Origin of the sequence: Burkholderia sp. ABCPW 11 (assembly GCF_001523445.1) — a bacterium.
Taxonomy (GTDB): domain Bacteria; phylum Pseudomonadota; class Gammaproteobacteria; order Burkholderiales; family Burkholderiaceae; genus Burkholderia.
In genome coordinates this window covers 1-57362 of record NZ_LOVM01000036.1, presented here as the reverse complement: position 1 = coordinate 57362, position 57362 = coordinate 1, and the positions used below count along the sequence as shown (strand labels likewise).

46 protein-coding genes, 2 tRNA genes and 2 pseudogenes (1 of these 50 running past the window's edge) are annotated in these 57362 nt (G+C 67.2%); 28 read left to right on the top strand and 22 right to left on the bottom strand.

Going from position 1 to position 57362, the window contains the following annotated elements:
* The 5 genes from WS61_RS16170 to WS61_RS16150 form a co-directional block, all read right to left on the bottom strand.
* Positions 1 to 1025: the 5' portion of an FAD-dependent oxidoreductase gene (locus WS61_RS16170; protein ID WP_059501464.1), read on the bottom strand. Its footprint begins 364 nt before the window's first position; only the first 1025 of its 1389 coding nucleotides appear in the window; its start codon is at positions 1023 to 1025; the stop codon falls past the left edge of the window.
* A gap of 103 nt (positions 1026 to 1128) precedes the next feature.
* Complete coding sequence (locus WS61_RS16165; protein ID WP_059501463.1) at positions 1129 to 2259, bottom strand: 2-aminoethylphosphonate--pyruvate transaminase; 1131 nt, start codon at positions 2257 to 2259, stop codon at positions 1129 to 1131.
* Between the two features lie 47 nt (positions 2260 to 2306).
* A complete protein-coding gene (locus WS61_RS16160; RefSeq protein ID WP_059501460.1) occupies positions 2307 to 4034 on the bottom strand; it encodes a putative 2-aminoethylphosphonate ABC transporter permease subunit in 1728 nt (575 codons plus the stop codon).
* Complete coding sequence (locus WS61_RS16155) at positions 4031 to 5122, bottom strand: putative 2-aminoethylphosphonate ABC transporter ATP-binding protein (RefSeq protein ID WP_059501512.1); 1092 nt, start codon at positions 5120 to 5122, stop codon at positions 4031 to 4033. The genes WS61_RS16160 and WS61_RS16155 overlap by 4 nt, the downstream gene beginning before the upstream one ends.
* A gap of 94 nt (positions 5123 to 5216) precedes the next feature.
* Positions 5217 to 6269, bottom strand: a complete 1053-nt coding sequence (locus WS61_RS16150) for a putative 2-aminoethylphosphonate ABC transporter substrate-binding protein (RefSeq protein ID WP_059501458.1) — start codon at positions 6267 to 6269, stop codon at positions 5217 to 5219.
* Between the two features lie 208 nt (positions 6270 to 6477).
* On the opposite strand from WS61_RS16150, the gene phnA reads away from it, so the two are divergent.
* Together phnA and phnY are read left to right on the top strand one after the other, a co-directional pair.
* A complete protein-coding gene (gene phnA / locus WS61_RS16145) occupies positions 6478 to 7716 on the top strand; it encodes a phosphonoacetate hydrolase (protein WP_059501510.1) in 1239 nt (412 codons plus the stop codon).
* 27 nt (positions 7717 to 7743) lie between these two features.
* Positions 7744 to 9198, top strand: a complete 1455-nt coding sequence (gene phnY, locus WS61_RS16140) for a phosphonoacetaldehyde dehydrogenase (protein WP_059501456.1) — start codon at positions 7744 to 7746, stop codon at positions 9196 to 9198.
* Positions 9199 to 9300: 102 nt separating this feature from the next.
* On the opposite strand, the gene WS61_RS16135 is transcribed toward phnY, so the two are convergent.
* Positions 9301 to 10116, bottom strand: a complete 816-nt coding sequence (locus tag WS61_RS16135) for an alpha/beta fold hydrolase (RefSeq protein WP_059501454.1) — start codon at positions 10114 to 10116, stop codon at positions 9301 to 9303.
* 81 nt (positions 10117 to 10197) lie between these two features.
* Between WS61_RS16135 and WS61_RS16130 the strand changes: the two genes are divergently transcribed.
* Entirely contained in the window at positions 10198 to 10812 is a 615-nt protein-coding gene (locus WS61_RS16130; RefSeq protein WP_059501452.1) for a CGNR zinc finger domain-containing protein, read from the top strand.
* A 36-nt stretch (positions 10813 to 10848) separates the two neighbouring features.
* Here the strand turns inward: WS61_RS16130 and WS61_RS16125 are convergent, their stop codons facing one another.
* Together WS61_RS16125 and WS61_RS16120 are read right to left on the bottom strand one after the other, a co-directional pair.
* On the bottom strand, positions 10849 to 11754 hold the full coding sequence (locus tag WS61_RS16125; RefSeq protein ID WP_059501450.1) for a DUF3592 domain-containing protein: 906 nt from the start codon (positions 11752 to 11754) through the stop codon (positions 10849 to 10851).
* A gap of 324 nt (positions 11755 to 12078) precedes the next feature.
* Positions 12079 to 12154, bottom strand: a tRNA-Lys gene (locus tag WS61_RS16120).
* A 190-nt stretch (positions 12155 to 12344) separates the two neighbouring features.
* Between WS61_RS16120 and WS61_RS16115 the strand changes: the two genes are divergently transcribed.
* Positions 12345 to 12749, top strand: a complete 405-nt coding sequence (locus WS61_RS16115; RefSeq protein WP_059501448.1) for a PaaI family thioesterase — start codon at positions 12345 to 12347, stop codon at positions 12747 to 12749.
* 8 nt (positions 12750 to 12757) lie between these two features.
* On the top strand, positions 12758 to 13624 hold the full coding sequence (locus WS61_RS16110; RefSeq protein ID WP_059501446.1) for a patatin-like phospholipase family protein: 867 nt from the start codon (positions 12758 to 12760) through the stop codon (positions 13622 to 13624).
* Between the two features lie 49 nt (positions 13625 to 13673).
* Here the strand turns inward: WS61_RS16110 and WS61_RS16105 are convergent, their stop codons facing one another.
* Positions 13674 to 14687, bottom strand: coding sequence for a D-2-hydroxyacid dehydrogenase family protein (locus WS61_RS16105; RefSeq protein WP_034208703.1), 1014 nt, complete (start codon positions 14685 to 14687; stop codon positions 13674 to 13676).
* A gap of 427 nt (positions 14688 to 15114) precedes the next feature.
* On the opposite strand from WS61_RS16105, the gene WS61_RS16100 reads away from it, so the two are divergent.
* Positions 15115 to 16164, top strand: coding sequence for a LysR family transcriptional regulator (locus WS61_RS16100; RefSeq protein ID WP_034208702.1), 1050 nt, complete (start codon positions 15115 to 15117; stop codon positions 16162 to 16164).
* 108 nt (positions 16165 to 16272) lie between these two features.
* Here WS61_RS16100 and WS61_RS16095 read toward each other — a convergent pair whose 3' ends face one another.
* From WS61_RS16095 to dprA, 3 genes are all read right to left on the bottom strand, one after another.
* The gene (locus tag WS61_RS16095) at positions 16273 to 18870 is read right to left on the bottom strand and encodes a DNA topoisomerase III (RefSeq protein WP_059501444.1); all 2598 of its coding nucleotides are present in this window, start codon (positions 18868 to 18870) and stop codon (positions 16273 to 16275) included.
* A 194-nt stretch (positions 18871 to 19064) separates the two neighbouring features.
* Entirely contained in the window at positions 19065 to 19445 is a 381-nt protein-coding gene (locus tag WS61_RS16090) for a thioredoxin family protein (protein WP_059501442.1), read from the bottom strand.
* A 36-nt stretch (positions 19446 to 19481) separates the two neighbouring features.
* Positions 19482 to 20795 carry a DNA-processing protein DprA gene (gene dprA / locus WS61_RS16085; RefSeq protein ID WP_059501440.1) on the bottom strand — a complete coding sequence of 438 codons (1314 nt, stop codon included), beginning with the start codon at positions 20793 to 20795 and terminating at the stop codon, positions 19482 to 19484.
* Positions 20796 to 20980: 185 nt separating this feature from the next.
* Between dprA and def the strand changes: the two genes are divergently transcribed.
* The 14 genes from def to WS61_RS16015 all read left to right on the top strand — a co-directional run bounded on the left by def (position 20981) and on the right by WS61_RS16015 (position 33824).
* A complete protein-coding gene (def, locus tag WS61_RS16080; protein WP_006477461.1) occupies positions 20981 to 21484 on the top strand; it encodes a peptide deformylase in 504 nt (167 codons plus the stop codon).
* 34 nt (positions 21485 to 21518) lie between these two features.
* Positions 21519 to 22502, top strand: coding sequence for a methionyl-tRNA formyltransferase (gene fmt / locus WS61_RS16075; protein ID WP_059501438.1), 984 nt, complete (start codon positions 21519 to 21521; stop codon positions 22500 to 22502).
* A gap of 119 nt (positions 22503 to 22621) precedes the next feature.
* Positions 22622 to 23263, top strand: a complete 642-nt coding sequence (locus WS61_RS16070; protein ID WP_059501436.1) for a LysE family translocator — start codon at positions 22622 to 22624, stop codon at positions 23261 to 23263.
* Between the two features lie 100 nt (positions 23264 to 23363).
* Positions 23364 to 24221 carry a zinc metalloprotease HtpX gene (htpX, locus tag WS61_RS16065; protein ID WP_006485774.1) on the top strand — a complete coding sequence of 286 codons (858 nt, stop codon included), beginning with the start codon at positions 23364 to 23366 and terminating at the stop codon, positions 24219 to 24221.
* Between the two features lie 250 nt (positions 24222 to 24471).
* Positions 24472 to 25863 carry a 16S rRNA (cytosine(967)-C(5))-methyltransferase RsmB gene (rsmB, locus tag WS61_RS16060; protein WP_059501508.1) on the top strand — a complete coding sequence of 464 codons (1392 nt, stop codon included), beginning with the start codon at positions 24472 to 24474 and terminating at the stop codon, positions 25861 to 25863.
* Positions 25860 to 26450 carry a DUF4390 domain-containing protein gene (locus tag WS61_RS16055; RefSeq protein ID WP_059501434.1) on the top strand — a complete coding sequence of 197 codons (591 nt, stop codon included), beginning with the start codon at positions 25860 to 25862 and terminating at the stop codon, positions 26448 to 26450. Before rsmB ends, WS61_RS16055 begins: the two co-directional genes overlap by 4 nt.
* Positions 26440 to 28854 carry a sensor histidine kinase EsaS gene (gene esaS, locus WS61_RS16050; protein WP_059501431.1) on the top strand — a complete coding sequence of 805 codons (2415 nt, stop codon included), beginning with the start codon at positions 26440 to 26442 and terminating at the stop codon, positions 28852 to 28854. The genes WS61_RS16055 and esaS overlap by 11 nt, the downstream gene beginning before the upstream one ends.
* Entirely contained in the window at positions 28855 to 29556 is a 702-nt protein-coding gene (esaR, locus tag WS61_RS16045) for a response regulator transcription factor EsaR (RefSeq protein ID WP_006495385.1), read from the top strand.
* A gap of 60 nt (positions 29557 to 29616) precedes the next feature.
* Positions 29617 to 29692, top strand: a tRNA-Phe gene (locus WS61_RS16040).
* 351 nt (positions 29693 to 30043) lie between these two features.
* Entirely contained in the window at positions 30044 to 30778 is a 735-nt protein-coding gene (queC, locus tag WS61_RS16035; protein WP_059501429.1) for a 7-cyano-7-deazaguanine synthase QueC, read from the top strand.
* Positions 30779 to 30854: 76 nt separating this feature from the next.
* Positions 30855 to 31487 (top strand): 7-carboxy-7-deazaguanine synthase, encoded by a 633-nt coding sequence (gene queE / locus WS61_RS16030; protein WP_006482565.1) that lies wholly within the window; start codon positions 30855 to 30857, stop codon positions 31485 to 31487.
* An 18-nt stretch (positions 31488 to 31505) separates the two neighbouring features.
* Positions 31506 to 31958 (top strand): 6-carboxytetrahydropterin synthase QueD, encoded by a 453-nt coding sequence (gene queD, locus WS61_RS16025; RefSeq protein WP_027785754.1) that lies wholly within the window; start codon positions 31506 to 31508, stop codon positions 31956 to 31958.
* A gap of 331 nt (positions 31959 to 32289) precedes the next feature.
* On the top strand, positions 32290 to 33075 hold the full coding sequence (locus WS61_RS16020; RefSeq protein ID WP_006495381.1) for an HpcH/HpaI aldolase/citrate lyase family protein: 786 nt from the start codon (positions 32290 to 32292) through the stop codon (positions 33073 to 33075).
* Positions 33072 to 33824: a tetratricopeptide repeat protein gene (locus tag WS61_RS16015; protein WP_059501428.1), complete on the top strand. Its 753-nt coding sequence runs from the start codon at positions 33072 to 33074 to the stop codon at positions 33822 to 33824. The genes WS61_RS16020 and WS61_RS16015 overlap by 4 nt, the downstream gene beginning before the upstream one ends.
* Before the next feature lie 67 nt (positions 33825 to 33891).
* Here the strand turns inward: WS61_RS16015 and rodA are convergent, their stop codons facing one another.
* From rodA to WS61_RS15990, 5 genes are all read right to left on the bottom strand, one after another.
* Positions 33892 to 35040: a rod shape-determining protein RodA gene (gene rodA, locus WS61_RS16010; protein WP_034208688.1), complete on the bottom strand. Its 1149-nt coding sequence runs from the start codon at positions 35038 to 35040 to the stop codon at positions 33892 to 33894.
* A gap of 11 nt (positions 35041 to 35051) precedes the next feature.
* Complete coding sequence (gene mrdA, locus WS61_RS16005; RefSeq protein ID WP_059501426.1) at positions 35052 to 37337, bottom strand: penicillin-binding protein 2; 2286 nt, start codon at positions 37335 to 37337, stop codon at positions 35052 to 35054.
* Positions 37338 to 37438: 101 nt separating this feature from the next.
* Positions 37439 to 37951, bottom strand: coding sequence for a rod shape-determining protein MreD (gene mreD, locus WS61_RS16000; protein WP_059501424.1), 513 nt, complete (start codon positions 37949 to 37951; stop codon positions 37439 to 37441).
* Positions 37948 to 39006, bottom strand: coding sequence for a rod shape-determining protein MreC (gene mreC / locus WS61_RS15995; RefSeq protein ID WP_059501422.1), 1059 nt, complete (start codon positions 39004 to 39006; stop codon positions 37948 to 37950). The genes mreD and mreC overlap by 4 nt, the downstream gene beginning before the upstream one ends.
* A 138-nt stretch (positions 39007 to 39144) precedes the next feature.
* Positions 39145 to 40188, bottom strand: a complete 1044-nt coding sequence (locus WS61_RS15990; protein ID WP_004189550.1) for a rod shape-determining protein — start codon at positions 40186 to 40188, stop codon at positions 39145 to 39147.
* 367 nt (positions 40189 to 40555) lie between these two features.
* Here WS61_RS15990 and gatC point away from each other — a divergent pair, with 367 nt between their 5' ends.
* The 5 genes from gatC to WS61_RS15965 all read left to right on the top strand — a co-directional run bounded on the left by gatC (position 40556) and on the right by WS61_RS15965 (position 45663).
* On the top strand, positions 40556 to 40855 hold the full coding sequence (gatC, locus tag WS61_RS15985) for an Asp-tRNA(Asn)/Glu-tRNA(Gln) amidotransferase subunit GatC (RefSeq protein WP_006485929.1): 300 nt from the start codon (positions 40556 to 40558) through the stop codon (positions 40853 to 40855).
* Between the two features lie 69 nt (positions 40856 to 40924).
* Positions 40925 to 42415, top strand: a complete 1491-nt coding sequence (gene gatA, locus WS61_RS15980) for an Asp-tRNA(Asn)/Glu-tRNA(Gln) amidotransferase subunit GatA (RefSeq protein ID WP_059501420.1) — start codon at positions 40925 to 40927, stop codon at positions 42413 to 42415.
* A 2-nt stretch (positions 42416 to 42417) separates the two neighbouring features.
* Positions 42418 to 43890 (top strand): Asp-tRNA(Asn)/Glu-tRNA(Gln) amidotransferase subunit GatB, encoded by a 1473-nt coding sequence (gene gatB, locus WS61_RS15975; RefSeq protein WP_059501418.1) that lies wholly within the window; start codon positions 42418 to 42420, stop codon positions 43888 to 43890.
* A 118-nt stretch (positions 43891 to 44008) separates the two neighbouring features.
* Positions 44009 to 44848, top strand: coding sequence for a polyphosphate kinase 2 family protein (locus WS61_RS15970; protein ID WP_059501417.1), 840 nt, complete (start codon positions 44009 to 44011; stop codon positions 44846 to 44848).
* A 41-nt stretch (positions 44849 to 44889) separates the two neighbouring features.
* Positions 44890 to 45663 carry an exodeoxyribonuclease III gene (locus WS61_RS15965; protein WP_059501415.1) on the top strand — a complete coding sequence of 258 codons (774 nt, stop codon included), beginning with the start codon at positions 44890 to 44892 and terminating at the stop codon, positions 45661 to 45663.
* 107 nt (positions 45664 to 45770) lie between these two features.
* Here WS61_RS15965 and WS61_RS15960 read toward each other — a convergent pair whose 3' ends face one another.
* Entirely contained in the window at positions 45771 to 46823 is a 1053-nt protein-coding gene (locus tag WS61_RS15960) for an NAD(P)-dependent alcohol dehydrogenase (protein WP_059501413.1), read from the bottom strand.
* A gap of 227 nt (positions 46824 to 47050) precedes the next feature.
* On the opposite strand from WS61_RS15960, the gene WS61_RS15955 reads away from it, so the two are divergent.
* Complete coding sequence (locus WS61_RS15955; protein WP_059501506.1) at positions 47051 to 47995, top strand: AraC family transcriptional regulator; 945 nt, start codon at positions 47051 to 47053, stop codon at positions 47993 to 47995.
* A gap of 23 nt (positions 47996 to 48018) precedes the next feature.
* Here the strand turns inward: WS61_RS15955 and WS61_RS15950 are convergent, their stop codons facing one another.
* The 4 genes from WS61_RS15950 to WS61_RS15935 form a co-directional block, all read right to left on the bottom strand.
* On the bottom strand, positions 48019 to 49062 hold the full coding sequence (locus tag WS61_RS15950) for a M48 family metallopeptidase (RefSeq protein WP_059501411.1): 1044 nt from the start codon (positions 49060 to 49062) through the stop codon (positions 48019 to 48021).
* On the bottom strand, positions 49052 to 50473 hold the full coding sequence (locus WS61_RS15945) for an AmpG family muropeptide MFS transporter (RefSeq protein WP_059501409.1): 1422 nt from the start codon (positions 50471 to 50473) through the stop codon (positions 49052 to 49054). The genes WS61_RS15950 and WS61_RS15945 overlap by 11 nt, the downstream gene beginning before the upstream one ends.
* Positions 50474 to 50589: 116 nt before the next feature.
* A complete protein-coding gene (gene metW / locus WS61_RS15940) occupies positions 50590 to 51198 on the bottom strand; it encodes a methionine biosynthesis protein MetW (protein WP_034208677.1) in 609 nt (202 codons plus the stop codon).
* Positions 51195 to 52340, bottom strand: coding sequence for a homoserine O-acetyltransferase (locus tag WS61_RS15935; RefSeq protein ID WP_059501407.1), 1146 nt, complete (start codon positions 52338 to 52340; stop codon positions 51195 to 51197). The genes metW and WS61_RS15935 overlap by 4 nt, the downstream gene beginning before the upstream one ends.
* A gap of 1039 nt (positions 52341 to 53379) precedes the next feature.
* Between WS61_RS15935 and WS61_RS36075 the strand changes: the two are divergent.
* Positions 53380 to 53463 (top strand): annotated as a pseudogene (locus WS61_RS36075) (ESPR domain-containing protein); the annotation flags it as partial.
* 57 nt (positions 53464 to 53520) lie between these two features.
* A pseudogene (locus WS61_RS15930) lies at positions 53521 to 57362 on the top strand (hypothetical protein); the annotation flags it as partial.

Genomic DNA, 57362 nt, shown 5'->3' with positions numbered 1-57362 from the left:
GCGGTGATCGGCACGTCCGCGAGCGACGGGAAGAACGCGCGCAGGCTGTGCGTGAGCTGCGCCTCGTACGGCGAGCGGCGGTCGAACACCGGCGCGATGCGGCTGCGCCACGAGAACGTGTTGCCGCCCTTGCCGAGCATCAGCCGCCCGTCGGCCGTCGTGCGGTAGTAGTAGACAAAGATCCGCGAATCGAGCACCGACACGCCGTCCACGAGCCCGGTCTGCTCCAGCAACGCCGGACATTTCTCGGTGATCACCATGTCGCTCGACACGACCGCGATCGTGCGTTCGAACTGCGGGAAGCGGCTCGCCATCCACGCATTGATCGCGAACACCAGCTTGCCGGCGGCGACGCTGCCCGACGGCGTGCGTACGACGGCCGGCTGGCCGGGCGTGAAGTCGAGCATCGGCGTGCGCTCGTAGATCCGGATGCCCATGTCGAGCGCAACGCGGCGCAGCCCGCGTACGAGCTTGCCGGGATGCACGGTCGCGGCGACCGGCGAGTAGACGCCGTCGAGATTGCGCGCGGAGCCCGAGCGGCGCGCGACTTCGGCGGGCGGCAGCGGCTCGTAGCTGTGGATGCCGCACGCGGCGAGCGCGTCGAGCACCGGCGCGAGCGTGCCGACCTGCGCGCGCGACGTCGCGGTGTACAACGTGCCGTCGAGCCGCAATTCGGCGTCGATGCCGTGCGCGCGGCAGAAATCGGCGATGTGCTGCACGGCCGCTTCCGACGCCTTCACGAGCCGGATCGCCTCGGCTTCGCCGAACAGACGCCGCAGCGTCAGGAATTTCGCGGACCACGTGAGCAGGCAGCCGCCGTTGCGTCCGCTCGCGCCGGCGCCGCAGAGGTCGGCTTCGAGGATCGCGATGTCGAGCGCGGGGTGCTGCTGCTTCGCCTGGATCGCGGTCCAGAGTCCCGTGAAGCCGCCGCCGACGATGCACACGTCGGCCTGCGTCGCGCCTTGCAGCGCGGGGGCGAGATCGCCGTCGTTGAACAGCGCTTGTTCGATCCAGAAGGGGCGCATCGGAAGGCTCGTCGATAAGGTAAGGGGCCGCGCGACGCACGGCCGGGAAAAACGGGCGGCCGCATGCTCGTGCGCACGCGGCCGGGTGCCTCGCGTCACCTCGTCATGCCGCCGCTTCGGCCGATACGCGGCGCACGCCCATCGCTTTCAGCGAGTCGGCAATGGCCGCGACGGCGCCCGGAATCCCGGCTTCGCCGAAATGGCCGATGCAGCCGACGCGGAACGTCTCCACTTCGGTGAGCTTGCCCGGATACAGAATGTAGCCGCGCTTTTTGACCTCCTGATAAAACCGCTTGAAATCGTAGTTCGGATCGTCCGGCGCATGGAACGTGACGATGATCGGCGCCTGGATCGCCGGATCGAGGAATGGCCGGAAACCGAGCGCGCGCATCCCGTCGATCAGCGCGCGAGTGTTGCGCTGGTAGCGGCCGCCGCGCGCGGCGAGCCCGCCTTCGTCGACGTATTGCGCGACGGCCGCGTCGAGCGCGGCGACCACGTGCGTCGGCGGCGTGAAGCGCCACTGCGTCGTGCGCTGCATGTAGACCCACTGGTCGTACAGGTCCATCGCGAGCGAATGGCTGTTGCCTTCGCTGCGTTCGAGCGCGCTGCGCTTCGCGATCACGAAGCCGAGCCCCGGCACGCCTTCGAGACACTTGCCGGATGCGGCGATCACCGCGTCGAACGGCGTCGTGCGCGCGTCGATGTCGATCGCGCCGAACGAGCTCATCGCATCGACGATCAGCGCCCGCCCGTGCTTCGCGACGGCCTGCGCGACGTCGTGCAACGGGTTCAGCACGCCGGCGCCGGTTTCGCAGTGGACGAGCGCGACGTGCGTGATGGTCGGATCGGCGGCGAGCGCGCGCTCGACGTCGATCGGATCGACACGGCGATCCTCGCGGTAGTCGATCGTCGTGAGCGTGCGGCCGAGCACGCGGCAGATCTTCGCGATGCGCTGGCAGTACGCGCCGTTGTTCGGCACGAGCACGTGGCCGTCGCGCGGCACGAGCGTGCCGATCGCCGCCTCGACCGAGAACGTGCCGCTGCCTTGCAGCGGCACGCATTCGTGCGTGCCCTCGCCGTGCGCGATCTGCAGCAGCCGTTCGCGCAGCCGCGCGGTGATCGCGTTGAAATCGCCGTCCCACGAGCCCCAGTCGCGCAGCATCGCATCTCGCGTGCGGGCGGAGGTCGTCAGGGGGCCGGGGGTGAGCAGGATGGGCTGGGCGGCGAGCGTCATGGTGTCTCCTTGATGAAGTCGGGACGTCACGGGAATGCGGCAGGAACTCAACGGCGATGCGGATGGCGCCACGCCTGCGTACGGCGCAGCAGGCGATGCGAGATGCACGCGAACAGCACGCATGCGAACGACGAGGTCGCGAGCACGAGCGTGGCCATCGCGGCGGCCGGACCCATCTGGCCCGCGTCGTCGAGGTTCAGGATCGCGACCGATGCAGGCTGCGTGTCCGGCGAGTACAGGAACGCGACGGCCGACACCGTGGTCATCCCGTTGACGAACAGGTAGCGCGCGATCAGCAGGATCGCGGGCAGGCACACGGGCACCGTCACGCGCAGGAAGGTCTTGTAGAACGGCACCTTCAGCGACGCGGATACGGCCTCGAACTCGCCGTCGATCTGCCTGAGCGCGGTGACGGCGGTGAGGTGGCTGGACGCGTAGTAGTGGACGACCGTGACGATCGCGAGCAGCCACAGCGATCCGTACAGCCCGTTCAGCGGATTGCCGGGCGCGTTGAACAGGAAGATGTAGCTGATGCCGAGCACGAGCCCCGGCACGCCCATCGGCAAGATCGCGCACAGGCTGATGAAGCCGCGCAGCCAGCGCGCGCCGCGGGTCTTCTCGATCAGGTAGGCACCCCCGAACACGACGATCGTGCCGCCGAGCGCCACCGTCGCGGCCATCCGCAAGCTGTTCTTGTACGCGTCGAAGATGCCGGCCGCGATCAATCCCATCCGGTAGTGCTGCAGCCCGAGACTCATCTGGTACGGCCAGAACTTCACGAACGACGCGAACACCGAGATGCCGACCACCGCGATGAAGAATGCGCACACGAGCGCGCAGTACGCGAGCATCGCGGCGTCGAAGCCGCGCGACGGCTTCGGCTGGTACGGCGTCGAGCGCGCGCCGAGCTGCGACTGCTGGCGACGGCGGACGAAGAAGTCGATGCCGAACGCGACGAGCGCCGGGCACAGCAGCATCAGGCTCACCACCGCGCTGCGGTTGAAGTCCTGCAACCCGATGATCAGCTTGTAGATGTCGGTCGACAGCACGTTGTACGAGCCGCCGATCACGACCGGCACGCCGAAGTCGTTGATGCACATCGTGAACGCGACCATCGTCGCGCTGATCAGCCCGTACTTCGCGCCGGGCAGCGTGATCGTGAAGAACTTGCGCAGGCGGCGCGTGCCCATCGCGTCGGCGGCCTCGTAGAGCCGGCCGTCGGCGAGCGACAGCGCGGTGACGAGGATCATCAGCACGTGCGGGAACGATGCGTACACCATGCTCAGCACGATGCCCGGCAGCCCGTAGATCGAATGGCCGTGCAGCAGCGGCTTGAGCAGCCCCGCGTTGCCGAACCAGTAGATGAACGACACGGCCGACAGCAGCGTCGGCGCGAGCAGCGGCAGCAGCGCGATCGTGCGCGCGGCGTTCTTCAGCGGCATGCACGAGCGCGTGAGCGCATACGCGAACGTGAACGCCATCGGCACGACGATCGCCGTGACGAGCGCGCCGACCGTCAGCGAATGCAGCATCGAGCGCAGCACGCCGCTGTCCTCCAGATACTCGACGAAGTTGTGCGCGCCGACGAAGCGGCCGTCGGCGTCGACGAAGCATTTCTGCACGACGAGCGCGAGCGGCAGCAGCAGGAACAGCGACATCAGCGCGGCCATCGCGAAGAGTGCGAGCTGGGCGATGCGGTCGTGCCAGTGCGTGATCTGTCGCACGTCGGCGGGGGCGGACGCGCCGCGGCGGCGCTCGGTCAGGACGGTGCTCATTGCAGTCGCTCCTTCGCGCACGGGAACACGCGGACATGCTCGCGATCGAGCGCGAGGTCGATGCGCGCGCCGGCCTGCACGCCGGTGCGGTCGACGTCGCGATACGAAAGGTCGGCGACGATCTCCTGGCCGTCGAGCCCTTCGATCCGGAAGCTCACGCGGCAGAACGCGCCGAGGAATTCGAGCTTCTCGACGCGGCCGGCCAGCACGTTGTCGGCCGTCTCGCCCGGCACGCGGATGCGCAGGTCCTCGGGCCGCACGTAGACCGACACCGCCGCGCCCTGCGCGGGGCGGGCCGCACCATGGCGGCAATCGAGGCCGACCGCGCCCGCGCGCAGCGTGCCGTCCTGCGCGACTTCGGCGGGAATCGTGTTGACGCGGCCGATGAAATCCGCGACGAACGGCGATGCCGGCTGCCGGTAGATTTCGAGCGGGGTGCCGATCTGTTCGATTACGCCGTGGTTCATCACGACGATGCGATCGGCCATCGACAGCGCTTCTTCCTGGTCGTGCGTGACCATGATCGTCGTCACGCCGAGCCGCTGCTGCAGCGCGCGAATTTCCTGGCGCAGCCGCACGCGCACGCGCGCGTCGAGCGCGGACAGCGGCTCGTCGAGCAGCAGCAGGCCCGGCGACGTCGCGAGCGCGCGCGCCAGCGCGATGCGCTGCTGCTGGCCGCCGGACAACTGGCCCGGATGCTTGCGATGGCTGTCGGGCAGGCCGACCAGCGCGAGCAGCGTGTGCACGCGCTCGTGGATCGCGTCGCGCTTCATCTTGCGGTTCACGAGCCCGTACGCGACGTTGTCGTACACGGTGAGGTTCGGGAACAGCGCATACGACTGGAACACGATCCCGTAGTCGCGCAGTTGCGGCGGCAGCCGCGAGATGTCGCGACCGTCCTGCATGATGTGGCCGGCGTTCTGCGTCTCGAGCCCCGCGATGATCCGCAGCAGCGTGGTCTTCCCGCAGCCGGACGGCCCGAGGAAGCAGATCATCTCGCCCTTCATCACGTTCAGGTCGATGTCGGTGAGGACCTGCGTGTCGTTGTACCGCTTCTCGATGCGTTCTACGCTCAGATAAGGTGCCATGCGCGCCTCCATGGAGGGGCGGCCCGGGGGCCGGGTTCGACGACGGAAAGGGTGACGCGGGGCGGCGCGCGGCGCGACCCCGCTGCGGGCAGCGTCATTGCTGCGCTTTCGCCCCGTAACGCTTCTGCCACGTATCGAGGATCGACTGGCGGTTCTTCGCCGACCACACGAAGTCGTTCTTCACGAGCAGGTCCGGGTAGTTGTCGGGGATGCCGGCCAGCTTTCGCGCCACGCCCGGATACGCGACGATCGCCCACCAGCGCGCGGTGATCTGGTTCGCTTCCTTGCTCGCCATGAAATCGGCGAGCTTCTTCGCGGCGTCGGGCTGTTTCGTCGTCTTCATGATCGCCGTGCCTTCCATGTCCCAGCCGAGCCCTTCCTTCGGGAACACGAGATCGATCGGCGCGCCCTGCGCCTGCAGTTCGTGGCCGCGGAATTCGAACGAGATGCCGATCGGGAATTCGCCGGTGCCGGCGAGCGTGCACGGCTTCGAACCCGAGTGCACGTACTGCGCGACGTTCTTGTCGAGCGCATCCATGAATTTCCAGCCTTTGTCGTCGCCGAAGGTCTGCAGCCACGCGGTCACGTCGAGGTAGCCGGTGCCCGACGACACCGGGCTCGGCATCACGATCGCGCCTTTGTAGACCGGCTTCGTCAGGTCTTCCCACGACGTCGGCTTCGGGATGTTCTTCGCTTGCGCGGCGACGCGGTTGTAGCAGATCGTCGCGCCCCACACGTCCATGCCGACCCAGTGCGGCGGCGTGTTCGCGTCGCTGTACTTGCGCGTGAGCTGGTCGAAGCCCTTCGGCGCGTACGGCATCAGCATGCCTTGCAGGTCGAGCAGCGTGAGGCTCGACGCGGCAAGACCGAGCACGACGTCCGCGCGCGGGTTGTTCTTTTCCGCGAGCAGCTTCGCGGTGACCGAGCCGGTCGAGTCGCGCACCCAGCGGATCTCGATATCGGGGTTCGCCTTCTCGAACGCGTCCTTGTAGGGCTTCATCGCCTCGTCTTCCAGCGCGGTGTAGACGAGCAGCGACGTCTTCGCGTGCGCGGCCTGGGCGGCGCCGAGCGCGACGGCCACCGCCAGCGCGACACGGGCCGCGCCCCTCCATGCATGGAAACGCTTGTGTACCGGCACTTCGTTCATCTTCAGACCCCTTGACTGTGGCGCCGCGGCACGCGGCGGATGAGTGGAGACCAGCCCTCTTGCTGCACCGTTGTTTTGCTTTCTGTTCTCTGCATGTTGTTGACAATCTACAAATCCTCAATTTTAATGTCAAGCATGGAAAACACCTCCCTTCGGCGCGGCGCGGGCGCCGACGGCTCACCCCTTCGACCTGAAAGGAATGAACGTCATGACTGAAACGCCTGTATCCGTGGAAGTGAACGGCCGCCGCTACAACTGGATGAGCCGGCCTGTGGTGGTCGTCTGCGTCGATGGCTGCGCATACGAATATCTGGAAGAGGCCGCCGAGGCCGGCGTCGCGCCGTTCCTGCGCACGCTGCTGAAGCCGGGCACGGCGCTCAAGGGCGAGTGCGTGGTGCCGAGCTTCACGAACCCGAACAACCTGTCGATTGTCACCGGCGTGCCGCCGGCGATCCACGGGATAAGCGGCAATTACTTCTACGATCGCGACACCGGCGCCGAGGTGTTGATGAACGATCCGAAATACCTGGTCGCGCCCACCGTGCTCGCGACCTTCGCCGAACAGGGCGCGCGCGTCGCGGTCGTCACCGCGAAGGACAAGCTGCGCCGCCTGCTCGGCAAGGGGTTGAAGGGCATCTGCTTCTCGTCGGAGAAGGCTGACGAAGCGAGCATCGAGGAAAACGGCATCGACAACGTGCTCGAACTGGTCGGCAAGCCGGTACCGAGCGTGTACAGCGCGGACCTGTCGGAGTTCGTGTTCGCCGCCGGCGTGCGCCTGCTCGAGACGCGCCCGATCGACCTGATGTACTTGTCGACCACCGACTACGTGCAGCACAAGTGCGCACCCGGCACGCCCGGCGCGAACGCGTTCTACGCGATGATGGACACGTACCTGCAGCGCCTCGACGAACTCGGCGCGATCGTCGCGATCACGGCCGATCACGGGATGAACGCGAAGCACGACGACGCGACCGGCGAGCCGAACGTGATCTACCTGCAGGAGCTGTTCGACGAATGGCTCGGCCACGATGCGGCGCGCGTGATCCTGCCGATCACCGATCCGTACGTCGTGCACCACGGTGCGCTCGGTTCGTTCGCGACCGTCTACGTGCCGGCGACGGCCGATGCCGATGCGTTGCGCGCGCGGCTCGCCGCGGTCGACGGCATCGAGGTCGTGCTGACGGGCGCCGAAGGTTGCGCGCGCTTCGAGCTGCCGCCCGCGCGGATGGGCGACCTGATCGTGATCTCGAAGCAGGACGTCGTGCTCGGCACGCGCCGCATCAAGCACGACCTGTCGGGCCTCGACGTGCCGCTGCGCTCGCACGGCGGGATCTCCGAGCAGATCGTGCCGCTGATCTTCAGCAAGCCGGTCGCGACCGACGTCGCGGGCCGCGCGCGGCTGCGCAACTTCGACATCATCGACATCGCGCTCAACCATCTGCAGTGACGCGGACGCATCCGCCAGGAGACACTCATGAACGCCATTGCAGAATCGTCGGATGTCCGCACGCTTCGTCGTGAAGCACTGCGAATCGATGGTGAAAGGATCTACCGCGACGCGGTGATCGACGTGCGCAACCCGTACGACGGCGCGCTGGTCGGCACCGTGCCGAAGGCGACGCTCGACGACGTGCGCCGCGCGTTCGCGGTCGCACGTGCGTACCGGCCGACGCTCACGCGCCACGATCGCGCGGCGATCCTTCGCCGCGCGGCCGACATCGTGCGTGCGCGCACCGCGGAGATCGCGGCGCTGATCACGGCCGAGGCCGGGTTGTGCATCAAGGATTCGACGTACGAAGCCGGCCGCGTGGCCGACGTGCTGACGTTCGGCGCCGGCGAAGTGCTGAAGGACGACGGGCAGATCTTCTCGTGCGATCTGACGCCGCACGGCAAGAAGCGCCGCGTGTACACGCAGCGCGACCCGCTGCTCGGCGTGATTTCGGCGATCACGCCGTTCAATCACCCGATGAACCAGGTCGCGCACAAGATCGTGCCTTCGGTGGCGACCAACAACCGGATCGTCGTGAAGCCGTCCGAGAAGGTGCCGCTGTCGTGCTACCTGTTCGCGGACATCCTGTACGAAGCCGGCCTGCCGCCGCAGATGCTGCAGGTGATCACCGGCGACCCGAAGGAGATCGCCGACGAGCTGATCACGAACCCGGCGATCGATCTCATCACGTTCACCGGCGGCGTGTCGATCGGCAAGTCGATCGCCGCGCGGATGGGCTACCGGCGCGCGGTGCTCGAGCTCGGCGGCAACGATCCGATCATCGTGATGGAAGACGCCGATCTCGACGAAGCGAGCACGCTCGCGGTGTCGGGCTCGTACAGGAATTCGGGGCAACGCTGCACGGCGATCAAGCGGATGCTCGTGCACGAGTCGGTGGCCGATCGCTTCACGGAGCTGGTCGTCGAGAAAACGCGCGCGTGGTCGTACGGCAATCCATCCGATCCGTCGGTCGACATGGGCACCGTGATCGACGAAGCGGCTGCGAAGTTCTGCGAGCAACAGGTGAACGACGCGATCGCGCGCGGTGCGCGGCTGCTGGTCGGCAACGTGCGCGACGGCGCGCTGTATTCGCCGACCGTCGTCGATCGCGTGACGCCCGACATGCCGCTGGTGAAGCATGAAACCTTCGGCCCGGTGTCGCCGATCATGCGCTTTCGCGACATCGACGAAGCCATCCGGATGTCGAACAGCACCGACTACGCGCTGTCGTCGTCGGTATGCACGAATCGCTTCGATCACATCACGCGCTTCATCACCGAGCTGGAAGTCGGCAGCGTGAACGTGCGCGAGGTGCCGGGCTATCGACTCGAATTGACGCCGTTCGGCGGCGTGAAGGATTCGGGGCTCGGGTACAAGGAGGGCGTGCAGGAGGCGATGAAGAGCTTCACGAATACGAAGACGTATTCGCTGCCTTGGTAAGCGACGTGTCACGCGCCCGCGCCGGCATCGCAGCCGGCACGGGCGTCGTTCGATCGGCTCGTATCGTCGGCCGATTCGCGTTTTCGCCGGGCCGGTGCCGGCTCAGCTCGGCGCAGACCCGTCGAGCACGGCCGCGACGATCGCTTCCGGCGCATCTTCCTGAACCAGATGGCCCGCGTGCGGGACCCGGATCAGCTGGCCGTTCGCGATGCGATCGGCCAGGGCCTGTCCTTGCTCGAGCGGAATCCACGCGTCGTCCTCGCCCCACACGATGCGCACCGGAAAGTCCGGCGGCGCGTAGCGGGCCTCCGCTTCCTCGATGTAGCGCTGGCGCATCTGCGCGATCTGGCGATAGAACGCGGCCTGGCCGGCCGGCGTGAGCCACGGCGCACGGTAGATCGACAGCACGTCGTCGCTCAATGGCTGCGCGACCGCATTGCCGAGATAGGCCGACAGGAGCGCGCGATGCGCGTACGCGGGCAAGCCGGTGAACGCGGCTTCGTGCTGCGCGACGTGACGCACGAACGGCGAGCCTTGCGGCGCGATCGCGACCGGGTTCACGAGCGTGAGATCCGCATACGCGATGCCGTCGAGAAAGTGCGCGCGCAGCACGGTTGCGCCGCCGTAATCGTGCGCGAGCACGCGCGGCCGCGCGAGTTGCCATTCATTCAGCAGCGCGCCGAACAGCGCGTTCTGACGGCCCAGCGACACGTCCGCGTCCGGCATGTCGGACTGGCCGTAGCCGAGCAGGTCGTAGAAATACACGCGATGGCGTCGCGCGAGCCACGGCGCGATCCGGCGCCATACCTGCGACGAAAACGGCGTGCCGTGTACGAGCACGAGCGGCGGGCCTTCGCCGAGCGTGCCCCATGCAATCCGGTGGCCTTCGAAATCGAAGCGGTTCGGGAGTTCGAGCATCGGCTTCTCCGTGATAACCTGTTTTGGTTGTTAACAGGTTACGCCGGATTTTCCGGATGTGAAACCGATAGGTGAAGATAAATGGTTACTCGATCCGACCCGGCGCGACACGGGCATGAATGGCGGGCGGCCGATTTCGTCGGCGGCCATCCGGCGCTCGATTTTCTGAACACGGTGGCCGACACCGGCAAGACGCGCGACGAGGACAAGCTCGTCGACTGGCCGGCCGTGCGCGCATGGGCCGCGAAAGCCGGGTTGCTGGCGCCCGACGATCTGGCGCGGCTGCTGCGTCATCCGCGCCAGGACGGCCCGGACGAGCTGGCGGCGCTGCACCGCTTTCGCGACGACGCGTACGTCGCGATCGCGCATCTGACGGCCGAAGGCGGTGGCAGTGCGGGGGCGCGCGCGGCGGACCGGCTCGCGGTGGCGATCCGCGACGCGATCGGGCGCAGCGCGTTCGACGCGGTCGGCGGCCGCTTCGCGTGGCGGCCCGACGCGCGCGGGGCGTCGCGCTGGATCGATGCGGTCGCGCTCGGTTTCGAGCATCTGATGCGCAGCGACGATTTCGTGCGCGTGCGGCAGTGCGGCCGGTGTACGTGGTTCTTCGTCGATCGCGGCCGCGGTGTCGGGCGGCGGTGGTGCGACATGCGCACGTGCGGGAATCGCGCGAAGGTGGAGGCGTTCAGGGAGCGGTGACGCGTGTGTCGCGACGGTTGCAGCACCGCGTGTGCGTCATCGGGTGGCTTCGTGCGGCCGGTGGTCGGGCCATAACGTTGCGGCGACGAACAGCCCCGCTGCGAGGAACGGCGCGCCGATCGCGAACAGGATGGCCGTGAGGCCCCAGCGATCCCAGAAGCGGTCGACGAGCGCCCGCTCGGGGGTGACGGGATCGTACAGCACGCTGACCGCGTCGCCCTCGCGCAGGCCCGGTTGCGACGACGCCGAGCCCTGGGCGAACGTGATCAGCCGTCCGCTGTCGGTCGTGAACGCGACGATGGCCGAATACAGCGACGTGCGCGACCGCGACGACCGCCCGTTTTTCGCGATCTCGACCACATGGCCGGTCGAGCGCGCATAGTGGTGGACGATCTGCCACTGACGCAGGCCGGCCGCGCCGGCGCCGGCGAGGAAGCCCGTGCCGATCGCGATCGGAATCAGCACGATCGCGACATCCCGGCGGCGCCGTGCCGGCTTGCGTGCGACGCGGGGCCGCGCCGGCTCCGATTGCCGGCGGCGACGCTCGTCGGCAAGCAGCAGGCTGCCGATCGCGAACGACGCGACGGCGAGCAGCGCCGGCACGGCCACCGGAAACCAGCGTTGCGTGAAATCGTCGATCAGCGCCGGGCGCTCGGGGTGGTCGGGGTCGAGCAGGACGTCGACGTTTTCGCCGATGTCGTAGGCGGGGACCGCCGATGCGGTATTGCCGGCGACTTCGCGGCGCTGGCCGTCGTTCGCGAGGTACGCGACGATCGGCCGGTACGCGCGCATCGCATCGCTGTCCTGGACGATGCGCACGACCGTGCCCGGCGCGCGGACCAGGTGGCCGGGTTCCCGGCTTGCCGTGATGGCGAGTGCGCCGGTCAGCACGGACAGGACGACACCGATCGTCAGCGCGACCAGCGCGTTCTTACCCGGCATGACGCGACCCGGTGCGTGCGTCGCGCGGATTCGGGTGTGCCCGGGGGAGCGGCCCGTCGCGACGGACAGGCCGATATTGGCGCGACCACGCCCTCCGAATGGTCGCGTCTCGTTCACATGCTTCCATGTCTGACGTCCCGTGTTCTCTCAGTGCCGGCGGCAGACGACGATACCTGCGCCGGTCGTGTGATTTTGTCGGACGATTCTAGCGGAAACGATGCGCGACGGGCGTGCGGTGGCGTACCGCGAAAGGCGCGCGCCGCGCGTGCGTCGGCCAAAACGAAAAAGGCCGGTCAGCTTTCGCTGACCGGCCTTTGGAATTCCTGGTGGGGCGTGAGTGACTCGAACACTCGACCTACGGATTAAGAGTCCGCTGCTCTACCAACTGAGCTAACGCCCCCAACAGAAGAAAGATTATGCGTGAGTATTTCGGACTTGGCAAGCCCTTTCTGCAAATATCCTGAAAATATTTCGTCGAGACGACGGCGGCCGTATGCGCGGTAACGAGCGGTCGCAGTTTGCGCGCTCCCGGTATGATGACGCCACACGCGTTGCGCGGCGGTCGCGCGACGTTTTCTGGACATTCGAAGATGGACGAAAACGCAGTCCGCGAATTGCTGGATCGCCTGCTGGCCCCGTGGGTCCGCTCGCTGGGTCTGGTCCCCGTGTCGATCGACGACGACAGCGTCACGCTGCGCCTGCCGTTTTCCGGCGAATTCCGCCATTCGGGCGGCGTGATCTGCGGCCAGGTGTTCACGGCGGCCGCCGACACCGCGATGGTGGTCGCGATCTCGGCCGCGCTCGGCGAATTCCGGCCGATGACGACGGTGTCGCTGAACACGAACTTCATGCGTCCCGTGCGCAAGGGCGACGTGCTCGTCACCGCGCGCGTGCTGCGGATGGGCCGCAACCTCGTGTTCGGCGAAGTCGAGCTGTTCGACGAGGACGGCAAGATGGCCGTCCATGCGACGTCGACCTACGCGCTCGTCAGCTGAGCGGCGCGATGTTCGACCAGATCGTCTTTGCGGGCGGCGGCAATCGGTGCTGGTGGCAGGCTGGCTTCTGGGACGTCGCGCAGCCGGCCCTCGGCCTGCGCCCGCGCGTGATCACCGGCATCTCGGCCGGCGCGGCCACCGCGTGCATGCTGTATACGCGCGACGCCGCGTGGGTGATGCGCTATTACGAAGAGGCGCTGCGCCACAACCGGAAGAACGCGTATTGGGGCAACCTGTTCGGGCGCGAGCCGGTGTTTCCGCACTACCGGATCTACCGCCAGGCGTTGCTCGACATCTACGGCGAGCCGTTCGCGAAGCTCGCCGCGGCGCCGGAGATCCGCATCGGCGTGTCGCACGTGCCGCGCTGGCTCGGCGCGCGCAGCGCGGTCGCCGCCGGCCTCGTCGCGTACAACATCGAAAAGTACGTGCGCAAGACGCTGCATCCGACGCTCGGGCGCACGCTCGGTTTCCGGCCCGAATTCGTGCGCGCGCAGGCCTGCACGCAAGTCGACGAACTCGCCGACCTGATCCTGCAATCGTCTTGCACGCCGCCGTTCACGCCGGTGCTGCGGCGCGGCGGCCGGCCGGTGCTCGACGGCGGGATGGTCGACAACGTGCCGGTCGATGCGCTCGACCCGGCGCCGGGCGACGTGCTGGTGCTCGTCACGCGGCTGTATCCGCGTCCGCAGATGTTCACGGTCGCGCATGGCGACCAGCGGCGGCTGTACGTGCAGCCGTCGAGCAAGGTGCCGATTTCGAGCTGGGATTACACGAGCCCGTCGCAGATGCGGCATGCGTACGATCTCGGGCGGCGCGACGGCGAGCACTTCCTCACGCGTGTCGGCGCGATGACGGGCGGCCGCGTGGCCGCCTGACGATCGGGAGCGGAGCAGCGGGGCCGCGCGGCGTGCGCAGCCCGTGCGATCAGCGCTTGCGGATCGGCGTCAGCGCTTCCGGGTTCGCGACGCTCGACATGTCGCCGTCGTCGAACGCGAGAATGTTGCGGAAGGCGGCACTGAAATACAGCTCGTAGCTTTCGCGTTCGACGTAGCCGATGTGCGGCGTGCAGATCACGTTTTCCATCCGCAGCAGGCTGTAGCCCTGCAGGATCGGCTCGCTTTCGAACACGTCGATCGCGACCATCCCCGGACGGTTGTGCGACAGCGCGTTGACGAGCGCGTTGTCCTCGAGCAACTCGGCGCGGCTCGTGTTGACGAGCAGCGACGTTGGCTTCATCCGCATCAGGTCTTCCTGCTTCACGATCCCGCGCGTGTCGTCGTGCAGGCGCAGGTGCAGCGACAGCACGTCGCTCTGCTCGAACAGGGCTTCGCGGCTCTCGGCGGCCGTGTAGCCGTCGGCGCGCGCGGCTTCGAGCGAATGCTCGCGGCCCCAGATCAGCACGTTCATCCCGAACGCCTTGCCGTAACCGGCGACGAGCCGGCCGATCTTGCCGTAGCCCCAGATGCCGAGCGTCTGGCCGCGCAGCACCTGGCCGAGGCCGAAGTTTGGCGGCAGCGCCGACGTCTTCAGGCCCGACTGCTGCCACGCGCCCTGCTTCAGGTTCGCGACGTACTGCGGGATGCGGCGCTGGGCGGCCATCACGAGCGCCCAGGTCAGCTCGGCCGGCGCGACCGGCGAACCGGTGCCTTCGAGCACCGCGATGCCGCGGTCGGTACACGCGTCGAGATCGATGTGGCTCGACACGCGGCCGGTCTGGCTGATCATGCGCAGGTTCGGCAGCTTCGACAGCAGCTGCGAAGTAATCGGGGTCCGTTCACGAATCAGCACGAGCGCCTCGACTTCCGCCAGACGGCTGGCGAGCTGTCCCAGGCCGCGCACCGTATTGTTGAAGACCTTTACGTCGTGGCCGGCGAGCATCTCGAAGCAGTTCAGCTTGCGGACGGCGTCCTGGTAATCGTCGAGGATGGCAATTTTCATGGTGAACGGGGTGTCGCGCGTTGAAAGCGGCACGGGCGGCGGCGCACCTTGCGCACCCGCTCTGCCCGGCCGGGGCCGACATGATGCAACGTCGGCCGCTTTCGTGGTGTCTTTTTAACAGGTTGTTACGCTCCGCCGCAATCGGCGCCGGCCATCCCCGCCGCCACTCGCGCGCCATGCGAACGGGTGCGCTGTTGTGTCGCATCAAACACGTCTTTTCTGATTCGGCCGCTTCCTCGACGAGGTTCACCCAATTGTTGCTCCAAGCAGAATAATTGGATCAACTATCCGCGGAAGCCGAGGATTTTTGACTATTTTTATCGTCAACCGGCCCCTTGTTGAGCAACTCTGCATCTTTTCCGCTGTCGTAGGAGAATTACGCATTTGCTTCATCTTTTTGAAGTTGTAACAGCGGCAGGAGTCGTTTATGGATCATTTGCAGTCGATGCGCGTGTTCGTCAAGGTTGCAGATCTCGGCAGTTTCGCGCGGGCCGCGAGCGCAATGGATATCTCCAACGCGGTCGCGACGCGCCACGTCGCCGATCTGGAAGGCCGGCTCGGCACGCGTTTGCTCAACCGCACCACGCGCAGCCTCTCCCTGACGGAGTCGGGTCAGGTCTATCTGGAGCGTGCCCGCCAGATCCTCGACGAGCTCGAGGACGTCGAGCAGATGGTCGTCGCACGCAATCACGAGCCGGTCGGCACGCTGCGCATCGTTGCGCCGGTCGTATTCGGCCTGCACAACCTCGCTCCCGTGCTGCAGTCGTACACGGAGAATTTCCCCAAGGTGGTGCCGGATCTCACGCTGGTCGACCGGCAGGTCGATCTCGTCGAGGAAGGCTTCGACGTCGGCATCGTCGTCACGCGCCAGATGCGCAGCGCGAGCATCGTCACGCGGCGTCTCACCACCGGTTGCATGACCGTGTGCGCGACGCCGAGCTATCTGGAGAAGCACGGCGTGCCGATTCATCCGGAACAGCTCGCCGAGCACCCGGCCTTGAGCCTGCCGACCGAATACTGGGGCGACGAGCGTGTGTTCACGGGGCCGGACGGCGAAGTGCGCGTGCGCCCGACCAACGTGATCGTCGCGAACAACACCGCGATGCTGCGCCAGTTCGCGTTGCTCGGAATGGGCGTCGCGATCCTGCCGAGCTACCTGATCGGCAGCGACATCGCGCGCGGCGCGCTCGTGCGGCTGCTGCCGGAATTCCGGCTGCCGCAGGTCGAGATCAACATCGCCTACCCGAGCCGGCGCCACCTGCCGGCCAAGGTGCGCACGTTCATCGACCACCTCGTCGAACATTTCAGCCACTCGACCGACGCGATGATGGGCGAGCAGTGGGCCGCGCAGGGCGCGACGCCGCCGCCGATTGGCGTGGAGATGCGGGCCGAGCAGCCCGAGTCGACCGATCCGAACCTGCAGCCGCGTCTTGCACGCTCGCCGCGCACGCGCGTGGCGGTGCCGTCGCCGCTGTAACGGCTCGGCGGGCGGCACGAAAAAAAACGCGGATCGATCGATCCGCGTTTTTTTATGGCTGCGTGCCGGTGCCGGACGCGCCGCGAGCGGCGCCCTGCGGCCGGGGCGTCACGAACCCGTCTTGCGCGCCGCCGTCTTGCGAGCGGCGGTCTTGCGTGCCGGTGCCGGTTTCTCTTCGGCGCCTTCGGTCACGGTTTCGGCATCCTTTGCCGCCGATTTAGCCGTTTTCTTCGCGGCGGCGGCCTTCGGCTCCTTCTTCTCGAACTCGAAGCCGATCTTGCCGTCCGGCTGCTTCACGAGGAACGCCTTGAAGTTGCGGCCGGTACGCGACGACTTGAAGTTCGGCAGCAGATCCGTGCGACCGTCGGCAAGCAGCTTGCCCATCTGCTCGCGCGTGATTTCCTGCTGCAGGATCACCTTGCCCGAGCGGAAGTCGCAGGTCTTCGGGTTCGCCACCGAGTGCTCGCACACGTAGCTCATCCCGTGCTCGAACACGCGGCCCTTGCACTTCGGGCACGCGCCGACCGGTTCCTGCGCGGAGAAGTCGGGCGCTTCGCCTTCCTCGCCGCCCTGGTCCTGGCCGAAATCGAACTCGAGCTTGTAGTTCTTCGTCTCGTCGTCGAACGACAGCTTGAGGATCGCCGAGAACGGGCGGCCCATCTTGCTGCGGAACCCCGACAGCGGCCCGATTTCCTTCTTCTGCAGCAGCTCCTCGACTTCCGGGATCTCGAATTGCCGGCTGCCCGGAATCTTCGAGATCGAGAACTCGCACTTCGTGCACGCAAAGCGGCGGTAGTTTTCCTTCACCTGGCCACCGCAGTTCGGGCACGGTGTCTCGAGGGTCGCATAGTCGCCGGGGATCGTGTCCGAATCGTATTCCTTCGCGCGCTTGACGATCTGCTGCGTCATGCGGGCGATTTCCTGCATGAACGCGTCGCGGCCGAGATTGCCGCGCTCCATCTGCGACAGCTTGTATTCCCATTCGCCGGTGAGCTCGGGCGCCGTGAGTTCCTTCACGCCGAGGCCGCGCAGCAGCGTCATCAGCTGGAATGCCTTCGCGGTCGGGATCAGTTCGCGGCCTTCGCGCAGCAGATACTTCTCGCCGAGCAGGCCTTCGATGATCGCCGCGCGCGTGGCCGGCGTGCCGAGGCCCTTCGCTGCCATCGCCTCGCGCAGCTCGTCGTCCTCGACCAGCTTGCCCGCGCCTTCCATCGCCGACAGCAGCGTCGCTTCCGAGTAGCGTGCGGGCGGCTTCGTCACCAGCGCGACGGCGGCGATCTCGTCCGTCTTCACCTTCTCGTCCTTCTGCACCGGCACGAGGTTCGCGTCCGCGCCTTCGGCGTCGCGGCCGTACACCTGCAGCCAGCCCGGCTCGACGAGCACCTTGCCTTCGGTCTTGAAGTGATGGCCGGCGACTTCGGTGATCCGGGTCGTCACGCGGAATTCGGCTGCCGGGAAGAACACCGCGAGGAAGCGCTTCACGACCATGTCGTACAGCTTCTGCTCCGGCTCGGACAGCGACTTCGGCGCCTGCAGCGTCGGGATGATGGCGAAGTGGTCGCTGATCTTCGAGTTGTCGAAGATCCGCTTGTTCGGCTTCACCCAGCCCTTGTCGAGCACCTGCTTCGCATGCGGCAGGTAGTTGTGGCTCTCCTTGAGCATCTCGAGCGTGGACTGGACCGTCGACAGGTAGTCTTCCGGCAGCGCGCGCGCATCGGTACGCGGGTAGGTCAGCACCTTGTGCTTTTCATACAGCGCCTGCGCGAGGCCGAGCGTGTTCTTCGCGGAGAAGCCGAAGCGGCTGTTCGCCTCGCGCTGCAGGCTCGTCAGGTCGAACAGCAGCGGCGACAGTTGCGTCGACGGCTTCGATTCCTCGGACACCGTGCCGACCTGGTCGCGGCAGGCGGCGACGATCGTTTCGGCGGCCGGCAGGCTCCACAGGCGGGAGTCGCGCTTTTCCGGATCGAATTCGTCGCGCTTGAATTTCGGGTCGAACCACTTGCCTTCGTAGAAGCCGGCCGCGCACGCGAATTCGGCCTTCACCTCCCAGTAGTCGCGCGGGACGAAGCGACGGATTTTCTCTTCACGTTCGACGACGATCGACAACGTTGGCGTCTGAACCCGGCCGACAGTGGTCAGGAAGAAGCCGCCGCCCTTGCTGTTGAACGCGGTCATCGCGCGGGTGCCGTTGATCCCGACGAGCCAGTCGGCTTCCGAGCGGCAGCGGGCGGCGTCGGCGAGCGGTTGCATGTCCGAGTCGCTGCGCAGGTTCGCGAACCCGTCGCGGATCGCCTGCGGCGTCATCGATTGCAGCCACAGACGCTGGACGGGCTGTTTCGCCTTCGCGTGCTGCGCGATCAGGCGGAAAATCAGCTCGCCTTCGCGCCCCGCGTCACATGCGTTGATCAGGCGGTCGACGTCCTTGCGCTTCATCAGTTTCGTGAGCACCTTGAGGCGCGACTCGCTTTTTGCGATCGGGTTCAGGTCGAAATGCGGGGGAATGACGGGCAGATGCGCGAAGCTCCATTTCCCGCGCTTGACCTCGTACTCCTCCGGGGCTGCGATTTCCAGCAGGTGGCCGACAGCGGACGAAAGGACGAAATCGTCGCTCTCGTAATACTCGTCATGCTTGGTAAAACCGCCCAAAGCGCGTGCGATGTCGTTCGCGACAGAAGGCTTTTCCGCAATGATCAGTGCTTTGGACATGACAGGTGTGTGTTGGTAGACCGGGTTCGCCGGTTGTGGGTCCCTTTTACGACCGCTTTATAGCACACGCCGCAGCGACGGCGGCTCGGCGTGTAAAAAGCGGCTCATCATAGAGGGGTGCCGCAACGGCGGCAAGCGCCCGGCGCCGCGGGGCGCGCAAACATGCGCAAAAACTGCCGCTCCGGGCCGCGAATTCAGGCTTCGACGTTCAGGAGGTTGCGCAATTTCGGTGCGTGCGGCGCACCGGGCACCGCGCTCAAGTCGGACAGCATGCGCTCGACGATCGCCGCGTGCGGCAGCACCGTGCCGAAGAAGCGCGCGGTATGGGCGTCCTCGATCAGGATGGTCGGGAAGTTCTCGACGTCGAGATCGTCGAGCCGGTCGGCATGGGTTTCGATGTCGATCCAGGCGAAGCAGACGTCCGGATGCGCGTCGGCGAGCCGGTCGAAGGCGCTCCGGTAGTCGCGGCACGTGCCGCACCACTCGGCGCACAGGCAGGCCACCAGCAACGTGCCGGGATCGGCGAGGCGCTCGGCGATCCGATCCGCATCGGTGTCGAGATTCAGCGCGGGCATGGAATTCCTTGGATATCGTCGGCGGCCGGGCCGCCCCTATGGCGGGGAATGTAGCACGCCCCGCGCGGACGGGGTGGGCGCCGCGTCGAGCCGCGCGAAGCGTCCGCCAGGGACGCTCGCGATGCGGCCGGCCAGTTCCAGCGCGAGCAGCGCGCCATGCAGCACGTCGTCGGGCAGGCCACTGTGCTCGGCGAGCCATTCGTACGTAACGGGGCCGTATCCGAGCGCGGCGAGCACCGCTTGTTCCGACGGATCGCCCGGTGGCGGGGCTTCGGATCGGGGCGGCGCGGCGGCCGAGACGGCGCGATCCGCTTGCGCGACGCCGGCAGGGGCGGGCGCGCGGATTTCGCCAGCGTTCGCGCGCGGGTTGCCGGCGCGCGCCGCGCCGCCCGTTGTGCGCACCGCCGGCTCGCCGAGCCCGTATTCCTCGAGCACGTCGAGCGGCGCCGCGGTGAGCTTTGCGCCGTCGCGGATCAGCGCGTGGCAGCCCTGCGCGAGCGGCGCGTGGATAGAGCCGGGCACCGCGAACACATCGCGCCCCAGTTCGTTCGCGAGCCGCGCGGTGATCAGCGAGCCCGAGCGCGGGGCGGCTTCGACGACGAGCACGCCGATCGCGAGCGCGGCGATCAGCCGGTTGCGCTGTGGAAAATGCGCGGCACGGGCCGGCGTGCCGAGCGGCCATTCCGACACGATCGCGCCGTGCGCGGCGATCTCGTGGGCGAGCGCGCGGTGGCGCGCCGGATAGACGAGATCGGCGCCCGTCGCGATCACCGCGACGGTGCCCGACCGGCCGTCGAGCCCGCCGCGATGGGCGGCGCCGTCGATTCCGAGCGCAAGTCCCGAGACGATCGCGAGACCCGCGTCGGACAACGCGTGGGCGAAATGCGTTGCGTCGGCGAGCCCCTGCGGCGTCGCATGGCGGCTGCCGACCACGGCGAGGCCGCGTGCGTGCAGCAGGTCGAGCCGCCCCTTTACATATAGCAGCGGCGGCGGATCATGCAGATCGCGCAGCCGCGGCGGGTAGGCCGGATCGCTCAGCGTGACGAGCACGTTGCCCGGCCCGTCGAGCCAGGCGAGCGCGGCGTCGGTGCGCGTATCGAGATCGTCGCGCTCGCTCGCGCGCACGGCTTGCGCGGCGGCGGGGCCGCTCACGGCGGCGATGGCCTGGTCGGACGCGCACAGCACCGCCGCCGGCGAACCGAATGCCGCGAGCAGCGCCTGCAAGACGGCGGGCGAGAGGCCGGGCGCATGCGCGAGCTGCAGCCATGCGCGCAGCGCGGAGGGCGTCAGCGCTTGCGGCGACATGAGGGGGCCCTCGAATGCGGCGGCCAGCGCAGCGCGTGGCGCCATGATAAAATTTTCATCATCCGAAATACTCGACAGGGCCGTGCGCGCAGGCGCCCGGCCGATTGCAGGAGGCGCGATCCGCGGCATTGATATGCCACGCATCCGCCTCATCTTCATTGCATCCCGGCGGCGGCGCCAGCCGGCCGGATGGCCGATGCGGCACGCCGCTTCACCGAATACCGAACGCCATGGCTTTGCTCAATATTCTTCATTACCCCGACAAGCGGCTGCACAAGGTCGCCAAACCCGTCGACAAGGTCGACGACCGGATCCGCAAGCTCGTCGCCGACATGGCCGAGACCATGTACGCGGCGCCGGGCATCGGCCTGGCGGCCACGCAGGTCGACGTGCACGAGCGCGTGATCGTGATCGACGTCTCCGAGGAGAAGAACGAGCTGCGCGCGTTCATCAACCCGGAGATCGTGTGGTCGAGCGACGCGAAGCAGATCTATGAAGAGGGGTGCCTGTCGGTGCCGGGCATCTACGACGAAGTCGAACGCCCCGACCACGTGCGCGTGCGCGCGCTCAACGAGCAGGGCGAGACCTTCGAGCTCGACTGCGAAGGCCTGCTCGCCGTGTGCGTCCAGCACGAGATGGATCACCTGATGGGTCGCGTATTCGTCGAATACCTGTCGCCGCTCAAGCAGACGCGTATCAAGACGAAGATGAAGAAACTCGAACGCGCGATGTGATGCGCGTACGCCCAGCCCGACCCCGAACGCTGTCATGACCCATACGTTGCGCGTGATTTTTGCCGGCACGCCGGAATTCGCCGCGGCTGCCCTTGCCGCGATCCACGAGGCCGGTTTCCCGGTGCCGCTCGTGCTCACCCAGCCCGATCGCCCGGCCGGCCGCGGGATGAAACTCCAGGCGAGCGCCGTGAAGCGCTACGCGGTCGAGCACGGGATGACCGTCGCGCAGCCGCCGTCGCTGCGCCGCGCGGGCAAGTATCCGGCGGAGGCGGCCGACGCGATCGGGCTGCTGCGCACGACGCCGCACGACGTGATGGTGGTGGCCGCGTACGGCTTGCTGCTGCCGCAGGAGGTGCTCGACATCCCGCGCGCCGGCTGCATCAACATCCACGCGTCGCTGCTGCCGCGCTGGCGCGGCGCCGCACCGATCCATCGCGCGATCGAAGCCGGCGACGCCGAGACCGGCGTCACGCTGATGCAGATGGATGCCGGCCTCGACACCGGTGCGATGATCGAGGAGGCGCGCATCGCGATCGCGCCCGACGATACGACCGCGACGCTGCACGACCGGCTCGCCGCCGACGGCGCGCGGCTGATCGTCGACGCGCTCGTGCGGCTCGAGCGCGACGGCACGCTGCCGGCGACGCCGCAGCCGGCCGACGGCGTGAGCTACGCGGAAAAGATCGGCAAGCACGAAGCGGCGCTCGACTGGCGCAAGCCCGCCGACGTACTCGCGCGCCAGGTGCGTGCGTTCGATCCGTTCCCGGGCGGCGTCGCGACGCTCGACGGTGCGGCCATCAAGCTGTGGGCGGCCGAGCCCGTGGCGGCGCGCGGCGATGCGGCGCCCGGCACGATCGTCGAGGTCGCGCCGGAAGGCGTGGTGGTCGCATGCGGCAGCGGCGCGCTGCGCGTCACGCAGTTGCAGAAGCCGGGCGGCAAGCGGCTGCCCGCGCGCGAATTCCTCGCCGGTTCGCCGCTCGCCGCGGGCCAGCGTTTCGCGCTGCCCGACGTCGACTGACACGGCCTGAGCGTCTTCGACCGGGTTCGCCGGCCCCGCGCAACTGGCCGGACGGCCGAGTCGCGCGGGGCCGCAGGCACGCGTAGAATTTCCCTGCGCTTTCCGGTTTCGAGGTTTTCATGTTCGGCATCGTCCATTTCGGCTTCTTCGTGCTCGCGGTTTTCCTGCTGAACATCACGCCCGGCCCCGATACGGCCTACATCATCGGCCGCAGCGTCGCGCAGGGTCGCGGCGCGGGGCTGATGTCGGCGTTCGGTATTTCGGCCGGCTGCTGCGTCCACGCGCTCGCATGTGCATTCGGCCTGACCGCGCTGCTGGCGGCGTCGGCAACCGCGTTCACGGTGATCAAGCTGGTCGGCGCCGCATATCTGATCTATCTCGGCGTGCGGATGATCGTCGCGAAGCAGGCCGCCGCGCCGTCGGGCGCCGAAGCCACGCAGGCCGCGGCCGCCAAGCCGCTGCGCCAGCTGTTCATGCAGGGTTTCTGGACCAACGTGCTGAATCCGAAGGTCGTGCTGTTCTTCGTGTCGTTCTTCCCGCAGTTCGTGTCGGCCGACAGTCCGAACAAGGCTTGGGCATTCCTGACCCTCGGCGCGGTGTTCGTCGCGATGAGCACGGTCTGGACGAGCCTCGTCGCGTGGGTGACGGGCAGCGTCACGCAGCGCTTTGCCGGCAAGCCGGGCGTCAAGAAGTGGCTCGACCGCACGGTCGGCAGCGCTTTCGTCGGCCTCGGCCTTCGTCTTGCGAGTTCGCAACGCTGAGATTGAATTTTTCCGGCGAGACCTTATCTAACAAATCGCTTACAATTTTCCGCCGTGCGCTGTGATGCGCGGCGGGTCCCCTGACGGATAAGGAGTGGGTATGTTCAATTGGGTCAAAACGGCGATGCTGATGGCCGCGATCACGGCCCTGTTCATCGTGATCGGCGGGATGATCGGCGGCTCTCGCGGCATGACGATCGCGCTGCTGTTCGCGCTCGGCATGAATTTCTTCTCGTACTGGTTCTCCGACAAGATGGTGCTGCGCATGTACAACGCGCAGGAAGTCGACGAGAACACGGCGCCGCAGTTCTACCGGATGGTGCGCGAGCTGGCCACGCGCGCGAATCTGCCGATGCCGCGCGTCTACCTGATCAACGAGGACGCACCGAACGCGTTCGCGACGGGTCGCAATCCCGAGCACGCGGCGGTTGCCGCGACGACGGGCATCCTGCGCGTGCTGTCGGAGCGCGAGATGCGCGGCGTGATGGCGCACGAGCTCGCGCACGTGAAGCACCGCGACATCCTGATCTCGACGATCACCGCGACGATGGCGGGCGCGATTTCGGCGCTCGCGAACTTCGCGATGTTCTTTGGCGGACGCGACGAGAACGGCCGGCCGGCCAACCCGATCGCGGGTATCGCGGTCGCGCTGCTCGCCCCGATTGCGGGCGCCTTGATCCAGATGGCGATTTCGCGGGCCCGCGAGTTCGAGGCCGACCGAGGCGGCGCGCAGATTTCCGGCGATCCGCAGTCGCTGGCCACCGCACTCGACAAGATCCATCGCTATGCGGCGGGCATCCCGTTCCAGGCAGCCGAAGCGCATCCGGCCACCGCGCAGATGATGATCATGAACCCGCTGCACGGCGGTGGCCTGCAGAACCTGTTCTCGACGCACCCGGCCACCGAGGAGCGCATCGCACGCCTGATGGAGATGGCGCGCACCGGCCGCTTCGATTGATGCCCCCGCGTACCGCGCGCGGCCGTTGCCGTGCGCGGGCCGCTCCGCCACCCCGCATGCTTCGCGCTGCGGGGTGTTTCATTTGCGCGCGCCGTAAAGGGGCCAAAGGGGGCGGCATGACCGCACGCTACAATGCGCGGTTTGGGATCGCAGGGCCATGTGGCGGCCGCGATCCCGCCGTTTGCCGCCGCCGCTTGCCGCATTTGTTTGCCGCACCCGATTGCGGCGCTTGTTTGCCGATTCCGCACCGATGACACGACCCCGTTTTTCCGCTCCGACTTCTTCCGGCCGCCCGGCGCGCCTGTCTGCGCTGCACCTGTCGCCCGATTCGCTCGGCTTCGCGCTCGACGCGGCCGCGCAGGCTGTCGATGCGGTGCGACGCGGCACCGCGTTGCCGGCGGCACTGTCGGCGGTGTTCGCGCAGATGCCGCCCGGTGCGCAGGCGCTCGCGCGCGGTGCGACCCAGGACGTCGCCTACCGGACGATGCGCCGCTTTGGCAGCGCGGACTGGCTGATCGGCAAGTTCGTCGGCAAGGCGCCGCCCGCGCACGTGCACGCGGTGCTCGCCGGCGCGTTCGCGCTGCTGCTCGACCCGGCGGACGAGGCCGCGTACCCGGCATTCACGGTGGTCGACCAGGCCGTCACCGTCATCGGTGCTCGGCGCGAATTCGCGTTCGCGAAAGGGATGGTCAACGCGGTGCTGCGCCGTTTCCTGCGGGAGCGCGACGCACTCGCCGCGGCGATGCAGGACGATCCGGTCGCGCACTGGAACTACCGCGCGTGGTGGGTCGATGCGGTGAAGCGCGCATGGCCGGACGCGTGGCAGGCGATCCTCGCGGCCGGTGAGCGTCAGGGGCCGTTGACGCTGCGCGTGAACGCGCGTCGTGCGAGCGTCGATGCGTATCTCGACACGTTGCGCGCAAGCGGGATCGACGCAACCGCGATCGGCCGGCATGCCGTGCGGCTCGCATCGGCGCTGCCGGTGGATCGCATTCCGGGGTTCGCCGACGGCGTGGTGTCGGTGCAGGACGCCGGCGCGCAACTCGCGGCCGAATGGCTCGGCGCGCGTGACGGCATGCGCGTGCTCGACGCGTGCGCGGCGCCCGGCGGCAAGACCGGCCATATTCTCGAGCTCGCCGATGCGGACGTCGTGGCGCTCGAAAGCGACGCGACGCGCGCGGCGCGCATCGGCGAGAATCTCGTTCGCCTGTCGCTCGCAGCGAGCGTGTGCGTCGGCGACGCGGGCACGCCGGACGCGTGGTACGACGGGCGCCCGTTCGATCGCATCCTGGCTGACGTGCCGTGCTCGGCGTCCGGCATCGTGCGGCGGCATCCCGACATCCGTTGGCTGCGCCGCGAGGCCGACATCCCGGCGCTCGTCGCGGAGCAGCGTCGCATCCTGTCGGCGCTGTGGCCGCTCGTGAAGCCGGGCGGCGAACTGCTTTACGTGACCTGTTCGATCTTTCCTGAGGAAGGCGAATGGCAGGCCCGCTGGTTTGAAGCGGCCTGCGAAGATGCGGTACGATTGGACGCCCCTGGCCAACTGCTGCCGGGCGGCGTGCAGGGGCGGGCGGCCGCCGGCGCACTCGACCAGAACATCGATCACGACGGATTTTTCTACGCGCGGTTTCAGAAACGGTGACGATCAAACACCTTTTTCCATTTCGGCTCGCGGCCGTCTTGCTGGTCGCGTTGACGCTGTGCCTGGTCGTCGTCCGGCCGGCGCATGCCGAATCGATCGCCGTGCAGCGCGCGTCGCTTCAGTCGGACGGAAGCGGCTGGAGCCTGGACGCGCGTTTCGACTTCGAGCTGAATCCGAGCCTCGAGGATGCCGTCAACAAGGGCATCCCGCTTTACTTCACGACCGACTTCGAACTGAGCCGCGCGCGCTGGTACTGGTTCGACGAGCAGCCGGTGGCGGTCACGCAGACGATCCGCCTGTCGTTCCAGCCGCTCACGCGCGAGTACCGCGTGTCGACGGGCGGCCTGCAGCTTGGCTTCCCGTCGCTGAAGGATGCGCTCGCGGTGGTTCGTCACATCACGTCGTGGCACGTGATCGACCGCAACCAGGTGCGCGCGGGCGAAACCTACACGGCGTCGGTGCGGATGCAGCTCGATACGGCGCTGATGCCGAAGCCGTTCCAGGTCGATGCCGTGAACAATCGCGACTGGACGCTCGGGTCGGACTGGAAGCGCTTCAACTTCACGGTGACCGAACGTGCTAAATAAAGTACGCCGCGCGGCCAGCGGGAAGAGCCTCCTCATCCGCGTGATCGTCTCGACCGTCGCGCTGACCGCGCTGCTGTTGCTCGTGCTGCTCGCGGCTGCGAGTGCGAACACCGAATTCTTCGACCGCTACTACTCGTGGCTGTACGCGACGAACATCGTCGTCGCGCTCGTGTTCCTGCTCGTGGTGCTCGGGCTGATCGGGATGATCGTCGTGCGCCTGAGGAAGGGCAAGTTCGGCACGCGGCTGCTCGCGAAGCTCGCGGTGTTCTTCGCGCTCGTCGGCGTGGTGCCGGGCGGGATCATCTACGTCGTGTCGTACCAGTTCGTGTCGCGCAGTATCGAGTCGTGGTTCGACGTGAACGTCGAGACGGCGCTGACGGCCGGGCTGAACCTCGGCCGCGGGATGCTCGATGCGTCGCTGTCCGATCTGCAGACGAAGGCGCGGCTGATGTCCGACCAGCTCGCGAGCGTCGATGCGAACACGAACGGCACGACGCTCACGCTGCTGCGGCTGCGCGACCAGTTCGGCGTGCAGGACGCGACGATCGTCGAGCCGAGCCGCGGCGGCTCGGGTGCGGCGCCCGACCTTCACATCGTCGCGCAGGCGTCGGGCAATTTCGCGGCGCTGATTCCGGACGACCTGCCGACGCCGCTGATGCTGAGCCAGGCGCGCGAACACGGCGCGTATGCGGCGATCGAGGGCGAAGTCGACGGCGACCCGCGCGCGCATGGCGCGAAGGGCGCGCTGCGGCTGCGCGTCGTGCGGCCGATTCCCGATGCGACGACGTCGCTGCTGCAGCCGGCGGAGCGGTTCCTGCAGCTCACGCAGCCGGTGCCGCCGACGCTCGCGCACAACGCGGACGCCGTGCAGCGCGCGTACCGCGAGTACCAGGAAAAGTCGCTCGGCCGCACGGGCCTGCGCAAGATGTACATCGGCACGCTGACGCTCGCGCTGTTCCTCGCGACCTTCATCGCGATGATGCTCGCGCTCGCGCTCGGCCAGCAGCTCGCGCGGCCGCTGTTCCTGCTCGCGCAGGGCACGAAGGAGATCACGGAAGGCGACTACACGCCGAAGCGCGAGATCAAGACGCGCGACGAGCTCGGCTTCCTCACGCAGTCGTTCAACGCGATGACGCGCCAGTTGTCCGAGGCGCGGCTCGCGGTCGAGAAGAACCGCATCGCGCTCGAGCATTCGAAGACATATCTCGAAAGCATCCTCGCGAACCTGACGGCCGGCGTGTTCGTGCTCGACCGCCAGTTCCGGCTGACGACGGCCAATCGCGGCGCCGAGCGGATCTTCCGGCAGCCGTTCAACTCGCTGATCGGTACGACGCTCGACCGGATCGGCGTGGCCGCCGGGTTCGGCGCGATGGTGCGCAAGGCGTTCGCCGATCGCGAGGCGGCGTCCGACGGCGGCAGCGGCGATCGCGGCCACTGGCAGCAGCAGTTCGCGATCGAGGTGCCGGGCGAAACCGAGCCGCTGACGCTGCTCGTGCGCGGCACGCGTCTCGTGTCGACGGTCGAGGGGCAGGCCGATGATCCGCAGACGTCCGGTTACGTCGTCGTGTTCGACGACATCTCCGACGTGATTTCCGCGCAGCGTTCGGTCGCGTGGGGCGAGGTCGCGCGGCGGCTCGCGCACGAGATCAAGAATCCGCTGACGCCGATCCAACTGTCGGCCGAGCGGCTGCAGATGAAGCTGTCCGACAAGCTCGCACCGCACGACGCGGACGTGCTCAAGCGCGGCGCGACGATGATCGTGAACCAGGTGGCCGCGATGAAGCGGATGGTCGACGATTTCCGCGAATACGCGCGCACGCCGCCGGCGGTGCTCGCGAACCTGCAGTTGAACGAACTGGCGAGCGAGGTGCTCGGGCTCTACGGCGTCGGCGAAGGCAAGAGCGCGATCGTCGCCGAGCTCGCGCCGTCACTGCCGGTGATTCGCGGCGACGCGACGCAATTGCGCCAGGTGATTCACAACCTGCTGCAGAATGCGCAGGATTCGGTCGCGGAGTCCGCGCATCCGCGTGTGTTGATCGAAACCAAGACAGTAGAATATGGCGACCCCGACGCCGAGGGCAAAACGCGCGTCGCGGTACGTCTGACCGTGTCCGACAACGGGCCCGGTTTTCCGGCACGCATCCTGACGCGCGCGTTCGAGCCTTACGTGACGACGAAGGCGAAGGGCACGGGGCTCGGGCTGGCCACGGTCAAGAAAATCGTTGACGAGCACGGCGCGCGGATCGATCTGCGCAATCGCATGCACGGCGAGACCGTCGAGGGTGCGCAGGTGTCGATCCTCTTCCTGCAGATGGCGAGCGATACGCCAGGCGCCGAATCCGGTGCACAGGACGGGGCGACTCCCGCCAAGACAAAAGCAAGTGAGCAGACAAAGGCAGCGTAAATGGCAACCATCCTGGTGGTAGATGATGAAATGGGCATCCGGGAATTGCTCTCGGAAATCCTCAGCGATGAAGGACATGTCGTCGAGGCGGCGGAGAACGCGCAGGCCGCGCGGGAATACCGGCTGAATCAGGCGCCCGATCTCGTGCTGCTCGATATCTGGATGCCCGATACCGACGGCGTCACGCTGCTCAAGGAATGGGCGGCGCAGGGGCTGCTGACGATGCCCGTGATCATGATGTCCGGGCACGCGACGATCGATACCGCCGTCGAGGCGACCAAGATCGGTGCGCTCGATTTCCTCGAGAAACCGATCGCGCTGCAGAAGTTGCTGAAGTCCGTCGAGCACGGTCTCGCACGCGGCGCGGCGCCGGTGTCCGCGAACGCGGCGGCGAAGGCGGGCGGCGGGCAGGCCGCGGGGCCGGCGGCGGTCGCGTCGGCGGCGGCGCTGCCGACGCTCGGCGACGACATGGCGTCGGCGCTCGGCCTCGCAGGCCAGACGGCCGCGATCCCGTTCGACATCCCGTTGCGCGAAGCGCGCGATGCGTTCGAGCGCGCGTACTTCGAATATCACCTCGCGCGCGAGAACGGCAGCATGACGCGCGTCGCGGAGAAGACGGGCCTCGAGCGCACGCACCTGTATCGCAAGCTCAAGCAGCTCGGCGTCGAGCTCGGCAAGAAGCCGTCCGAAGGCGCGCTGTAAAATATTTTGCGAAAGCACTTGCTCAGGGGCGAATAGCTCGATATACTTTCATTCTTCGTTGGCCCGGTAGCTCAGTTGGTAGAGCAGCGGATTGAAAATCCGCGTGTCGATGGTTCGATTCCGTCCCAGGCCACCAGCATTTAAAACCCCAAGAATCGGAAGGTTCTTGGGGTTTTTCGTTTGTGGTGGGTATTGCGTGCCGTGGGCGGCGAGCCCGGCAGCATTCGCCGGGGCATGATAAAATCCGTGCCCGCTCAATGACTTAGCGCATCGCTTCATGTGCATGGCAGGCCGCCTGCGGTGCGCCTGCCGTGGCGCGCGGCAACGATGCCGCGCGATGAGCGGTATAAGCGCGCCGCCGCATTCGCGGCTGACCGCGCTGCCTATACTGGTCGAGCCGGCGCAGGCCGGCCGCGTCGGGCCGCCCGGCGGCAGCCGGCCTCGGGGCGCAGTGCGACGCGAGCCTACACATTCACGGAGTATCACGGTGATTCGGACAGACGCTAAAGACGGCGCGCTCGTGTTGTTTTCCGGCGGCCAGGACTCGGCCACGTGCGTGGCATGGGCCCTCGAACGCTACCAGACGGTCGAGACGCTCGGCTTCGATTACGGTCAGCGCCATCGCGTCGAACTCGAGTGTCGCGAAGGCGTGCGCGAAGCGCTGAAGCGCAAGTTTCCCGCGTGGTCGGACCGGCTCGGCGACGATCACATGATCGACCTGTCGGTGCTCGGCGCGATCAGCGATACCGCGATGACGCGCACGATCGAGATCGAGACGGCGGCAAACGGCCTGCCGAACACGTTCGTGCCGGGCCGCAACCTGATGTTCATGACGATCGCCGCCGCGATCGCCTATCGCCGCGGGCTGCGCGTGCTGGTCGGCGGGATGTGCGAGACCGACTTTTCGGGCTATCCGGACTGCCGCGACGACACGATGAAGGCGCTGCAGGTCGCGCTGAATCTCGGGATGGATACGCGCATGGTGCTCGAGACGCCGCTGATGTGGCTCGACAAGGCGCAGACCTGGCAGCTCGCCGAACAGCTCGGCGGCGAGGCGCTCGTCGAACTGATCCGCGTCGAGACGCACACGTGCTACGTGGGCGAGCGCGCGGAACTGCACGACTGGGGCTTCGGCTGCGGCGAATGCCCGGCCTGCAAGCTGCGCAAGCGTGGCTACGAGGCTTACCTGAAGGGCGAGCGGGTGACCGAAGCGCCGCTGTGACGCGGCTGCGCGGGCAAGCGCTTGATGGACAACGGATTCTGATCGACAACGAGCGGCGCAAGCCGGACGAAGCACGATGACTTACGCGGTCAAGGAAATTTTCTACACGTTGCAGGGCGAGGGCGCGAATGCGGGCCGGCCGGCCGTGTTCTGCCGGTTCGCCGGCTGCAACCTGTGGTCGGGCCGCGAAGAGGATCGTGCGGAGGCCGTGTGCCGCTTCTGCGATACGGACTTCGTCGGCACCGACGGCGAGAACGGCGGCAAGTTCAAGGACGCCGCGGCGCTCGTCGCGACGATCGCCGGCCTGTGGCCGGAGGGCGAAGCGCACCGCTTCGTTGTCTGCACGGGCGGCGAGCCGATGCTGCAGCTCGACCAGCCGCTCGTCGACGCGCTGCATGCGGCGGGCTTCGAGATCGCGATCGAGACCAACGGTTCGCTGCCGGTGCTCGAATCGATCGACTGGATCTGCGTGAGCCCGAAGGCCGACGCGCCGCTCGTCGTCACGAAGGGCAACGAACTGAAGGTCGTCGTTCCGCAGGACAACCAGCGGCTGGCCGACTACGCGAAGCTCGATTTCGAGTATTTTCTCGTGCAGCCGATGGACGGCCCGTCGCGCGACCTCAACACGAAGCTCGCGATCGACTGGTGCAAGCGTCATCCGCAGTGGCGGCTGTCGATGCAGACCCATAAATATCTGAACATTCCCTGAGCCACGGCTTTTGACATCGTGCTGATTACCCGAAAACTCGAATTCGACGCGGGCCACCGCATTCCCGATCACCGCAGCCAGTGCAGGAACCTGCACGGCCATCGCTACGTGCTCGAAATCACGCTGCGCGGCGATCTCGTCGATACCGAGGGGGCGCCCGACCGCGGCATGGTGATGGATTTCGCCGACGTGAAGGCGCTCGCGGTCGAGCATCTCGTCAGCAAGTGGGACCACGCGTTCCTGGTCTATGCGCGCGACGAGGTCGTGCGCTCGTTCCTCGAGCAGATGGCCGACCACAAGACCGTCGTGCTCGACCGGATCCCGACCGTCGAGAACCTCGCGGCGATCGCGTTCGACCTCCTCGCGAACGTGTACGACGCGCACTACGGCGTGAACCTGCGCCTCGAGCGCGTGCGCCTGTACGAGACGCCGAACTGCTGGGCCGACGTCGAGCGCCAGCCCGGCCGCTGACCCTGCCCTCCCGCGAGGCAGCCCCGCCGTCCGGCGCGGGCCGCCTCGTCGCTGCCGCCGCCGGCTCGCCTTCCTCCGCGCTGTGCCGGTACGGCTTCCCCGTCAGTTCCCGCATCGAGCACCCCGCCGCGCTATGATCGTCGTGCGGCACCGGAAAACGCTCGCGTGAGCGATTTCGCGGCCCGCGCTGTCAGATCGGCCGGCCCGATCCGACTCACGTTCTCCGGCGCGCGATCCGCCGCCGCCATGCTTCGGTTGCCCGGCGGCGCGCGTTTCGCTTCGCCTGTTGCTTGTCCCGTTCGATTGCCGTTCCGTTCCGGAGGCCGTATCGATGAGCACGCTCACCAATTCCCTCAAACAACGCCTGCGCGACGGTGACGAGCCGCTGTACGGCCTGTGGCTGTCGCTCGGCAGCGACTCGGCCGCGGAAGCGCTCGCGCATGCCGGTTACGACTGGCTCTGCATCGACATGGAGCATGCGCCGAACGACAGTCGCGACGTGGCGTCGCAACTGCGCGCGATCGCCGCGGCGCACCTGCCGAGCGAACCGGTCGTGCGCGTGCCGGCGCGGGAGCCGTGGCTCGTGAAGCGCGCGCTCGACGCCGGCGCGCGCACGCTGATGTTCCCGTGTATCGAGACGCCCGACGACGCCGCGCACGCGGTGCGGCTCACGCGCTTTCCGTCGCCCGAATCGCCCGACGGGCTGCGCGGGGTCGCAGGCATGGTGCGCGCGGCGGCGTTCGGCATGCGCCGCGACTACCTGCAGACGGCGAATGCGCAGGTCGCGGTGATCGTGCAGGTCGAATCGGCACGCGGCGTCGACGAAGTCGAGCGGATCGCGGCGACGCCCGGTGTCGATTGCCTGTTCGTCGGCCCGGCCGATCTCGCGGCGAGCCTCGGGCATCTCGGCGATATCCGCCACCCGGACGTCGAAACCGCGATGGCGCGCGTGCTCGCGGCCGGCAAGCAGGCCGGCGTCGCGGTCGGCATCTTCGCCGGCGACACGGCGGCCGCGCGCCAGTATCGCGAGGCCGGTTACCGGATGATCACGGTGTCGGCCGACGTGAGCTGGCTGCTGCGCGCGACGCGGCAGGCGTTGCAGGAGGTGCGGTCATGAACGGCGCAGACGGTGCGTGCCGCCGGCGCGCGCGGCTCGGGGCGATGGTCGGCCTGTGGGCCGTGTGTGCGGCGGCCGTCGCACAGGGCGCACCGCAAGCGAAGCCCGATCCGTCGCACGAAACGCAATCGGCGGTCGCCGACTACAACGCCGGCGACTATCGCGCGGCGCTGGTGCAATTCCACGATGCGGCCGAGCGCGGCGATCGCCTCGCGCAGTTCAACTACGCGATGATGCTGCTGACGGGGGAAGGCGTGACGGCGAACGTCGACGAAGGGCTGCGCTGGCTGAAGCGCGCGGCGGACGCGAACATGTCGCATGCGCAGTACGTATACGGCCGGATGTTCGACGACGGCGAGTTCGTCGCGCGCAACCCGGCCGAAGCGCATCGCTGGTTCCTGCGGGCCGCGAAGCAGGGGCACGTGCAGGCCGAGCTGTCGCTTGCGAACCAGTTCCTCGACGGGCGCGGCACGCCGCGCGACAACCGGCAGGCGTTCGCGTGGTACAAGCAGGCCGCCGACGCGGGCGAGCCCATCGCGCAGTACGTGACCGCGTCGTTCTACGAGCGCGGCGGCGACGGCGTCGCGCAGAACCTGAACATCGCACGCGCGTATTACGCGGCGGCAGCCGCGCAGGGCGACGAGACGGCCGAGCTGAAATTCAAGGAGTTGAGCGCGCGGCTGAAGGTGCCGACGCCGGCGTCGGGCGCCGGCGCGGAACAAGGCAAGCCGCACGCGCCGACGCAGTAAGTACCCGCGCCCAATGAAAAACGGCGCCGGAGCGCCGTTTTCGTGTGCCGCGGTGCGGGCCGCGCGCTCAGCTCTTCATCAGCCGCCGCTGCCGCCCGACGCTCATGATCATCCCGATCGCGATGCCGAGCGTCGTGAGCGCGGTGCCGCCGTAACTCATGAACGGCAGCGGCACGCCGACGACCGGCAGCACGCCGCTCACCATCCCGATGTTGACGAACGCGTAGACGAAGAACGCGAGCGTGAGCGAGCCCGCGAGCAGCCGGCCGAACAGCGTCGCGCCTTGCGCGGCGATGTAGAGCCCGCGCGCGATCAGCGCCATGTACAGCGTCAGCAGCACGAGGCCGCCGGCGAGCCCCCATTCCTCCGAGAACACCGCGAAGATGAAGTCGGTGTGTTTCTCCGGAATGAATTCGAGGTGCGCCTGCGTGCCTTTCAGGTAGCCCTTGCCGAGCACGCCGCCCGAGCCGATCGCGATCACGGCCTGGATCGTGTGGAAGCCCTTGCCGAGCGGGTCGGACGTCGGATCGAGCAGCGTGCACACACGGTGCTTCTGGTAATCGTGCATCAGCGGCCACTGCACTTCGGGCTGGCAGATGCGCTCTTCGAACACGGCGATCGAGCCGACCGCGATTACGCCCGCGACGAGCACCGGCACGATCAGCTTGAACGACAGGCCGGCGAGGTAGATCACGAAGAAGCCGGCCGCGAACACGAGCAGGCCCGTGCCGAGGTCGGGCTGCTTCGCGATCAGGCCGACCGGCACCAGCAGGATCCCGAACGCGGCGACGAAGTCGTACCAGCGCAGCCCGCCTTCGCGACGCTGGTAGTACCACGCGAGCATCAGCGGCGTCGCGATCTTGAGGATTTCCGACGGCTGGATCACGACGCCGACGTTCAGCCAGCGCTTCGCGCCCTTCTTGGTCATCCCGAACAGCGCGACGGCGATCAGCAACGTGACCCCGAACGTGTAGAGCGGGACCGCGAAGCGCATCAGCGTGGTTGGCGGGATGTTGGCGATCACCCACATCAGCACGAACGTCAGCAGGATGTTGCGCAACTGGTCCTCGACGCGGCCCGGCACGTCGATCGACGCGCTGTACAGCGTGACGATGCCGACGCACAGCAGCAGGAACACGATGAGCGCGAGCGGGCGGTCGAACCCCGCGAACATCTGCTTGATCTTGTCGAGCCAGGCGCGCTTGTCGAATTGCATGCCTTTCTCCGTCAATGAGCGGTGCCGGCGTCCGCCGCTTTCGCGGGGGCCGTCGCACGGTGGTTGTCGTCCCGCGGCGCGGCGACGAGCGGTTGCGCGTCGCTCGCGGGCCGGCGCGGCCGGTGCGGGCGCCGGATCGGCGGCAGGCTTGCGGCCATTGGCGCCGCGGCGCTCGCGTCGGCCGGCGGCGTGGCAGTGGCGCCGGCGCCGGCCGTACCGGAGGCCGCCGATGCGGCCGATGCCGCCTCGGCCGCGCTGGCCGCCGACGGCACGACCGGCTGCGGCAGCGCGGTGAAGCCGGCCGCGATGGTGGCGGGCTTCGAGGTGTCGCCGACCACGGGCGCGCTCACCGGCTCGGTGGCCGACGCCGCGGCGGCCACGGCCGCGGCTTCGTTTTTCGGGTTCTGGCGTTCGACGAGATAGTAGTCGAGCACGCGACGCGCGATCGGGCCGGCGGCCTGGGCGCCCCAGCCGCCGTTTTCGACGACCAGCGCGACGGCGATCTGCGGGTGGTCGACCGGCGCGTACGCGATGAACAGCGCGTGGTCGCGCAGGTGTTCGGCGAGCAGGTGGCCCTTGTAGTTCGAGCCCTGCAGCGAGAACACCTGCGCGGTGCCGGTCTTGCCGGCAGCGAGGTACGGCGCGCCGCGGAACACCTTGTACGCGGTGCCGGACGGGTTTTCGATCACGTTCTCCATCCCGCGCTTCACGACGTCGATGTCGGCCGCCTTCAGCGGGATCACGTCGCTTTCCTTCGGCACGGTCAGGTGGCGCGCGCGCGAGATCGGATCCTCGACTTCCTTCACGAGGTGAGGCTTCATCACGACGCCGTTGTTCGCGAGCGTCGCGGTCGCGTGCGCGAGCTGCAGGATCGTGAACGAGTTGTAGCCCTGGCCGATCCCGAGGCTGATCGTCTCGCCGTCGAACCACTTCTGCTGCGCTGCCTTCTTGAATGCCTTCTTCTTCCAGTCGGTCGACGGCAGGATCCCGCGCGCCTCGCCCTGGATGTCGATACCGGTGATCTGGCCGAAGCCGAACGGCTTCATGAAGTTCGCGATCGCGTTCACGCCGAGGTCGCGCGCGAGCATGTAGAAGTAGGTGTCGTTCGACACCATGATCGCCTTGTTCATGTCGACCCAGCCCTGGCCCGAGCGCACGTCGTTGCGGAACGTGTGGCCGCCGAAGGTGAAGTAGCCGGGATCCTGGAAGCCCCAGCCCGGCGTGCGCTTGCCGAGCGTCAGGCCGGCGAGCGCCATGAACGGCTTGTACGTCGAGCCGGGCGGGTAGGTGCCGTGCAGCGGGCGGTTCAGCAGCGGCTTGTCGGGCGAGTTGTTCAGCTCGTCCCAGGTCTGCTGGTCGATGCCGTCGACAAACGAATTCGGGTCGAAGCTCGGCGACGACACGAATGCGAGCACGTCGCCCGTCTTCGGCTCGATCGCGACGAGTGCGCCGCGCTTGCCCGCGAACGCCTGCTCGGCAACCTGCTGCAGCCCGATGTCGAGCGACAGCACGAGGTTGTTGCCGGGCGTCGCCTGCGTGCGCGACAGCGTGCGCACCGGCCGGCCGCCGGCCGTCACCTCGACTTCCTCGAAGCCGGTCAGCCCGTGCAGCTCGGTTTCGTAGCTCTGCTCGACGCCGATCTTGCCGATGTAATCGGTGCCCTTGTAGTTGTTCGCGTCGCGGCGCGGATCGTAGTGTTCCTGGTCGCTGTCGTTGTCGTCGCTCATCGCGTCGATGCGATCCTGGTCGCGCTTCGAGATCCGGCCGATGTAGCCGATCACGTGCGCGGCCGTCATGCCGAGCGGGTACTGGCGGAACAGCCGCGCGCGCACGTCGACGCCGGGGAACCGGAAACGCTGCGCGGTGAAGCGCGCGACTTCCGCGTCGGTGAGGCGCGTACGGATCGGCAGGCTCTCGAAGTTCTTCGAGTCTTCCTGCAGCTTCTTGAAGCGGCGGCGGTCGCGTGCGTCGATCGGGACGATCTCGGACAGCTTGTCGATCGTGTTGTCGAGCGTGTCGTCGAGCTTCGACGGCGTGATCTCGAGCGTGTACGCCGAGTAGTTCTTCGCGAGGATCACGCCGTTGCGATCGGTGATGATCCCGCGGTTCGGCACGATCGGCGCGACCGAGATGCGGTTTTCCTCGGCCTGCAGCGCGTATTTGCCGTGCTGCATCAGCTGCAGGTAGAAGAAGCGGCTCGCGAGCAGCCCGAAGCAGACGAACACGAACACGCCCGCCGCCGCGACGCGCAGGCGGAACCTCGAGAGCTGCTGTTGGGTGTCGTTGAATTCGGTCATTTAAGGGCAATCTGGCCCGCGCGCAGGCGCAGGCGAGGTGCCGCCCCGGAGCGCGGCGCGCGGCGGGCGTGGGGGCGGCGGGTATTCAAGGTCGGTCCGGCTCAGATCGGGCGCGTATCGTCCGGGTCGACCGGGCGGCGTTGCGGCATCAGCAGCAGATGGCTCGCGATCGGCCACAGCGCGGCTTCGACGAAACCGTCGACCAGATAGCGCCAACCGGGGAACGCGGCGCCCATCATCAGGCGGATCACGAACGGGACGAGCTGCGCGCCGACCAGCAGCGGCGTGACGTACAGCACCTGCACGCCGATCGGCATCCACAGCACGCGGCGGTGGATCGTGATCGCGCCGTACGACAGCAGCGTATAGGCGAGCGCGTGCTCGCCGAGCAGCCCCGCGTCATGCACGTCCATCAGGATGCCGAGCGCGAACGCGACGCCCATCCCGACCTTGCGCGGCTGGTGGACGTTCCAGAACAGCAGCACGAGCGCGACGAAGTCGGGCACGCCGGGCAGGCGGCCCCACGGCATCAGGTTCAGCAGGAACGCGGCGGCGAGGCTGAAGACGATGAAGTACGGATTGACCGGCTGCAGGATGTATTGCGGGCGGTTCATCGCTGGGCTCCCGATTGCCCGGCGGCGGGCTTGGCCGGCGCGGCGGGGGCGGCCGGCGCCGGTTTCGCAACGGCCGGCTGGGCCGCGGCGGCCGGTTTCGCGTTCGCGTCGGCCTTCTCGGCCTTGTCGGCTTTTTCGGCCTTCGCGGCGGCTTTCGCGCCCTTCTTGCCCTTCGCGTTCTTGTCGGCGGCGGGATCGGGCTCGGCCGGGCGCGGCGGGATGTCGTTCCGGTAATGCAGCACGAGCATCTGGCGCGCGCCGCGCACGGCCGCGACCGGTGCGCACGTCACGCGGGCGAACGCGGTATCGGCGAGCTTGTCGACGCGCACGACCTTCGCGACCGGCAGGCCGGGCGGATAGACGCCGTCGAGGCCGCTCGTGACGAGCTCGTCGCCGGCGACGAGATCCGCGCTCGTCGGCACGAAGCGCAGGTCGAGCGAATCGCCCTTCGGCGTGCCGTAGATCACGCTGCGCAGGCCGGTGCGCAGCACCTGCACGGGAATCGCGAGATCGCGGTCGGTGACCAGCGTGACCTCGGATTGCAGCGGGAACACGCGCGTGACCTGGCCGACCACGCCGTCCTCGCTGACGACGGGCGAGCCGTCCTGGATGCCTTGCTGCGAGCCTTGCCCGACCACGATCTTCTGCGTGAACGGATCGCTCGTGTCGTACTGGATCTCGACCGGCGTCGATTGCGTCGCGATGTGCTGGCGCAGCTCGAGCACCGCGCGCAGGTGCGCGTTTTCCTGCGCGAGCACGGCGGCCTGGTTGGCCTGCGTGGACAGCTGCAGGTTGCGCTTGCGCAGGTCGTCGTTCTCGTGGCGCAGCGACGCGCCGGTGACGGCCATGTCGGCCGCGCCCATGAACAGGTCGCGCGGGACGAGCGCCGCGCGTTGCAGCGGATAGAGCACGGTGCCGAGCACGCCGCGGACGATTTCGAGCGTGCTGAAGCGCGCGTCCGACACGAGGAGCGCGATGGCGAGGGCGACGAAGAAGATGAGCCGCGCGAGCGCGGGCGGACCTTGCTTGAAGAGGGGCGGCGGACTGTATTCCATGGTCGGCGCCGGGCGCGTGTGATCGGTTAAATAATGCTCAGACGCGCAAACGGCGCGGCGGTTCGTTCTGAACGAGCGATCCGGCCACGCCGCGGGTGCGTCATATCAAACGGGACTGCCTAGGCGATCACTGGGCGATCACTCGTACGAGAAGATGCTGCCCAGCTTGTCCATGCGCTCGAGCGCCATGCCGGAGCCGCGCACGACGCAGGTCAGCGGATCTTCCGCGACGAGCACCGGCAGGCCGGTTTCTTCCGCGAGCAGGCGATCGAGGTCGCGCAGCAGCGCGCCGCCGCCCGTCAGCATCATCCCGCGTTCGGCGATGTCGGCGCCGAGTTCCGGCGGCGTCTGTTCGAGCGCGATCTTCACCGACGACACGATCTGGTTCAGCGGATCGGTCAGCGCTTCGAGAATTTCGTTGCTGGAGATCGTGAAGCTGCGCGGGATGCCTTCCGACAGGTTGCGGCCCTTCACTTCCATTTCCTTGACTTCGGAGCCCGGGAACGCGGAGCCGATTTCCTTCTTGATCGCCTCGGCGGTTTGCTCGCCGATCAGCATCCCGTAGTTGCGGCGGATGTAGTTGACGATCGCCTCGTCGAACTTGTCGCCGCCGACGCGCACCGAACCCTTGTAGACGATGCCGCCGAGCGAGATCACGCCGACTTCGGTCGTGCCGCCGCCGATGTCGACGACCATCGAGCCGGTGGCTTCCGACACCGGCAGGCCCGCGCCGATCGCGGCCGCCATCGGCTCCTCGATCAGGTAGACCTGCGATGCGCCGGCGCCATGCGCGGCTTCCTTGATCGCGCGGCGCTCGACCTGGGTCGAGCCGCACGGCACGCAGATGATGATGCGCGGCGACGGCGAGAACATGCGCGACTCGTGGGCCGTCTTGATGAACTGCTTGATCATCTGCTCGGTGACGGTGAAGTCGGCGATCACGCCGTCCTTCATCGGGCGGATCGCCTCGATGTTGCCCGGCACCTTGCCGAGCATCTGCTTGGCTTCCTTGCCGACCGCCTGGATCGTCTTCTTGCCGTTGGGGCCGCCTTCCTGGCGGATCGACACGACGGACGGCTCATCGAGCACGATGCCCTTGCCGCGCATGTAGATCAGGGTGTTTGCGGTGCCGAGGTCGATCGCGAGATCGTTGGAGAAGTAGCTGCGCAAAAAACCGAACATTCAGAATCCTGTTTCGCTCTGGGCCGGCCCTGCATAGCGAGCGCTGAGGGCGGCAGCGGAAAAAATAACAGCCTCGGGAAGCGTGGCGGAAGCGGCCGCCGCGGCGCACGAAGCTGCGAGTGATGTCTACCGGGGATCGCACGAAGCACGCACGGCTTGCCGAAGAGGGGCGAAACGGTGCGGGAAAAGGCTGCCGGGTTTGGGTCGAACGCGTAATGATACCTTATAATTTCTCGGTATTTGAATCGAAACGGGCGGTATTTTTGCCGCTTCGGCCCCGATTTTTGAGGGTGGGATCGCACCCTCCAACCCCCCGCCGCAGTGCTGCTTTCGACGCACTGCGCAGTCTTGTTTTTCCGGTGATCGCATGGCCCTGACCCTGACCGATGTGAAACGCATCGCGCACCTGGCGCGACTCGAAATGGCCGACGCCGACGCCGAGCACATGCTCGGCCAGCTCAACGAATTCTTCGGCCTCGTCGAGCAGATGCAGGCGGTCGACACCGCCGGCATCGCGCCGCTCGCCCACCCGATCGAACAGATCCAGGAAGTCGCGCAGCGCCTGCGCGACGACGCCGTGACGGAAGTCGTCGATCGCGACGACAACCAGCGTCCGGCGCCGGCCGTCCAGGACGGCCTCTATCTCGTGCCGAAGGTGATCGAGTAAGCATTCGATGACAAGCGCGCCGGCCGTCCGGCGCCGCGCGCCACCCAGAATTCCCAGGAAAACCACTCAATGCACGCAAAAAGCCTGACCGAACTGCGCGCCGCGCTCGCCGCCAAGGAATGCTCGGCCGTCGAGCTCGCGCAGCACTACCTGAAACGGATCGACGCCGCGCGCGACCTGAACGCGTTCGTCCATGTCGACGCCGACCTCACCCTCGCGCAGGCGAAAGCCGCCGACGCCGAACTCGCGCGCGGCGCGGGCGGCGCGCTGACCGGCCTGCCGATCGCGCACAAGGACGTCTTCGTCACGCGCGGCTGGCGCTCGACCGCCGGCTCGAAGATGCTCGCGAATTACGAGAGCCCGTTCGACGCGACCGTGGTCGCCCGCCTGCAGGCGGCCGGCATGGTCACGCTCGGCAAGACCAACATGGATGAGTTCGCGATGGGCTCGTCGAACGAGAATTCCGCGTTCGGCGCGGTGAAGAACCCGTGGGACACGAACGCGGTGCCGGGCGGCAGTTCGGGCGGCAGCTCGGCCGCCGTTGCCGCGCGCCTCGCGCCGGCCGCGACCGGCACCGACACCGGCGGCTCGATCCGCCAGCCCGCGTCGTTCGCGGGCGTGACGGGCATCAAGCCGACCTACGGCCGCGTGTCGCGCTATGGGATGATCGCGTTCGCGTCGTCGCTCGACCAGGGCGGCCCGATGGCGCAGAGCGCGTCCGACTGCGCGCTGCTGCTGAACGCGATGGCCGGCTTCGACGAGCGCGACTCGACGAGCCTCGAGCGCGACGATGAGGACTTCACGCGCCACCTCGGCCAGCCGTGGGCGGCCGGCAACGACGCGGGCAAGCCGCTCGCCGGCCTGCGCATCGGCCTGCCGAACGAGTATTTCGGCGCCGGCCTCGCCGACGACGTGCGCGCGGCGATCGACGCGGCGCTCAAGCAATACGAAGCGCTCGGCGCGACGCTCGTGCCGGTGTCGCTGCCGAAGACGGAACTGTCGATCCCCGTGTACTACGTGATCGCGCCGGCCGAGGCGTCGTCGAACCTGTCGCGTTTCGACGGCGTGCGCTTCGGCCACCGCGCCGCGCAATACGGCGATCTGCTCGACATGTACAAGAAGTCGCGCGCCGAAGGCTTCGGGCCTGAAGTGAAGCGCCGGATCCTGGTCGGCACCTACGTGCTGTCGCACGGCTACTACGACGCGTACTACCTGCAGGCGCAGAAGATCCGCCGCATCATCGCGAACGATTTCCAGGAAGCGTTCAAGTCCTGCGACGTGATCATGGGCCCGGCGTCGCCGACGGTCGCATGGGATCTCGGCGCGAAGGGCGACGATCCGGTGGCGATGTATCTCGCCGATATCTACACGCTGTCGGTGAGCCTCGCCGGCCTGCCCGGCATGAGCGTGCCGTGCGGCTTCGGAGCGGGCGCGAACGCGAAGCGCCCGGTCGGTCTGCAGATTATCGGCAACTATTTCAACGAAGCCCGGATGCTGCAGGTCGCCGACGCGTTCCAGCGCGCGACCGACTGGCACAAGCAAGTTCCGGCGGGGGTGTAAGCATGACTCAATGGGAAGTCGTTATCGGTCTCGAGACGCACGCGCAGTTGTCGACCGTCTCGAAGATTTTCTCGGGCGCGTCGACGCAGTTCGGCGCCGAGCCGAACACGCAGGCGTGCCCGGTCGACCTGGCGCTGCCGGGCGTGCTGCCGGTGCTGAACCGCGGCGCGGTCGAGCGGGCGATCCGCTTCGGCCTCGCGATCGGCTCGACCATCGCGCCGCGCAGCATCTTCGCGCGCAAGAATTATTTCTACCCCGATCTGCCGAAGGGCTATCAGATCAGCCAGTACGAGATTCCGGTCGTGCAGGGCGGCTCGATCACGATCCAGGTGCCCGCCAACGAAAAGGCCGGCAAGCCCGCGTACGAGAAGACGGTCAACCTGACCCGTGCGCACCTCGAGGAAGACGCAGGCAAGTCGCTGCATGAAGACTTCGCCGGGATGACCGGGATCGACCTGAACCGCGCAGGCACGCCGCTGCTCGAGATCGTCACCGAGCCGGAAATGCGCAGCGCGGCCGAGGCCGTCGCGTACGCGAAGGCGCTGCACGGGCTCGTCGTGTGGCTCGGCATTTGCGACGGCAACATGCAGGAAGGCTCGTTCCGCTGCGACGCGAACGTGTCGGTGCGCCCGGTCGGCCAGGAGAAGTTCGGCACGCGCGCGGAAATCAAGAACCTGAACTCGTTCCGGTTCCTCGAGGAAGCGATCAACTACGAAGTGCGCCGCCAGATCGAGCTGATCGAGGACGGCGGCGAGGTCGTGCAGGAAACGCGCCTGTACGATCCGGACAAGCGCGAGACGCGTTCGATGCGCAGCAAGGAAGACGCGCACGATTACCGCTACTTCCCCGATCCCGACCTGATGCCGCTCGTGATCGGCCGGGACTGGGTCGAGCGCGTGCAGTCCGGCATGCCGGAGCTGCCGGCTGCGATGCAGCAGCGCTTCGTCGACGAGTACGGCGTGTCCGCGTACGACGCGGGCGTGCTGACGTCGAGCAAGGCGATGGCCGCGTACTTCGAAGCGGTGGTCGCGAAGGCCGGCGCGGCGAACGCGAAGATCGCCGCGAACTGGCTGATGGGCGACGTGTCGTCGCAACTGAACCGCGACGGCATCGAGATCGACGCGATTCCGGTGTCGGCCGCACAGCTCGCGCTGTTGCTGCAGCGCATTGCCGACGGCACGATCTCGAACAAGATCGCGAAGGAAATCTTCGCGACGATCTGGGACGAGAAGGCGACCGACGAAGGCGCGGCCGATCGCATCATCGACGCGAAGGGGCTCAAGCAGATCTCCGACACCGGCGCGCTGGAAGCGATCATCGACGAAGTGCTCGCGGCGAACGCGAAGTCGGTCGAGGAATTCCGCGCGGGCAAGGAAAAGGCGTTCAACGCGCTGATCGGCCAGGCGATGAAGGCGACGAAGGGCAAGGCCAATCCGCAGCAGGTCAACGAACTGCTGAAGAAGAAGCTCGGCTGAGCATGCGCGCGCGCCTGAACCGCGCTTGACGACGGGCCGCTCCGGACCAGTTCGGAGCGGCCCGTTGCGTTTGGTGGATGCGTTATCGTATGCATCGCACCGTCCAACGGAGGAACGAATGGCGAAACAACCGTCGCTCGACGATTTTCGCGTGCCCTACAGCACGCGCGAGAAGGAAGCCGCCGCATTCAAGCTCGACGCGTTCGACCCGGCCGCGAAGCCGTTTTCGTCCGGCTCGAAGGAGGCCGATCGCGAACGGCTGTCGGTCGTGTCGACCGAGCTCGACGTCCAGCAGGAGCGCCTGCACACGCAGCAGAAGAAGCGCGTGCTGCTCGTGCTGCAGGGGATGGACACGAGCGGCAAGGACGGCACCGTGCGCGCGGTGTTTCGCGAGGTCGATCCGCTCGGCCTGCGCATCGTGCCGTTCAAGGCGCCGACGCCGATCGAGGCCGCGCACGACTTCCTGTGGCGCGTGCATGCGCAGGTGCCGGCGGCGGGCGAACTCGCGATCTTCAACCGCAGCCACTACGAAGATGTCCTGGTGCCGCGCGTGCTCGGCACGATCGGCGACAAGGAGTGCGAGCGCCGCTACCGGCAGATCCGCGATTTCGAGACGATGCTGTTCGAGAACGGCACGACCATCGTCAAGTGCTTCCTGCACATCTCGAAGGACGAGCAGCGCGCGCGGTTGCAGGCGCGCATCGACGACCCGACCAAGCACTGGAAATTCGACATCTCCGATCTCGACGCGCGCAAGCACTGGGACGCTTACCAGTCCGCGTACCGCGACGCGCTCGCCGCGACGTCGGCCGAGCACGCGCCGTGGTACGTGATCCCCGCGAATTCGAAGACGCACCGCAACGTGATGATCGCCGAGCTGCTGCTGCGCACGATGACCGACATGAAGCTGGAATTCCCGCCGCCGAAGCCCGAGCTCGAAGGCGTGAAGATCCGTTAAGCTGCCACCCTGTAAAAACATCGAACTGAACGGAACCCGACATGATGCGAGTGATTACCGCCAACCTGAACGGCATCCGCTCCGCCGCGAAGAAGGGCTTCTTCGACTGGCTCGGCGAGCAGAACGCCGATTGCGTGTGCGTGCAGGAAATCAAGGTATCGGCCGACGACCTGCCGGCCGAATTCGTCGAGCCGCACGGCTTCAAGAGCTATTTCCACCACGCCGAGAAGAAGGGTTACAGCGGCGCGGGCGTGTACAGCCGCCGCGAGCCCGATGACGTGATCATCGGTTTCGGCAGCAGCGAATTCGATGCCGAAGGGCGCTACGTCGAGGCGCGCTACGGCAAGCTGTCGATCGTGTCGGTGTACGTGCCGTCCGGATCGAGCGGCGAAGAGCGCCAGCAGGCGAAGTACCGGTTCATGGCCGAATTCATGCCGCATCTCGCCGCGCTGAAGAAGAAGCGCGAGGTGATCCTGTGCGGCGACGTGAACATCGTCCACAAGGAAATCGACATCAAGAACTGGAAGAGCAACCAGAAGAACTCGGGCTGCTTGCCGGAAGAGCGCGAATGGCTCACGAAGCTGTTCGACGATGTCGGCTACGTCGACGTGTTCCGCACGCTCGACCCGCGTCCCGAGCAGTACACGTGGTGGAGCAACCGCGGCCAGGCGTACGCGAAGAACGTCGGGTGGCGGATCGATTACCAGATCGCGACCCCGGGTGTGGCCGGTACCGCGAAAAGCACGTCGATCTTCAAGGACATCAAGTTCAGCGATCATGCGCCGCTGACGATCGACTACGACTACCAGACGTGATGGCCGGGCTACGCGGTGCGCGTAGCCGCCGGGCGAGTCATCCTGGTCGCCGGATGAAAGACGGGCCGCCTGTTCCGACAGGCGGCCCGTTTCGCATGGGGCGACGCTTACTGCTTCAACGACGCCATGTCGATCACGAACCGGTACTTCACGTCGCTCTTCAGCATCCGCTCGTAGGCCGCGTTGATCTGCTGCATCGGAATCGTTTCGATGTCGGACGTGATCCCGTGCTCCGCGCAGAAGTCGAGCATTTCCTGCGTTTCCGCGATGCCGCCGATCAGCGAGCCCGCGAGGCGGCGCCGCTTGAAGATCAGGTTGAACACCTGCGGCGACGGATGATCGTGCTCCGGCGCGCCGACCAGCGTCATCGTGCCGTCGCGCTTCAGCAGGTGCAGGAACGGATTCAGATCGTGCTGCGCGGCGACCGTGTTCAGGATGAAGTCGAAGCTGTTCAGGTGCGCGTTCATCTGCGCTTCGTCCTTCGAGATCACCACTTCGTGCGCGCCGAGCCGCTTGCCGTCCTCGATCTTCGACGGCGACGTCGTGAACAGCACGACGTGCGCGCCCATCGCGCGCGCGAGCTTCACGCCCATGTGGCCGAGGCCGCCGAGACCGACGATCCCGACTTTCTTGCCGGGGCCGACGTTCCACTGCCGCAGCGGCGAGTAGGTCGTGATCCCCGCGCACAGCAGCGGCGCGGCGCCGGCCGGGTCGAGCGTGTCCGGCACGCGCAGCACGAACGCCTCGTCGACGACGAGCTGCGTCGAATAGCCGCCGTACGTGATGTCGCCGGTGACGCGATCCTGGCCGTTGTAGGTGCCGACGAAGCCGTTCTCGCAATACTGTTCGAGACCTTCCGCGCAGCTCGCGCACGTGCGGCACGAATCGACGAGGCAGCCGACGCCGACCAGTTCGCCGACCTTGAAACGCGACACCTGCGGGCCGGTCGCGGTCACGCGGCCGACGATTTCATGGCCCGGCACGACCGGATAGATCGTGTTGCGCCATTCGTTGCGGGCCTGATGAAGATCCGAGTGGCAGACGCCGCAATAGAGGACGTCGATCTGGACGTCGAGGTCGCGCAGCGCGCGACGCTGGAATTCGAACGGGGCGAGCGGCGACTGCGAATCCGTCGCCGCGTAGGCATAGGTTGTGCTCATGCGGTGGGCTCCTTGTCCGGAAAAGATCCGGCGAAACAGACTGCCGTCGCATCGTGTGGCGATGCGGCGAGACAGGTGCCTATCGTAAGGAGCGCACCGCCGCGGTGAAATACCCGAAGGTCTGGAAGATTTGCCTATTCCTCTCGAATTGTCCGCGAACAGCCGTCAAAATACGTTCGCGGTGCTACATTGCGAGCCAGATTCTCTTGCCGGACAGGACCATGCCGATGAGCTTCCAGCCCCTTTTCGACGACTCGGGCGACCGTGTGCGGCGCCGCATGATCGAGCTGCATTCACGTCTCGCGCCGAATGAAGGCGATACGCTGGCGGCGCTCGACGGCGTGCGCTTCATTCGCGTGAGCCGTCCGGTGCCGCGCATGCCGGTGCTGTATGAACCGAGCATCGTCGTCGTGTGCCAGGGCCGCAAGCTCGGTTATCTCGGCGATCGCTCGTTCGTCTACGACGCGCAGCAGTATCTGGTGCTGTCGGTACCGCTGCCGTTCGAATGCGAAACCTTCGCGACCATGGACGAGCCGTTTCTCGCGATCTCGATCCGCGTCGATCTCGCGGTGATCGCCGAGCTCGCGATCCTGCTCGACGAGACGCTCGGTGCCGCTGTCAGCGAGCCGCACGGCGTCTATTCGACGCCGCTCGATGCGCCGCTCGCCGACGCGGTGGTGCGCCTGCTCGAAACACTCGCGTCGCCGCACGACACGCGCGTGCTCGGGCCCGCGATCATGCGCGAGATCGCGTACCGCGTGCTGACCGGCGCGCAGGGCGACGCGATTCGTGCGGCGCTCGTCCAGCAGCATCATTTCGGCCGCGTCGCGAAGGCGCTGCGCCGCATCCATGCGGACCTGAGGGCCGATCTTGACGTCGAGACGCTCGCGCGCGAGGCCGGGATGAGCGTCGCGGTGTTCCATGCGCAGTTCAAGCACGTGACGGCGACGTCGCCGATGCAGTACGTGAAGGCCGCGCGGCTGCACCAGGCGCGGCTGATGATGGTGCAGGACGGTGTCGGTGCGGGCGCGGCCGCCGCGCGGGTCGGCTATGCGAGCGCGTCGCAGTTCAGCCGCGAGTTCAAGCGGCTGTTCGGCCGCAGCCCCGGAGACGAAGTGCGCTGGATGCGCGACAGCGGGGTGCGCCCGGCGATGGCCGACGTGGACGCGTAGCGTCCGCCGTTTCGCTCGGCGGCTCAGCGCCGCACGATCTTGCGCCGCTGTGCGCTGATGCCCGCGTAGTCGGGCAGCGATTCGACGCGTTTGCCGGTCGCTTTCGCGTACAGCGGCATCAGGTCCGGCAGCCGGTTCAGCAGATCCTGGCGGCGCGCGCTGCTGTACGGGTGCGTGTAGATGAAGCCCGACGCCTTGTTCGCGCGCGTCGCGACCGCGAGCTTGTCCCACAGCGTGATCGCCGCGCGCGGATCGAAGCCCGCGCGTGCGGCGATGTCGCCGCCGATCACGTCGGCCTCGGTCTCGTCGGTCGGATCGTAGTGGAGCGACTGCAGGCGCTCGCCGAAGTTCAGCGCCTGCGGCAGCGGATCGCCGACGCCGAACAGCGGCGGCAGCGCGGCCGCGCGCAGCGACGTCTGCGAGGTCATGCTGAAATTGCTGCGCGCGTGTTCGCGCAGCGCATGCGCGATGCCGTGCGCGAGCAGCACGCCGAGCTCGTCGTCGTTCAGGCGCACGCGCTCGAGCATGCCGCCGTACACGAGCACCTTGCCGCCCGGCAGGCAGGTCAGGCGGATGTCGCGCGAGCGGATCGCGTTGACGTCCCACGCCCAGCTTTTCACGCGATCGTTCCACTTCACCGAATACGGCGCGAGCTTCGCGACGATCGCGCGCAGCCGCTTCACGCGCGGCTGATTCGCGGGCAGCAGGCGATTGCTGTCGGCGGCCGTCTGCACGATCTGCGCGTATTCGTTCGCGGTGAGCTGCTCGAGCAGCGGCGACGGGATCAGCGTGCGGAACGCGATCGCGTTGCCGTAGCGGACCTGCTGCGGCGTCGGCGTATAGGCCTTCGCCGGCGCCGCGGCGCCGGTCGGCTGCGCGCCTTCCGCGGCGGACGGCGGGACGGGCGCGGCGGACGTGGCAGGGCCGGGAGGCGCCGCCTGCGCCGCGACCGGTGCGGAGCCCGCTGCCGTCGCGCCGGTGTCGGTCGCGTGCGCGGCGAGTGCCGCGGCGCCGACGCTCAGCGAAGCCGCCACGTGGGCGAGACGATGCAGGCGGTTACCGCGCACGGCTGGCCTCGCCGTTGCGTGCGGTACCGTTCCACGGCGCGATCCTGAACAGCAGCAACATGCCGGGAATCGCAAGCGCGGTACACACGATGAAGTAGTCGTACCAGCCGATCTTCGCGACGACGAAGCCGCTCGCGGCCGACGCGAGCGTGCGCGGCACCGACGCGAGGCTGGTGAACAGCGCGAACTGCGTGGCCGTATAGCGCGGGTCGGTCGTGCTCGCGATGTACGCGACGAACGCGGCCATCGTCAGGCCGGTCGTGAAGGTTTCGAAGCCGTAGACGAGCGCGAGCGCGACCGTCATCGGGCTGAATTGCGGCGCGACGGCGATGCCGAACACCGACAGCGCGGCCGCGATCGCATGGCTCGTCGATACGGTGAAGTCGTACAGCACCGCGAGCACCGGCGAGCCGGGGCCCAACTGCGCGAGCCACGCGAAGCCGAGTGTCGACACCATCTGCAGTGCGCCGAAGATCCACAGCCCGCGGCCGATGCCGATCTTCACGAGCCAGATGCCGCCGATGATGCCGCCGGCGACGCTCGCGACGAGCGCGGTGGTCTTCGCGACGATGCCGATCTCGGTGCGCGTGAAGCCGATGTCGAGGAAGAACGACGTCGATAGCGTGGTGGCCATCGTGTCGCCGATCTTGAACAGGAAGATGAACGCGATGACGAGCAGCGCGCCGGCCCAGCCGTCGCGCTGGATGAATTCGCGGAACGGCAGCACGATCGCGTCGCGCAGATTGCGCGGCGGCGCGCCGGCCACTTCCGGCTCGCGCACGACGAGCGTCATCAGGATGCCCGGCAGCATGAACGCGCCGGTGATCGCGAAGACGGCGTCCCACGGCAGGTGGTCCGACAGGATCAGCGCCAGCGAGCCGGGGATCAGCGCGGCGAGCTTGTACGCGTTCACGTGCACCGCGTTGCCGAGCCCCTGCTCGGTGTCGCGCAGCAGCTCGCGGCGATACGCGTCGATCACGATGTCGGCGCTCGCGCCGAAGAACGCGACGAGCGTCGTGAGCGCCGCGACCGTCCAGATCGAGTCGCGCGGCGACACGAAGCCGAGCGCGGCGATCGCGCCCGCGACCAGCAGCTGCGTGAGCAGCAGCCAGCCGCGCCGGCGGCCCGGCCGCCAGCCCGGCAGGTGCGGGACGTAGCGGTCCATCAGGGGCGCCCACAGGAACTTCCACGTATACGGGAACTGGATCAGCGCGAACAGGCCGATTTCCTTCAGGTTCACGCCCTCGGAGCGCAGCCATGCCTGCACGAGGTAGACGAGCGTGAAAAGGGGCAGCCCCGACGTGAAGCCCAGGAACACGCAGATCAGCATGTGCGTGTTCAGATAGGCGCGCCAGCCGGGGTGATCCTCGTGAGCGGTGAGTGCGGGGGCCTCGTGTGGCGTTTTCGACATGGAATGGAACTGGGTAGCGTTGACTGATGGCGGCGGCAGCGCAGGCGGCGCGGACGGCACAGGAGGGGCGGCCGCGCACGCGGGCCGGCCGGATCTTCCGTCAACGGCTCCCCGGCTCAGCTGCGCTTGACGCGATAGACAGCAAGACTACCACGCCAGTTCGCTCCCCATCGAATCGGCTGGCCTTCGTGCAGCACGACGCGGTCGAGGATCGTGACGCCGACCTCGGGCGCGAGCGCCTCGAAATCCTTGATCGTCAGCACGCGCACGTTCGGCGTGTTGTGCCACTGGTACGGCAGCGATTTCGACACCGGCATGCGGCCCTGCAGCACCGACAGCCGGTGCGACCAGTAGCCGAAGTTCGGGAACGACACGATGCACTCGCGCCCGACGCGCGCCGTTTCGCGCAGGATCGCGGCCGTCTGGTGGATCGTCTGCAGCGTCTGCGACAGGATCGCGATGTCGAAGCTGTGATCCTCGAACAGGCGCAGGCCGTCCTCGAGGTTCTGCTGGATCACGTTGATGCCGTTCTTCGCGCTCGCGAGCACGCCCGCGTCGTTCAGCTCGATCCCGTAGCCGGTGACGTCCAGCTCCTCCATCAGCAACGCGAGCAGCGAGCCGTCGCCGCAGCCGAGGTCGAGCACGGTCGAGCGCGGCTCGACCCAGCGGGCGATCGTGCGGAAGTCCGCGCGCGCGGACAGGGAATTCAGCGCTTGCTGGTTCATGCTCCCACCTCGATGGCGATTCGTTCGTAATACGCACGGATCAGGTTGTGATAGCGCGCGTCGTCGAGCAGGAACGCGTCGTGGCCGTGCGGCGCGTCGATTTCCGCGTAGCTGACCGTGCGCTTGTTGTCGAGCAGCGCCTTCACGATCTCGCGCGAGCGCGCCGGCGCGAAGCGCCAGTCGGTCGAGAAGCTCGCGATCAGGTATTTCGCCTGCGTGTGCGCGAGCGCGGCCGTCAGGTTGCCGTCGAACGCCTTCGCCGGGTCGAAGTAATCGAGCGCGCGCGTGATCAGCAGGTAGGTGTTCGCGTCGAAGTAGTCGGCGAACTTGTCGCCCTGGTAGCGCAGGTACGACTCGACCTCGAATTCGACGTCGAAGCTGAAGTTGTACGCGTCGAGCGCGCCGTCCGCACGGCGCAGCGCGCGGCCGAATTTCTCGGCCATGTCGTCGTCCGACAGGTAGGTGATGTGACCGATCATCCGCGCGACGCGCAGGCCGCGCTTCGGCTTCACGTCGTGCGCGTAGTAGTCGCCGCCGTGGAAATCGGGATCGGACAGGATCGCCGAGCGCGCGACTTCGTTGAACGCGATGTTCTGCGCGGACAGCTTCGGCGTCGACGCGATGTCGATGCAGTGCGCGACGCGCTCCGGATACATCAGACTCCATGCGAGCGCCTGCATCCCGCCGAGGCTGCCGCCCATCACCGCGGCGAAGCGCTCGATGCCGAACGCATCGGCGACACGCGCCTGCGCGTGCACCCAGTCCTCGACGGTGACGACCGGAAAGCGCGCGCCGTACGGCTTGCCGGTCGACGGATCGATGCTCATCGGGCCGGTCGAGCCGAAGCACGAGCCGAGGTTGTTCACGCCGATCACGAAGAAGCGGTTGGTGTCGAGCGGCTTGCCGGGGCCGACCATGTTGTCCCACCAGCCGGTGCTGCGCGGATCGTCCGCGTAGACGCCGGCGACGTGATGCGACGCGTTCAGCGCGTGGCAGACGAGCACCGCGTTCGAGCGCGCAGCGTTGAGCTCGCCGTACGTTTCGACGACGAGTTGATAGTTGCCGAGCGCGCTGCCGCTTTGCAAGCGCAGCGGTTCGGCGAAATGCATGGTCTGTGGAGCGACGATGCCGATCGATTCCATTCGTTCCGCCTTATGACTGGGCGGCTAAACGGTGTCGGCGAGGCGCGGAGTCGGAGATGCGCGGCTGACGACCTCTTTAGCCGCATTTGTAGTGAACCGCCGGGGAACGACGCACGACGCATCAAGGCCCCGGCCGGTTCGCGCGCCCGCAATCGAGTCAGCAAATCGGCGCGCTTCCGACCTGCCGCCAACGGGCGGCAAGTCGGCAAAGTATAGCGAAGTCTGGACGATGGCGCACCGGGATGTTTGGACGGTCGCTGGGGGACGGCCGCCGGGCGGCGGTCGCGCCGCGGGGATATTGCGACAGCAGGAAACGGATGAAACCGCGATATTGGTTGGGCCGATATTTTGCGATTGTTTATCTCGCTTAATTGGCGGGTTGGAATTCGTTGATGCGAATAACGCAAACGAGATTTTTAAAGATATGAGGGTTCGGTCGACTTATGCAGTCAGTGTCGGCTATTGATTTTTATATTTTTTTGGGAGGGATTGTACGGGTTGAAAATATCCGGGACTCCGGATGGCCCGATCTGCTCCGGTTGTAGCGATACGCGTGCGCAATGTGCCGCCGAGCCGCGCGGCAGCGTGCGCGTCGAGGCGATGGCGTGGCGAACGGTTCCCGCCGGCGACCATCTGAAAAATAGATCGCGCCGTGATTTGAGGTGACAGATTTCAGTGTTCAACTGTCAAGTTTGTCAATTGGCAAGAATTTGGCTATTTCTCTAAATTAATTCGTATCTGTACTATTTAGGTGGCGTCTCAATCTAGTACACGTCCCGTTTTTTTGGTGAAGACGAGTAAATAGAATTTCGAGCAGCTTTCAGTTGCCGGTTGCGAATGACGCATCCCCTCCCGCCTTGACGCACATTCGGCCGCTTCGGTCATACGGGCGTCTGAACGGACGCATCGCCATTTCTCCCGAGTAATCGCAAGCGCTGGCATCTCGTCATCACGGGCCACCGCCGCGGATCCGCCATATCGGTATCAACGTCGCATACACGCCGCAGCGGGCCGGCCTATCACCAGAGGAAGTGTTCGAATGAACAAGACATATCGTGTCGTATGGAACCACTCCACCAGCACTTGGTGCGCGGCCTCCGAAATTACCCGTGGGCGCTCGAAGACATCGTCGTCGTCCGCTGCGCGTATCGCTGCGGCGACCGTACTGGTCGCCGCGTCGATGAGTTCCGCGTTTGCCGCGCCGGAAGAGCCGGCCGATACGCCGTTGCGCCTGTCGGATAGCGCATCGCCGGAAACCCGGCGCGCGGACGAGCAGGATGCGCTCGCGGCCCGCATGAGTCCGGCGGCCGGCACCCGGGCGATCGTGACCGACAACAGCCCCTACGTGAAGATCGACGCGAACGGCAACGGTACGGACAATGCGTCGGCGCTTGGCGAAAAGTCGATTGCGATCGGCAGCAACGCGAGCACGCGGCCTTCGTCGACCGGAGCCGGCGGCGCGGTAGCGGTGGGAAGCGCGGCGAGCGCGACAGCCAACAACGTCGCGGTAGGCGCCCGAGCGTCGGCGCTGGGCGATGAGGGCTCGGTGGCGCTCGGGGCCGGCACGAATGCGGCGGGCAAGTCGTCGATCGCGGTGGGCAACGAGGCCAAGGCGACCGGCTGGGGCGCATTCGCGCTGGGCCGCAAGGCGCAGGCCACGGCCGAGTCGGGCCTCGCGATCGGCGATTCGACCGTGGCGTCGCAAGTCGGTGCGATCGCGATCGGCCGGGAAGCGGCCGCTTCGTCGGAGAGTGCGCTGTCGATCGGCACGAATGCGGCTGCGCGGGCGGCGGACAGCGTGGCCATCGGCTCGTATTCCGAAACGGATCGGGAGCAGACGGTATCGGTCGGCTCGGCCGGTTTCGAACGGCAGATCGTCAATGTGGCGCGTGGCGGCCAGGCGACCGATGCCGTCAACGTCGCGCAATTGCAGGACGTGACCGTCGCACTGGGCGGTAACGCCGGCGTCGCGGCCGACGGCAGCATCACGAAGCCGTCCTATCGGATCGGCGATCAGGTCTACAACGACGTTGGCTCGGCATTGCAAGCCGCTTCGCAGGCTGGTGGAGCCGGCAACGCCGTGCAGTACGACGACGAAACGAAAGGCACGGTCACGCTCGGCGGCACGGGCGCGGCGGCGACCAAGCTGACCAACGTGCGTGCGGGCGTGCTGGCCGCGGGCAGCACGGATGCCGTCAACGGCGCGCAGCTGTTCGCCACCAACAATCGCGTGACCAACATCGAGCAGTCGCTGACGGGAAGTGGCCTGATCGATCCCGGCACCGGCGAATCGCTGGCAGTCACTTACGACAGCGCGCAGAAGGATCGCGTGACGTTGAACGCGGGCGCGCAGCCCGTCGCGCTCACCAACGTGAAGGCCGGCCGGCTGACCGCGACAAGCACGGACGCGGTCAACGGCGCGCAACTGTTCGCGACGAACAAGAGCGTCGGCGACTTGCAGCAGTCCCTGACCGACGGCGGCGTGATCGATCCGTCGACCGGTGCGTCGCTGGCGGTTGCGTACGACAGCGCGCAGAAGGGAAGTGTCACGCTGGCAGGCACGGGCGGCACGACGCTCGGTAATGTGAAAGCCGGCCGGGTGACGGCGTCGAGCATGGATGCCGTCAATGGCGCGCAGCTCCATGGCGTGTCGTCGAGCGTCGCATCCGCGCTTGGCGGAGGCTCGGCTGTCAACGCGGACGGCACGGTATCGAAGCCGGCATACAAGGTGGGCGATCAGACGTATACCAACGTCGGGGACGCGATTCAGGCCGCGGCATCGACCGGCGGCAGCGGCGGCGCGAATTCGAATGCCGTGCAGTATGACGGCGCGGCCAAGACCAGCGTGACGCTGGGCGGCGCCGGTGCGGCCCCGGTCGCGCTGAAGAACGTCGCAACCGGCGTCGCGGACACGGATGCCGTCAACGTCAAGCAACTCGCGACCGGTCTGAACGACGTCAAGAGCGATATCGCGACGAGCCTGGGCGACGGGTCGCTCGACATGAAGTACATCAAGGTCAAGGCGAACGGCACGCAGGCGAATGCGTTGGGCAAGAACACCATCGCGATTGGTTCGAACGCGAATGCGACGAACATCAATGCGCTGGCCGTGGGTTCCGGCGCGCGCGCGTCGGGCATCAATTCGATCGCGCTCGGCGTCAATTCGATTGCGATGCAGCCGAATACCGTGTCGGTGGGCGACGAAGGTGCGACGCGCAGGATCGTGAACATCAGTGACGGTATCGACGACAACGACGCCGTCAACATGAAGCAACTGAGCGAGGCGATTCACGCTGCCGATAATCGGGCCATGGTATCCGCGCGCGGAGCCATGTCGCAGCAGACGCGTGACGTCAGTTCGAAGCCCGGCAGCTTCGTGGCGATCGAAGGTCTCGGCGACGACGGCAGCTTGCCGAACATCGCGTCGATGAATGGCCGCGATCCGCTGTCGGGTACGGCTGCGGCGGTCGGTGTGTCGTCGGCTGCGGCCGGGGTCAACGCCGTCGCGGTCGGCTTGCAGTCGGTGGCGGGGTCGGACCATTCGGTCGGCATCGGCAGCATCGCGCAGACCGGGGTCGATCAGGAATATTCGGTCGCGATCGGCAGCATGGTGACGACGAACGGTGTGCGAGCGATCGCGGTCGGCTCCGAAGCGAAAGCGAACGGCGACAATTCGGTTGCGCTGGGCAACAACAAGGTCTCGGCGATCGGCGACAGTTCGGTAGCCGTGGGTGATGGCGCGAAGACGATGGTCGGCGCGCGAAACAGTATCGCGATGGGCAAGTCCGCATCGGTCATGCAGAACGTCAGCGATGCGATGGCACTGGGCGCCAACGCGAGCGTGACGGCGGCCGGCGCGGGCGGTGTGGCGCTGGGTGCCGACTCGGTCGCGAACCGCGGCAATGCGCTTTCGGTCGGTTCGAACAAGGTACAGCGTCAGATCGTCAATGTCGCGAAGGGTACGCAAGGTACCGACGCGGTGAACCTGAGTCAGCTCAAGGGCGTGACGGACGCGCTGGGCGGCGGCACGACCATCGCCGGCGACGGCACGATCACGGCGCCGTCGTACAAGGTCGGGGACAAGGTCTACAACAACGTCGGCGATGCGCTCGCGGCAGCTGGTCAAGGCCAGGGCGGCACGGATCCGAACGCGGTGGCTTACGACAGCGCGCAGAAGGACAAGGTGACGCTGGCGGGCACGGAAGGTACGGCGCTCACGAACGTGAAGGCCGGCCAGGTCAGCGCGGGCAGCAAGGACGCGATCAACGGCGGTCAACTGCATGGCACGGCGCAGAGCGTGGCGAATGCGCTGGGCGGCGGTTCGTCGGTGGATGCGAACGGCGGGGTATCCGCGCCGACGTACAACCTGACCGATTCCGCGGACGGCTCGAAGCAAGTCGCGTATCGCAACGTCGGCGACGCACTGGAAAACCTGGACGGTCGGGTTGCGGGCAACACGGGCGACATCACGAACATCAAGAACGCGTTCACGAACACGGGCCTGGTGGATGGCGATGGTCACACGCGTGCGGCAGTGACGTACGACAAGAACGCGGACGGTATGCCGAACCACGGCAAGGCCACGCTCGCGGGCGCGGGCGGCACGATCCTGTCGAACGTAGCGGCGGGTAAGGCTGACAAGGATGCGGTGAACCTTGGCCAGTTGAAGGAGGCGGGCCTGGTCACGCAGGTAGACCCGAATGATCCGAACAAGGGCATGACGTCCTTGGCGATGACGTACGACGATGCGGCGAAGTCGAAGGCGACGCTCGGCGGTGCAGACGGCACGACGCTCACGAACGTGAAGGCGGGTCAGGTCAGCGCGCAGAGCAAGGATGCGATCAACGGCGGTCAACTGCATGGCACGGCGCAGAGCGTGGCGAATGCGCTGGGCGGCGGTTCGTCGGTGGATGCGAACGGCAAGCTGTCGGCGCCGACGTACAGCCTGACCGATTCCGCGGACGGCTCGAAGCAAGTCGCGTATCACAACGTCGGCGATGCACTGGAAAACCTGGACGGTCG

What these genes read in the sequence shown, in the direction of transcription:
- WS61_RS16165 (WP_059501463.1), bottom strand. Translation starts at nt 2,259, where the DNA reads ATGACGCTCGCCGCCCAGCCCATCCTGCTCACCCCCGGCCCCCTGACG.
- WS61_RS16160 (WP_059501460.1), bottom strand. Translation starts at nt 4,034, where the DNA reads ATGAGCACCGTCCTGACCGAGCGCCGCCGCGGCGCGTCCGCCCCCGCC.
- WS61_RS16155 (WP_059501512.1), bottom strand. Translation starts at nt 5,122, where the DNA reads ATGGCACCTTATCTGAGCGTAGAACGCATCGAGAAGCGGTACAACGAC.
- WS61_RS16150 (WP_059501458.1), bottom strand. Translation starts at nt 6,269, where the DNA reads ATGAACGAAGTGCCGGTACACAAGCGTTTCCATGCATGGAGGGGCGCG.
- phnA (WP_059501510.1), top strand. Translation starts at nt 6,478, where the DNA reads ATGACTGAAACGCCTGTATCCGTGGAAGTGAACGGCCGCCGCTACAAC.
- phnY (WP_059501456.1), top strand. Translation starts at nt 7,744, where the DNA reads ATGAACGCCATTGCAGAATCGTCGGATGTCCGCACGCTTCGTCGTGAA.
- WS61_RS16135 (WP_059501454.1), bottom strand. Translation starts at nt 10,116, where the DNA reads ATGCTCGAACTCCCGAACCGCTTCGATTTCGAAGGCCACCGGATTGCA.
- WS61_RS16130 (WP_059501452.1), top strand. Translation starts at nt 10,198, where the DNA reads ATGGTTACTCGATCCGACCCGGCGCGACACGGGCATGAATGGCGGGCG.
- WS61_RS16125 (WP_059501450.1), bottom strand. Translation starts at nt 11,754, where the DNA reads ATGCCGGGTAAGAACGCGCTGGTCGCGCTGACGATCGGTGTCGTCCTG.
- WS61_RS16115 (WP_059501448.1), top strand. Translation starts at nt 12,345, where the DNA reads ATGGACGAAAACGCAGTCCGCGAATTGCTGGATCGCCTGCTGGCCCCG.
- WS61_RS16110 (WP_059501446.1), top strand. Translation starts at nt 12,758, where the DNA reads ATGTTCGACCAGATCGTCTTTGCGGGCGGCGGCAATCGGTGCTGGTGG.
- WS61_RS16105 (WP_034208703.1), bottom strand. Translation starts at nt 14,687, where the DNA reads ATGAAAATTGCCATCCTCGACGATTACCAGGACGCCGTCCGCAAGCTG.
- WS61_RS16100 (WP_034208702.1), top strand. Translation starts at nt 15,115, where the DNA reads ATGGATCATTTGCAGTCGATGCGCGTGTTCGTCAAGGTTGCAGATCTC.
- WS61_RS16095 (WP_059501444.1), bottom strand. Translation starts at nt 18,870, where the DNA reads ATGTCCAAAGCACTGATCATTGCGGAAAAGCCTTCTGTCGCGAACGAC.
- WS61_RS16090 (WP_059501442.1), bottom strand. Translation starts at nt 19,445, where the DNA reads ATGCCCGCGCTGAATCTCGACACCGATGCGGATCGGATCGCCGAGCGC.
- dprA (WP_059501440.1), bottom strand. Translation starts at nt 20,795, where the DNA reads ATGGCGCCACGCGCTGCGCTGGCCGCCGCATTCGAGGGCCCCCTCATG.
- def (WP_006477461.1), top strand. Translation starts at nt 20,981, where the DNA reads ATGGCTTTGCTCAATATTCTTCATTACCCCGACAAGCGGCTGCACAAG.
- fmt (WP_059501438.1), top strand. Translation starts at nt 21,519, where the DNA reads ATGACCCATACGTTGCGCGTGATTTTTGCCGGCACGCCGGAATTCGCC.
- WS61_RS16070 (WP_059501436.1), top strand. Translation starts at nt 22,622, where the DNA reads ATGTTCGGCATCGTCCATTTCGGCTTCTTCGTGCTCGCGGTTTTCCTG.
- htpX (WP_006485774.1), top strand. Translation starts at nt 23,364, where the DNA reads ATGTTCAATTGGGTCAAAACGGCGATGCTGATGGCCGCGATCACGGCC.
- rsmB (WP_059501508.1), top strand. Translation starts at nt 24,472, where the DNA reads ATGACACGACCCCGTTTTTCCGCTCCGACTTCTTCCGGCCGCCCGGCG.
- esaR (WP_006495385.1), top strand. Translation starts at nt 28,855, where the DNA reads ATGGCAACCATCCTGGTGGTAGATGATGAAATGGGCATCCGGGAATTG.
- queE (WP_006482565.1), top strand. Translation starts at nt 30,855, where the DNA reads ATGACTTACGCGGTCAAGGAAATTTTCTACACGTTGCAGGGCGAGGGC.
- WS61_RS16020 (WP_006495381.1), top strand. Translation starts at nt 32,290, where the DNA reads ATGAGCACGCTCACCAATTCCCTCAAACAACGCCTGCGCGACGGTGAC.
- WS61_RS16015 (WP_059501428.1), top strand. Translation starts at nt 33,072, where the DNA reads ATGAACGGCGCAGACGGTGCGTGCCGCCGGCGCGCGCGGCTCGGGGCG.
- rodA (WP_034208688.1), bottom strand. Translation starts at nt 35,040, where the DNA reads ATGCAATTCGACAAGCGCGCCTGGCTCGACAAGATCAAGCAGATGTTC.
- mrdA (WP_059501426.1), bottom strand. Translation starts at nt 37,337, where the DNA reads ATGACCGAATTCAACGACACCCAACAGCAGCTCTCGAGGTTCCGCCTG.
- mreD (WP_059501424.1), bottom strand. Translation starts at nt 37,951, where the DNA reads ATGAACCGCCCGCAATACATCCTGCAGCCGGTCAATCCGTACTTCATC.
- mreC (WP_059501422.1), bottom strand. Translation starts at nt 39,006, where the DNA reads ATGGAATACAGTCCGCCGCCCCTCTTCAAGCAAGGTCCGCCCGCGCTC.
- WS61_RS15990 (WP_004189550.1), bottom strand. Translation starts at nt 40,188, where the DNA reads ATGTTCGGTTTTTTGCGCAGCTACTTCTCCAACGATCTCGCGATCGAC.
- gatC (WP_006485929.1), top strand. Translation starts at nt 40,556, where the DNA reads ATGGCCCTGACCCTGACCGATGTGAAACGCATCGCGCACCTGGCGCGA.
- gatA (WP_059501420.1), top strand. Translation starts at nt 40,925, where the DNA reads ATGCACGCAAAAAGCCTGACCGAACTGCGCGCCGCGCTCGCCGCCAAG.
- gatB (WP_059501418.1), top strand. Translation starts at nt 42,418, where the DNA reads ATGACTCAATGGGAAGTCGTTATCGGTCTCGAGACGCACGCGCAGTTG.
- WS61_RS15970 (WP_059501417.1), top strand. Translation starts at nt 44,009, where the DNA reads ATGGCGAAACAACCGTCGCTCGACGATTTTCGCGTGCCCTACAGCACG.
- WS61_RS15965 (WP_059501415.1), top strand. Translation starts at nt 44,890, where the DNA reads ATGATGCGAGTGATTACCGCCAACCTGAACGGCATCCGCTCCGCCGCG.
- WS61_RS15960 (WP_059501413.1), bottom strand. Translation starts at nt 46,823, where the DNA reads ATGAGCACAACCTATGCCTACGCGGCGACGGATTCGCAGTCGCCGCTC.
- WS61_RS15955 (WP_059501506.1), top strand. Translation starts at nt 47,051, where the DNA reads ATGAGCTTCCAGCCCCTTTTCGACGACTCGGGCGACCGTGTGCGGCGC.
- WS61_RS15945 (WP_059501409.1), bottom strand. Translation starts at nt 50,473, where the DNA reads ATGTCGAAAACGCCACACGAGGCCCCCGCACTCACCGCTCACGAGGAT.
- metW (WP_034208677.1), bottom strand. Translation starts at nt 51,198, where the DNA reads ATGAACCAGCAAGCGCTGAATTCCCTGTCCGCGCGCGCGGACTTCCGC.
- WS61_RS15935 (WP_059501407.1), bottom strand. Translation starts at nt 52,340, where the DNA reads ATGGAATCGATCGGCATCGTCGCTCCACAGACCATGCATTTCGCCGAA.